The 57,671-nt window shown below is 71.2% G+C and carries 46 protein-coding genes and 1 pseudogene (2 of these 47 cut by a window edge); 31 read left to right on the top strand and 16 right to left on the bottom strand.

What is annotated here, in order from left to right; all coding sequences use genetic code 11:
• Positions 1–134: the start of an MFS transporter gene (locus AWQ71_RS02265; protein WP_067125567.1), read on the bottom strand. It extends 1,057 nt beyond the left edge of the window; only the first 134 of its 1,191 coding nucleotides appear in the window; it begins with the start codon at positions 132–134; the stop codon falls past the left edge of the window.
• Between the two features lie 287 nt (positions 135–421).
• Positions 422–913: a TetR/AcrR family transcriptional regulator gene (locus AWQ71_RS02260; protein ID WP_067125564.1), complete on the bottom strand. Its 492-nt coding sequence runs from the start codon at positions 911–913 to the stop codon at positions 422–424.
• Between the two features lie 103 nt (positions 914–1,016).
• Here AWQ71_RS02260 and AWQ71_RS02255 point away from each other — a divergent pair, with 103 nt between their 5' ends.
• Entirely contained in the window at positions 1,017–2,171 is a 1,155-nt protein-coding gene (locus AWQ71_RS02255) for a cysteine desulfurase family protein (RefSeq protein ID WP_084258347.1), read from the top strand.
• A gap of 259 nt (positions 2,172–2,430) precedes the next feature.
• On the opposite strand, the gene AWQ71_RS02250 is transcribed toward AWQ71_RS02255, so the two are convergent.
• Complete coding sequence (locus AWQ71_RS02250; RefSeq protein ID WP_067125561.1) at positions 2,431–3,468, bottom strand: DUF695 domain-containing protein; 1,038 nt, start codon at positions 3,466–3,468, stop codon at positions 2,431–2,433.
• Positions 3,469–3,756: 288 nt separating this feature from the next.
• On the opposite strand from AWQ71_RS02250, the gene mnmA reads away from it, so the two are divergent.
• Positions 3,757–4,830, top strand: a complete 1,074-nt coding sequence (gene mnmA, locus AWQ71_RS02245) for a tRNA 2-thiouridine(34) synthase MnmA (protein WP_067125558.1) — start codon at positions 3,757–3,759, stop codon at positions 4,828–4,830.
• A 219-nt stretch (positions 4,831–5,049) separates the two neighbouring features.
• On the opposite strand, the gene AWQ71_RS02240 is transcribed toward mnmA, so the two are convergent.
• Entirely contained in the window at positions 5,050–5,682 is a 633-nt protein-coding gene (locus AWQ71_RS02240; protein ID WP_067125555.1) for an MBL fold metallo-hydrolase, read from the bottom strand.
• 18 nt (positions 5,683–5,700) lie between these two features.
• On the opposite strand from AWQ71_RS02240, the gene AWQ71_RS02235 reads away from it, so the two are divergent.
• Positions 5,701–6,717 carry a methionine synthase gene (locus AWQ71_RS02235; protein WP_067125552.1) on the top strand — a complete coding sequence of 339 codons (1,017 nt, stop codon included), beginning with the start codon at positions 5,701–5,703 and terminating at the stop codon, positions 6,715–6,717.
• A 106-nt stretch (positions 6,718–6,823) separates the two neighbouring features.
• Positions 6,824–9,004: an NAD-dependent DNA ligase LigA gene (gene ligA / locus AWQ71_RS02230; protein ID WP_067125549.1), complete on the top strand. Its 2,181-nt coding sequence runs from the start codon at positions 6,824–6,826 to the stop codon at positions 9,002–9,004.
• Between the two features lie 65 nt (positions 9,005–9,069).
• Here the strand turns inward: ligA and AWQ71_RS02225 are convergent, their stop codons facing one another.
• Positions 9,070–10,470, bottom strand: a complete 1,401-nt coding sequence (locus AWQ71_RS02225; RefSeq protein WP_157570133.1) for a glycoside hydrolase family 6 protein — start codon at positions 10,468–10,470, stop codon at positions 9,070–9,072.
• Positions 10,471–10,817: 347 nt separating this feature from the next.
• On the opposite strand from AWQ71_RS02225, the gene AWQ71_RS02220 reads away from it, so the two are divergent.
• The 5 genes from AWQ71_RS02220 (at position 10,818) to AWQ71_RS02200 (ending at position 18,810) form a co-directional block, all read left to right on the top strand.
• Complete coding sequence (locus AWQ71_RS02220; RefSeq protein WP_084258345.1) at positions 10,818–12,974, top strand: putative bifunctional diguanylate cyclase/phosphodiesterase; 2,157 nt, start codon at positions 10,818–10,820, stop codon at positions 12,972–12,974.
• Positions 12,975–13,196: 222 nt separating this feature from the next.
• Positions 13,197–13,496 carry an Asp-tRNA(Asn)/Glu-tRNA(Gln) amidotransferase subunit GatC gene (gene gatC / locus AWQ71_RS02215; protein WP_067125544.1) on the top strand — a complete coding sequence of 100 codons (300 nt, stop codon included), beginning with the start codon at positions 13,197–13,199 and terminating at the stop codon, positions 13,494–13,496.
• Entirely contained in the window at positions 13,493–15,010 is a 1,518-nt protein-coding gene (gatA, locus tag AWQ71_RS02210; protein WP_067125541.1) for an Asp-tRNA(Asn)/Glu-tRNA(Gln) amidotransferase subunit GatA, read from the top strand. Before gatC ends, gatA begins: the two co-directional genes overlap by 4 nt.
• Positions 15,003–16,508, top strand: a complete 1,506-nt coding sequence (gatB, locus tag AWQ71_RS02205) for an Asp-tRNA(Asn)/Glu-tRNA(Gln) amidotransferase subunit GatB (protein ID WP_067125539.1) — start codon at positions 15,003–15,005, stop codon at positions 16,506–16,508. Before gatA ends, gatB begins: the two co-directional genes overlap by 8 nt.
• A 295-nt stretch (positions 16,509–16,803) precedes the next feature.
• Positions 16,804–18,810 carry a VanW family protein gene (locus tag AWQ71_RS02200; RefSeq protein WP_067125536.1) on the top strand — a complete coding sequence of 669 codons (2,007 nt, stop codon included), beginning with the start codon at positions 16,804–16,806 and terminating at the stop codon, positions 18,808–18,810.
• A 72-nt stretch (positions 18,811–18,882) separates the two neighbouring features.
• Here the strand turns inward: AWQ71_RS02200 and AWQ71_RS02195 are convergent, their stop codons facing one another.
• Positions 18,883–19,764 carry an alpha/beta fold hydrolase gene (locus AWQ71_RS02195; RefSeq protein ID WP_245658065.1) on the bottom strand — a complete coding sequence of 294 codons (882 nt, stop codon included), beginning with the start codon at positions 19,762–19,764 and terminating at the stop codon, positions 18,883–18,885.
• 58 nt (positions 19,765–19,822) lie between these two features.
• Between AWQ71_RS02195 and AWQ71_RS02190 the strand changes: the two genes are divergently transcribed.
• Positions 19,823–20,275 carry a MarR family winged helix-turn-helix transcriptional regulator gene (locus AWQ71_RS02190; protein WP_067125534.1) on the top strand — a complete coding sequence of 151 codons (453 nt, stop codon included), beginning with the start codon at positions 19,823–19,825 and terminating at the stop codon, positions 20,273–20,275.
• A gap of 64 nt (positions 20,276–20,339) precedes the next feature.
• Here AWQ71_RS02190 and AWQ71_RS02185 read toward each other — a convergent pair whose 3' ends face one another.
• Entirely contained in the window at positions 20,340–21,482 is a 1,143-nt protein-coding gene (locus tag AWQ71_RS02185; protein ID WP_067126151.1) for a PQQ-dependent sugar dehydrogenase, read from the bottom strand.
• Between the two features lie 63 nt (positions 21,483–21,545).
• On the opposite strand from AWQ71_RS02185, the gene AWQ71_RS02180 reads away from it, so the two are divergent.
• The 5 genes and pseudogenes from AWQ71_RS02180 (at position 21,546) to ilvC (ending at position 29,222) form a co-directional block, all read left to right on the top strand.
• Positions 21,546–22,454, top strand: a complete 909-nt coding sequence (locus AWQ71_RS02180) for a 2-hydroxyacid dehydrogenase (RefSeq protein WP_067125531.1) — start codon at positions 21,546–21,548, stop codon at positions 22,452–22,454.
• A gap of 181 nt (positions 22,455–22,635) precedes the next feature.
• Positions 22,636–25,269: a putative bifunctional diguanylate cyclase/phosphodiesterase gene (locus tag AWQ71_RS02175; RefSeq protein WP_084258343.1), complete on the top strand. Its 2,634-nt coding sequence runs from the start codon at positions 22,636–22,638 to the stop codon at positions 25,267–25,269.
• Positions 25,270–25,911: 642 nt separating this feature from the next.
• Positions 25,912–27,675, top strand: a pseudogene (locus AWQ71_RS02170) (acetolactate synthase large subunit); the annotation flags it as partial.
• Positions 27,675–28,199, top strand: coding sequence for an acetolactate synthase small subunit (ilvN, locus tag AWQ71_RS02165; protein WP_067125525.1), 525 nt, complete (start codon positions 27,675–27,677; stop codon positions 28,197–28,199). The pseudogene AWQ71_RS02170 and the gene ilvN, both read left to right, overlap by 1 nt.
• A gap of 36 nt (positions 28,200–28,235) precedes the next feature.
• On the top strand, positions 28,236–29,222 hold the full coding sequence (ilvC, locus tag AWQ71_RS02160) for a ketol-acid reductoisomerase (RefSeq protein ID WP_067126145.1): 987 nt from the start codon (positions 28,236–28,238) through the stop codon (positions 29,220–29,222).
• A 72-nt stretch (positions 29,223–29,294) separates the two neighbouring features.
• Here the strand turns inward: ilvC and dacB are convergent, their stop codons facing one another.
• The 3 genes from dacB to AWQ71_RS43575 form a co-directional block, all read right to left on the bottom strand.
• Positions 29,295–30,833: a D-alanyl-D-alanine carboxypeptidase/D-alanyl-D-alanine endopeptidase gene (gene dacB / locus AWQ71_RS02155; protein ID WP_439650346.1), complete on the bottom strand. Its 1,539-nt coding sequence runs from the start codon at positions 30,831–30,833 to the stop codon at positions 29,295–29,297.
• A gap of 146 nt (positions 30,834–30,979) precedes the next feature.
• Positions 30,980–31,522 (bottom strand): FHA domain-containing protein, encoded by a 543-nt coding sequence (locus tag AWQ71_RS02150; protein WP_067125518.1) that lies wholly within the window; start codon positions 31,520–31,522, stop codon positions 30,980–30,982.
• A gap of 108 nt (positions 31,523–31,630) precedes the next feature.
• Positions 31,631–32,425: a CAP domain-containing protein gene (locus tag AWQ71_RS43575; protein ID WP_067125516.1), complete on the bottom strand. Its 795-nt coding sequence runs from the start codon at positions 32,423–32,425 to the stop codon at positions 31,631–31,633.
• A 221-nt stretch (positions 32,426–32,646) separates the two neighbouring features.
• Here AWQ71_RS43575 and AWQ71_RS02140 point away from each other — a divergent pair, with 221 nt between their 5' ends.
• From AWQ71_RS02140 to AWQ71_RS02090, 11 genes are all read left to right on the top strand, one after another.
• Positions 32,647–33,162 carry a PadR family transcriptional regulator gene (locus AWQ71_RS02140; protein WP_067125513.1) on the top strand — a complete coding sequence of 172 codons (516 nt, stop codon included), beginning with the start codon at positions 32,647–32,649 and terminating at the stop codon, positions 33,160–33,162.
• Positions 33,159–33,893: an ABC transporter ATP-binding protein gene (locus tag AWQ71_RS02135; RefSeq protein WP_067125510.1), complete on the top strand. Its 735-nt coding sequence runs from the start codon at positions 33,159–33,161 to the stop codon at positions 33,891–33,893. The genes AWQ71_RS02140 and AWQ71_RS02135 overlap by 4 nt, the downstream gene beginning before the upstream one ends.
• Positions 33,894–33,955: 62 nt before the next feature.
• Positions 33,956–36,550: an ABC transporter permease gene (locus tag AWQ71_RS02130; RefSeq protein ID WP_067125506.1), complete on the top strand. Its 2,595-nt coding sequence runs from the start codon at positions 33,956–33,958 to the stop codon at positions 36,548–36,550.
• Positions 36,551–36,622: 72 nt separating this feature from the next.
• The gene (locus AWQ71_RS02125; protein ID WP_067125504.1) at positions 36,623–36,970 is read left to right on the top strand and encodes an NADH-quinone oxidoreductase subunit A; all 348 of its coding nucleotides are present in this window, start codon (positions 36,623–36,625) and stop codon (positions 36,968–36,970) included.
• Positions 36,967–38,184: a hypothetical protein gene (locus AWQ71_RS02120; protein ID WP_157570132.1), complete on the top strand. Its 1,218-nt coding sequence runs from the start codon at positions 36,967–36,969 to the stop codon at positions 38,182–38,184. Before AWQ71_RS02125 ends, AWQ71_RS02120 begins: the two co-directional genes overlap by 4 nt.
• Positions 38,177–39,070, top strand: a complete 894-nt coding sequence (locus AWQ71_RS02115; protein WP_067125498.1) for a complex I subunit 1 family protein — start codon at positions 38,177–38,179, stop codon at positions 39,068–39,070. The genes AWQ71_RS02120 and AWQ71_RS02115 overlap by 8 nt, the downstream gene beginning before the upstream one ends.
• Positions 39,067–39,609: an NADH-quinone oxidoreductase subunit J gene (locus tag AWQ71_RS02110; RefSeq protein WP_245658064.1), complete on the top strand. Its 543-nt coding sequence runs from the start codon at positions 39,067–39,069 to the stop codon at positions 39,607–39,609. Before AWQ71_RS02115 ends, AWQ71_RS02110 begins: the two co-directional genes overlap by 4 nt.
• Entirely contained in the window at positions 39,606–39,911 is a 306-nt protein-coding gene (nuoK, locus tag AWQ71_RS02105) for an NADH-quinone oxidoreductase subunit NuoK (protein WP_067126138.1), read from the top strand. The genes AWQ71_RS02110 and nuoK overlap by 4 nt, the downstream gene beginning before the upstream one ends.
• Entirely contained in the window at positions 39,908–41,770 is a 1,863-nt protein-coding gene (locus AWQ71_RS02100; RefSeq protein ID WP_157570131.1) for an NADH-quinone oxidoreductase subunit 5 family protein, read from the top strand. The genes nuoK and AWQ71_RS02100 overlap by 4 nt, the downstream gene beginning before the upstream one ends.
• Before the next feature lies 1 nt (position 41,771).
• Complete coding sequence (locus tag AWQ71_RS02095) at positions 41,772–43,265, top strand: complex I subunit 4 family protein (protein ID WP_067125494.1); 1,494 nt, start codon at positions 41,772–41,774, stop codon at positions 43,263–43,265.
• A gap of 5 nt (positions 43,266–43,270) precedes the next feature.
• On the top strand, positions 43,271–44,662 hold the full coding sequence (locus tag AWQ71_RS02090; protein WP_067125491.1) for an NADH-quinone oxidoreductase subunit N: 1,392 nt from the start codon (positions 43,271–43,273) through the stop codon (positions 44,660–44,662).
• A 13-nt stretch (positions 44,663–44,675) separates the two neighbouring features.
• Here AWQ71_RS02090 and AWQ71_RS02085 read toward each other — a convergent pair whose 3' ends face one another.
• Positions 44,676–46,031: an MFS transporter gene (locus tag AWQ71_RS02085; protein WP_067125488.1), complete on the bottom strand. Its 1,356-nt coding sequence runs from the start codon at positions 46,029–46,031 to the stop codon at positions 44,676–44,678.
• A 256-nt stretch (positions 46,032–46,287) separates the two neighbouring features.
• Positions 46,288–47,190: a hypothetical protein gene (locus AWQ71_RS02080; RefSeq protein WP_067125485.1), complete on the bottom strand. Its 903-nt coding sequence runs from the start codon at positions 47,188–47,190 to the stop codon at positions 46,288–46,290.
• Between the two features lie 262 nt (positions 47,191–47,452).
• Here AWQ71_RS02080 and serA point away from each other — a divergent pair, with 262 nt between their 5' ends.
• A complete protein-coding gene (gene serA / locus AWQ71_RS02075) occupies positions 47,453–49,042 on the top strand; it encodes a phosphoglycerate dehydrogenase (protein WP_067125482.1) in 1,590 nt (529 codons plus the stop codon).
• Positions 49,043–49,716: 674 nt separating this feature from the next.
• Here serA and AWQ71_RS02070 read toward each other — a convergent pair.
• The 3 genes from AWQ71_RS02070 to AWQ71_RS02060 are packed head-to-tail and all read right to left on the bottom strand — an operon-like array spanning position 49,717 to position 52,715.
• Entirely contained in the window at positions 49,717–50,907 is a 1,191-nt protein-coding gene (locus AWQ71_RS02070) for a sugar ABC transporter permease (protein WP_067125479.1), read from the bottom strand.
• A complete protein-coding gene (locus AWQ71_RS02065) occupies positions 50,904–51,623 on the bottom strand; it encodes an ATP-binding cassette domain-containing protein (RefSeq protein ID WP_067125476.1) in 720 nt (239 codons plus the stop codon). Before AWQ71_RS02065 ends, AWQ71_RS02070 begins: the two co-directional genes overlap by 4 nt.
• Positions 51,624–52,715 carry an ABC transporter substrate-binding protein gene (locus AWQ71_RS02060; protein ID WP_067125472.1) on the bottom strand — a complete coding sequence of 364 codons (1,092 nt, stop codon included), beginning with the start codon at positions 52,713–52,715 and terminating at the stop codon, positions 51,624–51,626.
• Between the two features lie 436 nt (positions 52,716–53,151).
• On the opposite strand from AWQ71_RS02060, the gene AWQ71_RS02055 reads away from it, so the two are divergent.
• The 3 genes from AWQ71_RS02055 to AWQ71_RS02045 all read left to right on the top strand — a co-directional run bounded on the left by AWQ71_RS02055 (position 53,152) and on the right by AWQ71_RS02045 (position 56,412).
• The gene (locus AWQ71_RS02055; RefSeq protein ID WP_439650349.1) at positions 53,152–54,090 is read left to right on the top strand and encodes an ROK family protein; all 939 of its coding nucleotides are present in this window, start codon (positions 53,152–53,154) and stop codon (positions 54,088–54,090) included.
• A gap of 46 nt (positions 54,091–54,136) precedes the next feature.
• The gene (locus tag AWQ71_RS02050) at positions 54,137–55,183 is read left to right on the top strand and encodes a 3-isopropylmalate dehydrogenase (RefSeq protein WP_067125468.1); all 1,047 of its coding nucleotides are present in this window, start codon (positions 54,137–54,139) and stop codon (positions 55,181–55,183) included.
• A gap of 137 nt (positions 55,184–55,320) precedes the next feature.
• Positions 55,321–56,412 (top strand): branched-chain amino acid aminotransferase, encoded by a 1,092-nt coding sequence (locus AWQ71_RS02045; protein ID WP_067125465.1) that lies wholly within the window; start codon positions 55,321–55,323, stop codon positions 56,410–56,412.
• 183 nt (positions 56,413–56,595) lie between these two features.
• Here AWQ71_RS02045 and AWQ71_RS02040 read toward each other — a convergent pair whose 3' ends face one another.
• Entirely contained in the window at positions 56,596–57,249 is a 654-nt protein-coding gene (locus tag AWQ71_RS02040; RefSeq protein WP_067125462.1) for an O-methyltransferase, read from the bottom strand.
• 325 nt (positions 57,250–57,574) lie between these two features.
• Here AWQ71_RS02040 and cimA point away from each other — a divergent pair, with 325 nt between their 5' ends.
• A protein-coding gene (gene cimA / locus AWQ71_RS02035; RefSeq protein WP_067125458.1) for a citramalate synthase crosses the window boundary here: on the top strand, positions 57,575–57,671 show its start. It continues 1,478 nt past the right edge of the window; the window shows 97 of its 1,575 coding nt (coding positions 1–97); its start codon is at positions 57,575–57,577; its stop codon lies off the right edge, out of view.

Genomic DNA, 57,671 nt, shown 5'->3' with positions numbered 1-57,671 from the left:
CCGACCGACGACTCGGGGATGCCGAGTTTGTCGGTCAATGCGGGGATACGCACGGTAAACGTCCCGCAAAGCAAGCCGCCGAGCACGAAGGTGAGGATCGCCCCCCAGCGGGCCGTCCTCAAAGCGCGGGTCATTACAGGCTCCTATCTCAGTTGCGCGGAGGTCTCCAGGGGAGGAGAGCATCGCGAGTTCCGGGTTCCAGGGGATGGAAGGGGTGGGGAGTGCGGCCATGGGCCGGATGGGTCAGGCGGCCCGAGATCGTTCGGGGTCCGCCTTGACGCGCGTCCAAGAACGTTCAATCACGTTCAGGTTCGAACGCGTTCACGTGCGTTCGAGCGCGCGGTGGAATGCGGGCGAACGTCGTCCGGCCTCGATCGGGGATCGAGGCGGGCGCGGTTCGCCGGTGGACGGCTGGAGGGGGTTAGAGAAGGTCGAGCAGGCGGCGGCGCAGCTCGGTGTACTCGAGCAGATCCGGCACGTGAGTGGCGACGTCCCAGATGCCCTCACAGGCGAGCCGTACGATCCGGGACATCCCCGGGTCGGGCTCACGGTCCAGGTCCTGGCTATGCCAGCGGGCCATCGCCTCGCGTAGCGGCACGAGGAGCGTGGGGTCGCCCGCCGCGCCGGTCACCACGGCCCATCGTCGGAGCCGGCCACTCTCGACGGCCTGGAAGGTCGCTTTGAGATAAGCCGTGGTGTAGTCGCTCTCGCCCTGTGCCTCGATGAGCGCGTCGAACTCGGCGATCAGCCGCTCGATCAGGCCCTTGATCAGGGCTTCTTTGGTGCCGAAGTGATAGAGAAGGCCGCCTTTGCTGACGCCGGCGCGCTCAGCCACCGCGGCCAGGGTGAGGCCCTGGGCCCCCTGGTCGCAGAGCAGGCTCTCCGCCGCATCCAACAAGTCGTCTCTTCTCACTCTGGTTACTGTACCGTCTGGACGGTTCAGTTGGCAATCCGGGGGGTGGCCTTTCCGGGGGCACGGTTAGGCTTAGTTGGCTGAGGACAGATCGGGAGGGGTCGTGGGAACCGCCTATCTTGACCATGCCGCCACCACGCCGATGCTGCCCGAGGCAGTGGAGGCCATGACCGCGCAGCTCGGTCAGGTCGGTAACGCCTCGTCGTTGCACGCGTCCGGTCGCCGCACCCGCCGGGTGGTGGAGGAGTCGCGGGAGACCATCGCGAGCGCGGTGGGCGCCCGGCCCAGCGAGGTCGTCTTCACTTCGGGAGGCACCGAGGCGGACAATCTGGCGATCAAGGGGCTGTTCTGGGCGCGGAAACGCCGGCGCGTCCTGATCAGCGCGATCGAGCACCACGCCGCACTCGACCCCGCCCACTGGCTGGGCGACCGGCACGGCGCCGTGGTCGAACTGCTGGAGGTCGACGAGCGCGGCCTGGTCCACCCCGAGACACTGCGCGCGGCCATCGCCCGCGACCCTGGCGACGTGGCCCTCGTCAGCGTGATGTGGGCCAACAACGAGGTCGGGACGATCCAGCCGATCCAGGTCCTCGCCGCCATCGCGCACGACCACGGCATCCCGTTCCACACTGACGCGGTGCAGGCACTCGGCCAGCTGCCCGTCTCGTTCGCCGAGTCGGGGGTGGACGCCATGACGATCTCCGGGCACAAGGTGGGCGGTCCCATGGGCGTCGGGGCGCTGCTGCTGGCCCGGGGCATCGACCCCGAGCCCGTGCTGCACGGCGGCGGCCAGGAGCGCGACGTACGCTCAGGGACGCTCGACGCGCCCGCCATCGCGGGCTTCGCGGCGGCCGTCGAGACCGCGGTCAAGCACCGCGAGGTCACCGCCGAGCGGCTCACCGCCCTCCGCGACGACCTGATCGAGCGGGTACGGCAAGCCGTGCCGGACGTCATCCTCAACGGCGATCCGGTGAACCGGCTCCCCGGCAACGCGCACTTCTCGTTCCCGGGGTGCGAGGGCGACGCCCTGCTCATGCTCCTGGACGCCAAGGGGGTGGAGTGCTCGACCGGCTCCGCCTGCTCGGCGGGGGTGGCTCAGCCGTCCCACGTCCTGATCGCCATGGGGCAGGACAGCGCGCGCGCCCGCGGCTCGCTGCGCTTCTCGCTCGGTCACACCTCCACGAAGGCGGACGTGGACCGCCTCGCCGAGGTGATCGGCAACGTCGTCGAGCGCGCCCGCCGCGCCGGACTCACCTGAGCACCATCACTCATCACGACGCCCAGCCCGCGCGAGCACCATCAATCGTCACGATGCCCAACCATCACGCTCGGGGCGCGGCCGTGCCCCGACTGAGGAGCGAGTGGGCTGCGGAACGAGCGACTCCGCGAGGGGCGCGGCGGTGTCTGGACTGAGGAACGAGTGGGGAGCGAGGGACGAGCGACTCCGAGTGACGAGGGAAGACATCGACTGAAGGCGCCCCGAGCCCGCGCGAGCGAAGCGAGCGCCATAGGCACTGTCAGGTCAGGAAGTGCGCGACCGCGCTCCATGAGGGGTCGCTGTCGGCGTCGATCCAGGTTTGGCCCTCGTCCCAGCCGGACACCAGCTCCTGGATCCGGCTGGTGGCGTCGCTCGCCGGGTCGGCGTAGACGTGGAGGACCCGGGTGCCCTCCGCGCTCAGGTGTGCGACGAGGGCGGCACAGCCGTCCGCCTTGAGCCGGGCACTCAGCCGCTCCTCGAAGTCGCGCAGCGCGTCGAGCGAGGCGCCCGTGGGCTGCCCGTTCTCGTCGGCGTTCACGTACGGCAGCGTGACGCCGATGTGCTGGTCGAAGAGCGGGTGATCGACCGGACGGAGCGGATAGAGCGCGGCGGCGGTCAGGGGGCGGCCGCTGGCGGTCTGGCCCTCCAGCAGCGCCCACTGCTCGTTGCGGAAACCGTCGGCGACGTCGGCGACCACGGCGGGGAGATGGATCGCGGGGATCGCGTCGATCGGCTCGAACTCGGCCGCCACGATGTCGCCGACCCAGCGGGCCACCTCGTCCTCGCCGAGCAGTCGGTCGAGGGCGAGAAGGGTGACGTCCATCCGTGTCTCGTCATCCACATCCGGAAATATCGGATGAAATGCGGAAACGTCCACGCGAGGCGTCCCCGGCGGCACCCGCAGGCCGAGCACCAGCCGGTCGATGCCGAACGGCCGGCCCGCGACCTGCGTCGTGAACTCCGCCGCGAGCGGATCAGCCTGGCGCGACGGATGGAACTCCCACTCGGGGTCGGCAGGTGCCGCCAGCGCCCACCGATGGGCGAAGGAGCGCAGCTCGGGGTCGCCCGCGGCACTGACCACGAGGGCGCGCGGTGCCGTGAGCCCCGCGACGATCTCCCAGACCAGCGACGGGTGCAGCGCGGCGACGGCCCCGCCGATCGTCTCGTCGAGGCGCGCGGTGTCTCCCGCCTCGACCAGTGCGTCGATCTCGGGACGGGCGTCCCGCCACCAGGTCCAGAACTCCGTTATGGCCTCGGCCGGGTCCACCGGCTCGCTCTTGCGGCCGAACAGTCGCATGACCGCCGATCTTTTCAGGTCCCCACGCCGGGTGCCAACGCGGGAGCTGCGTTTATGGCGCTCGCTTCGCTCGCGCGGGCTCGGGGCGCCTTCAGTCGATGTCTTCCCTCGTCACTCGGGGCCTCGTTCCTCAGCCCGCTCGTTCCTCAGTCCAGACACCGCCGCGCCCCGAGCGTGATGGTTGGGCGTCGTGATGATTGATGGTGCTCGCGCGGACTCGGGGCGCCCCCTAGCTGTCGTGTGTGCGGCCGATCGAGGGGGCGTCGGAGGCGGGTAGCCTGAAGGCCTATGGCTCTTCGTGTGCTGGCCGCCATGTCCGGCGGCGTCGACTCCGCGGTGGCCGCCGCTCGCATCGCCGAGGCAGGCCACGATGTCACCGGCGTCCACCTCGCCCTGTCGTCCAACCCGCAGTCATACCGGACCGGCGCGCGGGGCTGTTGCACGATCGAGGACTCCAGGGACGCGCGGCGCGCGGCCGACGTGATCGGCATCCCCTTCTACATCTGGGACATGGCCGAGCGGTTCCACCGCGACGTCGTCGAGGACTTCGTCAACGAATACGCCGCCGGCCGTACGCCGAACCCCTGCCTGCGCTGCAACGAGAAGATCAAGTTCGAGGCGGTGCTCGATCGGGCGCTCGCGCTCGGCTTCGACGCGGTCGCCACCGGTCATCACGCGCGTCTGGTCGACGGTGTGCTCAGCCGGTCGGTCGATCCGGCCAAGGACCAGTCGTACGTCCTCGGCGTGCTCACCAGGGAGCAGCTTTCCCACGCGATCTTCCCGCTGGGCGACTCCACCAAGGCGCAGGTGCGCGAGGAGGCCGCCCGCAGGGGGCTGACGGTGGCCGACAAGCCGGACAGCCACGACATCTGCTTCATCGCCGACGGCAACACGCGCGCCTTCCTCGCTGACCGCCTCGGGTCCGCCGAAGGGCCCATCGTGGACGCGCTCTCCGGCGAGGTCGTCGGCACCCACGCGGGCGCGTACGGCTACACCGTCGGGCAGCGCAAGGGCCTGCACATCGATCGTCCGGCGTCCGACGGACGGCCCCGATACGTGCTGTCGGTCGAGCCGGTCTCGAACACCGTGACCGTCGGCCCGCGCACCGCGCTCGAGGTCACCTCGATCGTCGCGACCCGGCCCATCTGGAACGGCCCTTCGGGCGAGCCGCGAGAGCCGATCGCCGGCACGGTGCAGTTGCGCGCGCACGGTGAGGTGTACGGCTGCCGTGCCCAGCTCTCCGGCGCCGACCTGCACATTCACCTGGACGCCCCGGCCACGGGGGTCGCCGCGGGCCAGGGCGCGGTGCTGTACGACGGCGACACCGTGATCGGCTCGGCCACCATCGCCTCGGCGTCCTGAGTCCCTTCACCGGACTCCAGAGGACGTACGGCGCTGCCGCGGGCCGCATGGCGGTCCGGTGCGATGGCGTGCCGAGCGCGGACCATGCCCCATCGCCAGGGGCCGGACGCGTGCCCCAGCGCCGGTGCGCCGGTCCCGGACAGGTCCCGCGTGCCCGGGAGTGAGCGGGCCCGGGAGTGAGCGGGCCCGGGCACACGGGCGGGGTGGGCTACCGTCGCTTCACACCAGGTCGACGGACTCGCCGACGGGAACGCGCCGGATGTCGGCCTTCTGCTTGTCGGCCTCGGCGCCGAGCCAGCCGTCGATCAGCTTCTGGCCGAACTCGTTCACCAGCCCGTCGTGCGTCGAGTACGCCCGCGCCGGACGCACCTCGCGCAGGTAATCCACCGTCTCCCTCAGCTTCAGCCAGGGCGCGTTGGTGGGGACGAGCAGGGTCGGCACCTCCACGCCCGGCGAGGTCAGCGCGTCACCGGGGTAGAACACCTCCTCGTCGACCAGGAAGCCGACATTCTGGACAACCGGAATGTCCGGGTGGTTGAGGGCGTGCCATTCGCCGATCACCTTCACGCCGAACCCTGCCGTGGTGAACGCGTCGCCGTCCCGCACGACCTGGACCTTCGCCGGGATCTCGCCGAGCTGGTCCGCCACCGCCTGGCAGGTCCAGATCTCCAGATCCGGGCTCGCGGCACGCAGCAGGTCCGTGTCGACGTGATCGAAATGTTCGTGCGTGATGAGGACGGCGTTCGCCCCGTCGAGGAGCCCTTCCCCGCTGAACGCGCCCGGGTCGATCACCAGGGTCGCGTCGTCCTTCTCCAGCCGCCAGCAGGCGTGGCCGAGTTTGGTGAGTCTCATCCTCCCTAAGCTAATGGCGTGAACGACTTCCCTTGGGCTGAAGCAGCCGCCACCGGCGTCGGCTCGCATCCAGGAGACGACCACGTCGAGGCGCTCCGCGTGGTCTTCGGCGAGCTGTCGATGCCGTACCTGCCCGAGCTGCCGGGCCGGGGCGTCGGCGCGGACATGATCGGCAGGACGGCGTCGCTGCTGGTGGAGCTGCCCGTGGAGGTGCAGCCGTCCGGGTGGCGGTTCGCCGACCGGCCGGGGCGCGACTTCAAACGCGCTCGCGACCACCTCTCCCGCGACCTTGACGCCCTCGAAGAGGTCGCCCAGGGCTACACGGGTCCGTTGAAGGTCCAGGTCTGCGGGCCGTGGACGCTGGCGGGCGCGGTCGAGCTGCGGTACGGCGACAAGACGCTCGCCGACCCGGGAGCCGTACGCGATCTGGTGGACTCGCTCGCCGAAGGCGTGGCCGCGCACGTGGCGGAGGTGCGCAGACGCGTGCCCGGCGCGGAGATCGTTCTGCAGGTCGACGAGCCCGGCCTGCCCGGCGTGCTCGCCGGAACGGTGCGGACCGCGTCCGGATTCGGGCGGCTGCCCGCGGTGGAGCCGGCGCCCGCGGCCGAGCGGCTCAAGACGGTGCTCGGCGCGGCCGAGTCGAACGGCTCCGCCCCCTTCCCGATCGTCCACTGCTGTGCTCCGAACGTCCCCTTCAAGGTCCTGCGTATGGCGGGTGCGCGGGGAGTCTCGCTCGACGCGGCGCTGCTGCGCCGCCGGGACGAGGACCACATCGGTGAGGCCGTGGAGGCGGGCATCGCGTTCCTGCTCGGGGTCGTCCCCGGGACGGATGTCCGGCTCCCGGACATCGGCGTGGTCGCCAGGCCCGCGACGGAGCTGTGGCGGCGGCTCGGCTTCGCTCCGGCGCGGCTGGCCCGTCAGGTGGTGCTCACCCCCGCGTGCGGGCTGGCGGGAGCGTCCCCCGCGTACGCGCGCGCGGCGCTCGCCACCTGCGCGAAGGCGGCCCGGGTGTTGCGTGAGGACCCGGGCGAGTAGCTGTTCGCCAGGGTGACGACGCGCCGGGGGAGCCCCGCCGGGAAGGTATGAGCACGCCCTGTGCTCCCGTAGCGTTCTTCCAGGGGTCGTGACGAGGGGAGTTGGCATGGACGCCGAGGTCGAGGGCGCGCCGGCGGCGGCGCGAGAGCGGCACGCGGAGCTGGCCGAGCTGGCCGAGGAGGCCAACTGGCGTTACTACGTGCTCGACTCGCCGACCGTCAGTGACGCTCAGTACGACGCGTGGATGCGGGAGCTCAGGGAGCTGGAGCAGGAGCATCCCGATCTGCGCACGCCCGACTCGCCCACGCAGAAGGTCGGGGCGCCGATATCGACCGAGTTCGCCGCCGTCGAGCACCTTCAGCGCATGGAGAGCCTGGACAACGCGTTCGACGACGACGAGCTCACCGCCTGGCAGGCGCGGGCCGAGCGGCTGGCCGAGGCCGATCCCGCGCCGTACCTGTGCGAGCTCAAGATCGACGGCCTCGCGGTCGCGCTGCTGTACGAGAAGGGACGCCTGGTCCGGGCCGCCACCCGGGGAGACGGCCGCACCGGCGAGGACGTGACGCCCAACGTGCGCACCGTGCGGGGCGTGCCGCACCGGCTGACCGGCGTCGACGTGCCCGATCTGGTCGAGGTGCGCGGCGAGGTGTTCCTGCCGGTCGAGGGGTTCCGCCGGCTCAACGAGCAGCTCATGGACGCGGGGAAAGCGCCGTTCGCCAACCCGCGTAACTCCGCCGCGGGCTCGCTGCGGCAGAAGGACCCCCGGGTCACCGCCCAGCGCCCGTTGCGGATGATCGTCCACGGCGTCGGCAAGTGGGAGGGCGCCGAGCCGCCGGTCACCCAGTCCCATATGTACGACCGGCTGAAGAGCCTCGGGCTCCCGGTCAGCGACCGGTACCGGGTGGTCCACGGCCTCGACGAGATCCGCGAGTTCGTCAAGTACTACGAGGAGCACCGGCACGACCCCGAGTACGAGATCGACGGTGTGGTGGTCAAGGTCGATCGGGTCGCGGTGCAGCGGGAGCTCGGCTCCACCAGCAAGTCGCCTCGGTGGGCGATCGCGTTCAAGTACCCGCCGGAGGAGGTGACCACCAAGCTCCGCGACATCCAGGTGGGAGTCGGGCGCACCGGTCGCGTGACGCCGTACGGCGTGATGGAGCCGGTGGTGGTGGCCGGGTCCACGGTCGAGCGGGCCACTCTGCACAACGCGTCCGAGGTGGTCCGCAAGGGAGTGCTCATCGGCGACACCGTCGTGCTGCGCAAGGCGGGTGACGTGATCCCCGAGATCGTGGGGCCGGTGGTGGATCTGCGTACGGGGGACGAGCGCGCGTTCGTCATGCCGACGCACTGCCCCGAGTGCGGCACCGAGCTGGCCTACGAGCGGGAGGGCGACGCCGACCTGCGCTGCCCCAACACCCGCGCCTGTCCGGCCCAGCTCCGCGAGCGGCTTTTCTTCGCGGCGGGGCGCAACGCGTTCGACATCGAGGGGCTGGGATACGTCGCGGCCACCGCGCTCACCCAGCCGCTTCCGCCGCAGGAGCCGCCACTGCGCACCGAGGCCGACCTGTTCGACCTCACCGTCGAGCGGCTGCTGCCGATCAAGTCGGTGGTCCTCGACCCGGACAGTGGGCTGCCCAAGGCCGATGCCGAGACCGGCGAGCCCAAGGTGGTGTCCTTCTTCGCCACCGTGTCCGGCGCGCCGAGCAAGAACGCGGAGAAGATGCTGGAGGAGCTGGAGCGGGCCAAGGACCAGCCGCTCTGGCGGGTGTTGGTCGCGCTGTCCATCCGGCACATCGGCCCGCCGACCGCGCGCGCCCTCGCGGCGGAGTTCCGGTCGCTCGACGCCATCGCGAAAGCTTCGGAGGAGGAGCTGGCGGCGGTCGAGGGCATCGGTCCCCGCGTCGCGGCCGCCATCAGGGAGTGGTTCGAGGTCGACTGGCACCGCGAGATCGTGGACAGGTGGCGGGCCGCGGGTGTCCGCATGGCCGACGAGCCTCCGGCCGATCAGGGCCCGCGCACGCTTGAGGGCCTCACCTTCGTGGTCACCGGCACGCTCGCCGGGTTCACCCGGGACGAGGCCGGCGAGGCCATCACCAGCCGGGGTGGCAAGGTGGCCGGCTCGGTGTCGAAGAAGACCGGCTTCGTGGTGGTGGGCGAGAATCCCGGTTCCAAGTACGACAAGGCCGTGAAGCTCGGCGTGCCCATCCTCGACGATCAGGGGTTCCAGGTTTTGCTGGAGCTGGGCCCCGAGGCGGCCGAGGCGGTCGCCAGGCGCGGCGAGGGCTGACCTCTCGGCCGCCGGCGCGCCATCGGGGGGCGCCGGCGGCCGAGTCGCCGTCGTGGCGGGCCGAATCAGCTCGCGGTGCAGGTGACCGCGGGAACGCCGGCCGTGCCCGGCGAGGAGCCGGTGAAGCCGAAGGTGGTCGCCGTGTTCGGGGCCAGGGCGCCGTTCCAGCCCAGGTCCGTCACGGTGACGGCCGATCCGTTGCCGGACAGCGAGCCGTTCCAGAGCTGCGTGATCGACTGGCCGTTGGCGTACGTCCAGGTGACCTTCCACCCGCTGATCTGCGCCGTGCCGGAGTTCTTCACCGACACCTCGCCCTGGAAGCCGCCCTGCCACTGGTTGACCAGCGTGTACGACGCCGTACAGGCCTTTCCGGCCGGCGGCGGGGACGGGGAAGTGCTCGGTGAGGGGCTCGTGGACGGGCTGGGGCTGGACGACGGGCTCGGGGACGCGCTGGGCGAGGGGCTCGGGGATGCGCTGGGCGAGGGGCTTGGGCCGCCCGTGGGCGGGGGAGCGGCCATGGCCAGGTCGTACGCCCGCTGGGGCACGAACTGCCCGGCGCCGGCGATGCACCCGTCCGCCTCGCCCGGGGGCTTGACCCAGAGGTAGGCGGCGATCACGGAGTCGCCGGTGTCGGTGGTGCTCCAGGTACCGGTGGCCCGTCCGGCCGGGTCGCACCATTCGCTGCCGCTCGGGCCGTTGCCGTTGCGGCTGGTGTCGATGACCGCCTTCAGTCCGGAGGTGCCGGTGGCCGCGATGACGCTCTTGGCGTAGCTCACCAGGCCCGGCGTCGAGCGGTAGTTGGAGACGTTGAGGGCGATGCCGTCCGCGCTGCTTCCGACCTCGGCGCCGTTCAGCCGGGACGCCAGCTCGGAGGCGGAGAGCCATGCGTCGTGGCCGCCGTCGAAGTACACCTTGACCTGGGACGACGTGGCCTTGAACTTCTTGCCGGCGTACGCCATGGATGCCTTGACCTCGGCCTGTTGGGCGCTGCTCATGCAGTTGGACATGATCGAGAGCGCGTCCGGCTCAAGGATGACGGTGGCCGGGCGTCCGCCGAGCCCTGCCGCGATCTGGTCGATCCACGCGCGGTACGCCGTGTGGTCCGGAGCGCCGCCCGCGCTGGCGCCACCGCAGTCGCGGTTCGGCATGTCGTACACGACCATGATCGGGATCTTCCCGGTCGCGGCGGCGGCGCCGACGTAGGCGTCGACCTCGGTGCGTACGGTCGAGGGGTTGTACGACGCGAACCATCGCCCCTGCGGGACGGCGGCGATCCGGTCCCTGATCACGGCGGTGCGGCTGTCGCCGGGGTTGGCCGCCACCCACTTGGCCGCGCCGGTCTGCGGGTCGACGTAGAACGCAGAGGCATCGGCCTGGGCGGCGGACGAGGCGAAAACGGTGGTCCCCGTCGCGACGGCCGCGGCCGCGGCGAGAACTGCCGCCATCACGGGCCATTTACGAGACATGGCTACTCCATCCCGGTTGCTTGGGAGCGCTCCCACGAATCCCCTGGATGGTACGGGCGGGATGGGGCGGCGAGGGAAGACCTTCCGCGCCCGCTCGGGACGCCCAGCCTGAAAAGCCCAGGCAGTCGGACGGCCCTCCTTGGCGGCGGTGTGAAACATTCACCCGCAAGTCGCACATCTCCTACTGCATGCCGCGACACGCAATGAAGCGCAAGAAATCCGTAGTAACGGAACGTGCCCAACCGGTTTCGCGAAGTGGCCCAGAGGCCGTACCCTCCCATAGTGGCCTCTTGGGGGGTTTGTTACCGATGACTGCAGCTTCCCGTAATCGCGCGCCGGCTTCCGTGATGCCGTCTTCACGCATCCCCGTTCCGGCCGGGATCTCGCTGCCCGCGAACTCGCCCTCCGGGGGGCGCGGTTCCTCGTCCGCGACGGGTTATCCGGCGGACACCCGCGACACCGGCCCCCGCCCCGGCTCGCCGCTGTGGAGCTACCTCGCCGGGGTCACCGCGATCGGGTGCACCGCCCTGGTCGTGGCCCAGATCCGCCTGGGGCTGGACGAGCTCGCCCAGATCGGGCGCACACCGCTGTTCTGGATGCTGGCCGCCCTGGTCGTGCTGGGAGAGCTGCGCCCGGTCATGGTCAGCTCGTCGACCCTGGTCGGGGGCACCCCCACGTCCACGATGTTCACCTTCGCCGTGCTGATGCACTACGGCCTGCCGACGGCGGCGCTGCTGCAGGCCGTCGCGGTGATCGTGAGCGGCCTGGTCAACCGCCGGGCCTGGCATCGCGTGGCGTTCAACATCGCGCAGGTGACGCTCGCCTGCACCGCCGCGGCCGTGATGCTCGGCCTGTTCGGCGTGCGTTCCACTCCACTTCTGCCGTGGACGCCGCGCGGCGGGGACATCCCGGCCATCGTCGCCGCGGGCCTCGCCTACTTCGCGGTCCGCGCGCTCCTCGTCTCCGCGGCGGTCGCCCTGCACGAGCGGCGGCCGGCGCTCCGCGTGATCAAGGCCTCGATCGGGCCGCAGGCCCTCGTTTACGGCGCGCTGCTCGGGCTGGCGCCGCTGGTGGTCGTGGTCATGTCCCACTCGCCCGCGCTGGTCCCGCTGTTCGTGGCTCCGCTGGCCGCGGTCTACTTCACCGCCACCATGTCCATGCGACGCGACCACCAGGCCATGCACGACGGCCTGACCGGGCTGCCGAACCGCAAGATGCTGATCCTGCGCACCGAGGAGGCGCTGGCCGAGGCCCGCGAGCGGGAACGGGTCGGCCTGCTGCTGCTCGACCTCGACCGGTTCAAGGAGGTCAACGACACCCTCGGGCACCCCGTCGGAGACCGCCTGCTGCAGATCGTGGCCCACCGGCTCACCCACAGCGTCCGCCCGGGCGACGTCGTGGCCCGGCTCGGCGGCGACGAGTTCGCCGTGCTGCTGCCGTCCATACGGGACGCCCACGCGGCCAAGGAGGTCGCCTCGCGGCTCCGCGTCGCGCTCACCGAACCGGTACGGCTCGAAGGCATGACCTTCGACCTGGACGCCTCGATCGGCATAGCGCTCTTCCCCGACGACGCGCCGGACTTCGAGCTGCTGCTCCAGCGCTCCGACGTCGCCATGTACCTCGCGAAGGAGGGCCGCACCGGCGTCGAGTTCTATCTCGCCGACAAGGACCGCAACTCGCCCGAACGGCTGAGCCTGCTCGGCGACCTGCGGCGGGCGATCGACACGGACGAGCTGGAGCTGCACTACCAGCCGAAGGTGAGCCTCGACGACGGCCACGTGGAGGGTGTGGAGGCACTGCTGCGCTGGTGGCACCCGGTACGCGGCCCGATCTCGCCCGGGGAGTTCGTCCCGCTGGCCGAGCAGTCGTATCTCATGCGCGAGCTCACCAAGCACGTCATCGACCAGGCGCTCGACCAGGCGGCCGAGTGGTGGCACGCCGGGCTGGAGGTGCCGATCTCGGTGAACGTCTCCGCGCGCGACCTGCTCGACTCGGGGCTGCCCGACCAGCTCGAAGTGGGACTGGAACGGCTGGAGCTGCCCGCCGAGGCGATCCGCCTGGAGGTCACCGAACGCATCCTGATGACCGACCAGGCGTACACCGCCGACACGATCCGCACGCTGGCCGGGATGGGCGTGCAGCTCGCCCTCGACGACTTCGGCACCGGCTATTCGTCCCTGGTGCGGTTGCAGCGCCTGCCCGTGTCGGAGGTCAAGATCGACGGTTCGTTCGTACGGCGGCTGGCGGAGTCACCCGACGACGAGCGGATCGTGCGCTCGATCATCGACCTGGTGCGCTCGCTCGGGCTGCGGTCGGTCGCCGAGGGCGTCGAGTCCGGCGACATCGCCGCCCGGCTGCGCGACATGGGATGTCACGCGGGCCAGGGCTGGTGGCTCGCCGAGCCCATGCCCGCCGACGAGACCACGGTCTGGCTGCGCGCCCGGCTCAGCCCCGCCTTCACCAGCCGTCCCAGAGGCGTCGTACGGCTCACGCCCGGCGGCTGAGCCGGCCCGATGATCGGCGCGTCCGTCCTGGCGGGAGGGGAGCGGGAGGGCCGGTGGCGAGGGCGCCCACGGGTCCCCGGCGGGCGCCCTTCCGGACGTGCGGAGGGCCGACGTCGTCGGGCCGACGGCGCGCGTCGGTCTGTGGACAACGTCGGGCACGCTTGGTGACGAGCTCTAGGATGGCAGTGTCCACTCTCCATCCAGAAACGGGTTCGACGACTCATGTCCGCCATAACCCGCGACGAGGTCGCTCACCTCGCACGGCTGTCCAGGCTGGCGCTGGCCGACGAGGAGCTCGACCACTTCGCCGCCCAGCTCGACCAGATCGTCGCCGCGGTGGCCCGCGTCGCCGAGGTCGCCGCCGACGACATCCCGCCGTCCTCGCACGCGCTTCCGCTGACCAACGTCTTCCGCCCGGACGAGGTCCGGGCGAGCCTGACGCCTGAGCAGGCTCTTTCCGGCGCGCCCGCCGTGGAGGACGACCGCTTCCGCGTTCCCCGGATCCTTGGGGAGGAGGCATGACCGAGCTGCTCCACAAGACGGCCGCCGAGCTGGGCCGGCTGATCGCCGCGCGTGAGGTTTCCGCCGTCGAGGTCACCCAGGCCCATCTGGACCGCATCGCCGAGGTCGAGCCCAAGGTCAACGCGTTCCTGCACGTGGATCCCGAGACCACGCTCGCCCAGGCGCGCGCGGTGGACGAGCGGATCGCCGGCGGCGAGCGGCTCGGCCCCCTCGCGGGTGTGCCGGTCGCGCACAAGGACGTCTTCACCACCACCGACATGCCCACCACCGCCGGCTCCAAGATCCTCGAAGGTTGGCGCCCGCCCTACGACGCGACGGTGACGAGCCGGCTGCGCGAGGCGGGGCTGGTCATCCTGGGCAAGACCAACCTGGACGAGTTCGCCATGGGCTCCTCCACGGAGAACTCGGCGTACGGACCGACCCGCAACCCGTGGGACCTCTCCCGGATCCCCGGCGGCTCGTCGGGTGGTTCGTCCGCCGCGGTCGCCGCGTACGAGGCGCCCCTGTCCACCGGCACGGACACCGGCGGCTCGATCCGCCAGCCGGCCGCGGTCACCGGCATCGTCGGCATGAAGCCGACCTACGGCGGCTCGTCCCGGTACGGCCTGATCGCGTTCGCGTCGTCGCTGGACACGCCCGGCCCCTTCGCGCGCAACGTCCTGGACGCGGCGCTGCTGCACGAGGCGTTCTCCGGGCACGATGTGATGGACTCGACCTCGATCCACGCGCACGTGCCGCCGGTCGTGGAGGCCGCCCGCCAGGCCGACATCGCGGGGCTGCGCGTCGGCGTGGTCAAGGAGTTCGGCGGCGAGGGCTACCAGCCGGGCGTGCTCGCCCGGTTCCACGAGGCCGTCGAGCTGCTCGAGTCCCTCGGCGCCAAGGTCGTCGAGGTCTCCTGCCCGTCGTTCGGGTACGCGCTCCCGGCGTACTACCTGATCGCCCCCTCCGAGTGCTCGTCCAACCTGGCCCGCTTCGACGCCATGCGGTACGGCCTGCGTGTCGGCGACGACGGCACCCGCAGCGCCGAGGAGGTCATGTCGATGACCCGGGCGGCCGGGTTCGGGCCCGAGGTCAAGCGGCGCATCATGCTGGGCACCTACGCGCTGTCGTCGGGCTACTACGACGCCTACTACGGGCAGGCGCAGAAGGTCCGCACGCTGATCTCGCGCGACTTCGACGCGGCCTTCCACCAGGTGGACGTGCTGGTCTCGCCGACGACGCCGACCACGGCGTTCCCGATCGGCGAGCGGGCCGACGACCCGATGGCGATGTACCTCGCCGACCTGTGCACGATCCCGACCAACCTGGCCGGTAACGCGGCGATCTCGGTGCCGTGCGGCCTGGCCGACGAGGACGGCCTGCCGGTCGGCCTGCAGATCATGGCCCCGGTGCTCGGCGACGACCGCTGCTACCGGGTCGGAGCCGCGGTGGAGAAGGCGCTGGAGGACCGCTGGGGCGGCTCGCTCCTGACCAAGGCGCCCGCGCTGGAAGGACTGGGTTACCAGCATGGCTGATACTGAGACGTTCATGCCGTACGACGAGGCGCTGGAGCGCTTCGAACCGGTGCTGGGGTTGGAGACGCACGTCGAGCTCGGCACCGAGTCGAAGATGTTCTGCGGCTGCCCGACCGAGTTCGGGGCGCCGCCGAACACGCACGTCTGTCCCGTCTGCCTGGCGCTGCCGGGCTCGCTCCCGGTCGCGAACGCCGAGGCGATCGAGTCGACCATCCGCATCGGCCTCGCGCTGAACTGCACGATCGCTGAGTGGTGCAGGTTCGCCCGGAAGAACTACTTCTATCCGGACATGCCGAAGAACTACCAGATCAGCCAGTACGACGAGCCGCTGTGCACCGACGGCTACCTCGACGTCGTCGTCGACGGCGAGACCGTGCGGATCGAGATCGAGCGGGTCCACCTGGAGGAGGACACCGGCAAGTCGACGCACGTCGGCGGGGCCACGGGCCGCATCCACGGCGCCGACTACTCCATCGTGGACTACAACCGGGCCGGCATCCCGCTGGTCGAGATCGTCACCAAGCCGATCCCCGGCACCGACCGGCTCGCCCCCGAGGTCGCCCGCGCGTACGTGACGGAGCTGCGGGAGGTCATGCGCGCGCTCGGCGTGTCGGACGTGCGCATGGAGGAGGGCTCCCTGCGCTGCGACGTCAACGTCTCGCTCATGCCGCGCGGCGCGTCGGAGTGGGGCACCCGCAGCGAGACCAAGAACGTCAACTCGCTGCGCAGCGTCGAGCGCGCGGTCCGCGGCGAGATCGAGCGCCAGGCGGCGATCCTCGCCGACGGCGGCCGCATCGTCCAGGAGACCCGGCACTTCCACGAGGACACCGGACGGACCACGTCCGGCCGTTCCAAGGAGGAGGCGCAGGACTACCGCTACTTCCCCGAGCCCGACCTGCTGCCCATGGCCCCCGACCGCGAGTGGGTCGCCTCGCTCAAGGCCGACCTGCCCGAGCTGCCCTCGGTACGGCGCGGCCGCCTTCAGGCGGAGTGGGGAGTGTCCGACCTGGACATGGCGGCGATGCACAACGCGGACGCCATCGACCTGGTCGAGGCGACCGTGGCCGCCGGGGCTCCCGCCGCCGACGCGCGCAAGTGGTGGATGGGTGAGCTGGCCCGTCGGGCCAACGAGGCCGGCAAGCCGCTCGCCGAGCTGCCGATCACGCCGGCGGAGGTCGCGCGGGTGACCGAGCTGGTCTCCTCGGGCGCGCTGAACGACAAGCTGGCCCGCCAGGTCCTTGAGGGCGTGCTCGCCGGCGAGGGTTCCCCGGACGACGTCGTCGCCAAGCGCGGCCTTCAGGTCGTCAACGACGAGGGCGAGCTGCTGGCGATCATCGACAAGGTTCTCGCGGAGAACGCCGACGCGGCGGACAAGGTCCGTTCCGGCAAGGTGGCGGCCGCGGGCGCCCTGGTCGGTGGCGTGATGAAGGCCAGCCGGGGCAAGGCCGACGCCGCCCGGGCCCGCGAGCTCATCCTGGAGAAGCTCGGCGTCTCCTGACGCCAGGCCACTGGTCTGGAGCCGGCCGTGTCTGGCTCCAGACCGGTCAGGGCACGCGCGGTGAGGACCCCGACGCTTGGGACGCCGACGCTTGGAAGGCGGCCGCGATGACCGACGGCCGCCTCCGTGACGGCTGCCTCCGTGACGGCCCTACGCCACTGATCCCTCAGGCTGAGACGGGCTGAGTGCTCGTGGCCGATCTCCGAGTCTTGTGATCTGATTTCCGGCATGTTCAGGAGGGGGTGCTTTAGGGTTAACTGAGCGGAGATGCCCCTGGGCCGGAGGAGACTTAGGCGTGCGGAACGCGGAAGCGTCCATCGGACCGCCGACGGATCCGTTCGCGGCGGCGCCTCCGCCTGAGTCCCCCAGAAAGCACCCGGTACGGCCCGCGTCCGGAACGCTGCCCCCCGGGGTGTCGGCCGACATCTACGGCGGATCGTCCGCCGCGCCTCCTGGGCTGCGAAGCCCCGACAACCCGAACGACCTGAAGAGCCCGAACTCCTCGGACGGGCCCGGTGTCCCGGCGCCCGCCGTGGCTCCGGCGGTCCAGCCGTGGCCGGTGGCGGAGCGCCCGGCGCGCGAGGAGCCGCCGCCCCGCACCGACCCACCCGAACCGGAGCCGGGGCCGGGCTCGCGCCGGAGACTTCTCAAGTTCGGCGTGCCTGCCGTGCTCGCCCTGCTGTTGCTCGCCTATCTGGTGCCCGCCGCGCTCATGGCCGGTCGAGTGCTGCCCGGCACCACCGTTCTGGGCGTCGACATCGGAGGCCAGACGGAGGCGGAGGCCGTACGGATCCTGACGAAGAGGCTGTCCGGCCTGGCCCGTACGCCGGTGATCGTGAAGCGGGGCCTGGAGCGTGCCTCGGTCAACCCGGAGCAGGCGGGGCTCTCCCTCGACGCGGAGGCGACGATCCGGCAGGCGTCGGGGGGTTTCCCCAGCCCAGGAGCGGTCTGGAACGCTCTGACGACCGGTCACGAGATCCCTCCGAAGATCGTGGTCAATTCGTCCCGGCTGGAGATCGCGGTCGCCAGGGATGTCGCGTCCGTCTTCGCCGCGCCCGCGCGGGAGGGCGGCGTCGAGTTCAAGGGGCTGACCCCGGTCCCGATCTACCCGAAGGCGGGTCGGCAGATCGACCAGGCCAAGGTCGCGGCCGACATCCGGCGGGCGTACCTCAACCCGGACGCGATGGTTGAGGTGGAGGTCGGGGCGGATGAGGCCAAGGTGACGCGGGCGGAGGTGCGCCGCGCGCTCGCCTGGGCGAAGCGGGCGGTCGCCGCCCCGGTCACGGTCACGGCCGACCGGGGGGCGGTGCAGATCTCCCCCGAGGCCATCGCCGCGAATCTCACGTTCACCGTGGACCGGGAGCGCGAGTTGCGGCCCGTCTTCGACGCGGGCCGGGCGCTGGACGGCGTGCAGGACCGGCTCATCGACCCCCGGCGGCTGCCTCGCGACGCCACGTTCACGATCACCGGTGGCAAGCCCGCGCTGGTACGGGCGAAGGCCGGCCACACGCTGAACACGGCCCGCCTGTCCTCGGACGTCGTCAAGGCGATCACGGCGGGGAGCCGTACGGTGCGAGCCTTCGTGACCACGGGCCGGCCGGGCGTGACCGATGACGAGGCGCGCCAGATGGGGATCAGCGAGCGGGTCGGCGACTTCACCACGTCCTTCGCGTGCTGTCTGCCGCGGGTCACCAACATCAAGACCGCGGCGCGCGCGCTCGACGGCCGGCTGGTCCGGCCGGGGGAGTCGTTCTCGCTCAACGGTTTCCTGGGCAGGCGGGAGCCCACCGGAGGGTATGTCGGCGGCGCGGCGCCGACGCGGACCCGCGGGACGGCCGGGGCCGACGTGGCCGGCATCTCGCAGGTCGCGACCACGCTGTTCAACGCGGCCATGCGTGCCGGGCTGGAGGACGTGGAGCGCACCCCGCACGACCACCACATCAGGAACTACCCCCCGGGTCTGGACGCGGCGGTCTCCTATCCGGGCCCCGACCTGGAGTGGAAGAACGACTCGCCCTACGGCGTGCTGGTACGCGCGAGCGCCACGGACACCTCGGTGACCGTCGAACTCTGGAGCACCAAGCGGTACGAGGTCGAGTTCTCCGATCCGGTCCGGTCCCAGCAGGTCAACCCCGAGGTCCGTACGGTCGAGGGGCCCGGCTGCGTGCCGGTGGCCGGTCAGGCCGGGTTCACCGTCGAGGTCACCCGTACGCTCCGGCAGAACGGCAAGGTGGCCGGCCGCCAGACGTTCACGACCACCTACGCGCCGGAGACGACGGTCGTCTGCGCCGCGGCCCGCTGACGGCCCCTGGGCCGCTCCCTACGGTGCCTGAGGGCCGCCAGAAGGCCCCGGGGCGCCCATCCCGGGGGGTGGTCAGGCGTTGAGGGCGGCCCGCAGGGCGGTGGCGTAGGCGCGGGGGTGGGTGGTGTTGCCGTTGTGTCCGCCGGGGAACTCGCGCAGCCGCGTGCCGTGCAGGTCGGCCAGCGCGGTGGCGCACGTGCGGTCGAAGACGGTGTGCGGTGTGGTGCGGCCGACCGCCGGGACGACGCGGGTGGGCGTCTCCTTCAGCGCGGCGACATCGAGGGTGTCGCGGATGACCGCGGTGAAGTCGTGCTCGATGAAGAAGGCGAAGTTGCGGACCCGCTGCGGGGTCATCGGCTGCGGGGTGAGGCCGGGTTCGGCGTCGGGGTTGGAGCGGTCGATGCCGAGGACGTCGGCGATCATCGCCAGAGCCGCCGGCAGGCCGTCTCGCCGGTGGATGTGCTGGATCTCTTCCAGTTCGCGTTCGTGGCGGGCGCGCTGCTCGGCGGGGAGCAGGCGCGGGCTGACCGGTTCGTGGGCGACGAGCGTGCTGATCTGTTCCGGGTGCCGGACGGCCAGGTGGAAGCCGATGGAGGCGCCGAGGCTGCAGCCGAGCATGAGCACGGGCCGGTCGGTGAGCTCGGCCAGCAGGCGGTGGACGTCGTCGGCGTGCTGGGCCAGTGTCACGCCCTGCGCGGGGTCGTCCAGGGTGCTGCGGGACAGGCCGCGGCGGTCGTAGGTCACCACGGTGTAGTCGCCGGCGAGCTGGTCGACCAGGTCCGTGCTGCGTCCGGCGTCGCCCTCGCCGCTCTGGGAGATGAGCAGCATCGGGCCGGTGCCGCGGACCTCGTGGTAGAGCGTGGCGCCGGGCACGCGCAGCAGGCCGGTCGTCGTGGTGGCGGTCATGGACATCCCTTCGGGTCGGGCCGGTACGGCCGGGTCGTGATCGACCATAATTCATCATTTTAGATACATCAAGCTTGATGCATCTCCCTTGATATATCTTGGGGGCATGAACGGAGTCGAGCTGTTCCTGCTGGGGCGGACCCTGATGAAGATCGGTGAGGAAGCCCTGCCCACCGAGGGCATAGGACAGCACTCCACCAGCGTCCGGACGGTCCTGATCGTGGCCACCGATGTGCGCGCCCACCCCGGCAGCGCGGTGGGTGAGATCGCCGTCAGGACCGGTCTGCCGCAAAGCGCCGTGTCGGCGGCGGTCGCCCGGCTCCGCCAGGCGGGTGCCGTGGTCACCGAGCCCGACTCCCGCGACCGCCGTCGGCTCCTGATCCGCCCCGCCCCCGATGCCTCCCCCCGCGTGGCAGAGGTCAGATCGGCGCCGATCGACGCCGCGCTGGTGACCGCCCTGGGCACCGACGACCCGGAACGGGTGGCCCGGGTCGTGGCGCTCCTCGACGAACTCGCGCGGCACCTGAGCCCACAGGCGCTCGCCCGTCTACGCGGCTGAGGTCGCCGGCCGCTGGAGTGGCGTCCGCGGCGCCTGCCGCCGGCCCGTGACGGTCTCGGGCGGGTCAGTGAGTCGGGATGACGAGGATGCGGTCGTCGCCGGGGCGAGGGGTGCCCCTGCCGTCCTTGTTGCTGGTGGTCACCCACAGGCTTCCGTCGGGAGCCCTGGTGACGGCCCGCAGCCTGCCGTACTCCACAGTGAAGCGGGCGATGGGCCGCCCGACGGCGCCGTTCCCGGTGAGGGGGATCTGCCAGAGCCGGCGGCCGCGCAGCGCCGCCGCCCACAGGGATCCGTCGGCGTACGCGAGACCGGACGGCGACGCCTCGGCGGGGCGCCAGGTGAGCAGCGGATCGGTGAACCGGCCCTTGCCGCCGAAGCCCTCGACCACGGGCCAGCCGTAGTTGTGGCCCTTCTCGATCAGGTTGAGCTCGTCCCAGGTGTCCTGGCCGAACTCCGTGGCGTACATGCGCCCCTGGGGGCTCCAGGCCATGCCCTGGACGTTGCGGTGACCGTACGTCCACACGAGCGTCCCGAACGGGTTGCCGGGCGCGGGCTTGCCGTCGGCGGTCATCCGGAGGATCTTGCCGCCGAGCGAGTTCCGGTCCTGCGCCATCTCGCCCTGCCCGGTCTCGCCGGTGGAGGCGTACAGGTAGCCGTCGGGGCCGAACTCCAGCCGACCGCCGTTGTGGATCCGGCCCTTCGGGATGCCGGTCACGATGGGGGTGGCGTCGGAGAGACCGCCGTCGTAGCGATAACGAACGATCCGATTGTCATCATTTGCCGTGAAATAGACGAAGATGAGGTGATCGTCGGAGTATCGGGGAGAAACGGCGACGCCGAGCAACCCGCCCTCACCCTCGGCGGACACTCCGTCGATCACCCCCACCGCGCTGCTGCGTCCCTGGGGTGTGACGCGGAGCAGCCGGGCCGTGACCCGCTCGGTGACCAGGGCGTCGCCGCCGGGCAGGAACGCGACCCCCCACGGCACCGCCAGGTCCTTCATGAGCGTCCTCGGCGTGCCCGGAGGCCGGGCCTGCGCCGTGCCCGCCGGAGTCTCCGTGGCCGTCCCGCCCCTCGCCGCCCCGGTCGCCTGACCGCCCGAGGACCCGGCCTCGTCGCCCATGCCCGCGGCAGGGGCGCATCCTGTCGCGATCGCGGCCACCAGCAGCGCGCCGACCACCGATCTCGACAATCTCGTAATGCCCATCGTCGCGACCTCCTCAGTCCCCATACTGGTGCCCGAATTGGCGGGTTCCCTTAAGTTGGTCCCGTGAAGATCTGGGTCGCATCGGAGGACGTCGCCGACGGGCTGTCCGACCTGCCGGGGCTGGACATCGCGGTTTACGACGGCAGGGGACCGGTCCCCGCCGGGGCCGGCGAGGTGGAGGTGTGGGTGCCGCCGCTCGTGCCGGTGAAGGACGTCCCCGGCCTACTGACCCGCATGACGAGCCTTCGGCTGATCCAGACCGTGACGGCCGGTGTCGACCCGTACCTGCCGCACCTGCCCGCCGGCGTCACCCTGTGCAACGCCCGCGGCGTCCACGACGCGGGGACCGCCGAGTGGGCCGTGGGTGCGATGATCGCCTCACTGCGGGACTTCCCCGCCTTCGCCGCCGCCCAGACGCGCGGGTCCTGGACCTGGCACTACACGGGGGTCCTCGCCGACTCGACCGTCCTCATCGTCGGATACGGCTCGATCGGCGAGGCGCTGGAACGGCGCCTTTCCGGTTTCGAGGTGGAGATCGTCCGGGTGGCCAGGAACGCGCGTCCGGGCGTACACGGGCTGGACGAGCTCCCCGAGCTACTGCCCAGCGCGGACGTCGTCGTGCTGCTGGTCCCGGCCACGGCCGACACGGCGGGCATGGTCGACGCGAGGTTCCTCGCCCGGATGAAGGACGGCGCGCTGCTGGTGAACGCGGCCCGGGGCTCGGTGGTCGACACCGACGCGCTGCTCGCCGAGCTGCAGAAGGAGCGGCTGCGCGCCGCGCTCGACGTGACCGCCCCGGAGCCGTTGCCGTCCGACCACCCGCTGTGGACCGCTCCCGGGGTCTTCATCACGCCGCACGTGGCGGGCAGCACCCCCGCCTCCCTCCGCCGGACGCGGGCGCTCGTCCATGACCAGATCGCGCGGTACATCTCCGGCGAACCTCTTAAAAACCTCATCACAGGGCTCTACTGACCCGCGAAGGATTCCGGAAAGTGGCTGCCCCGTGACCTGCGGTCCGTACGGTGAGATCATCGCGCAGCTGGTTATCGGATCGGTGACGACTCGGCCGTTGTCGTCGCCCCGAACGGCGGCGGTGCGCAGACTGGCGACGTGACAGGGAGAGTAAAGCCGAGTCGATGGCGGGAGGGACTGCGTGACTCGCAGGCGTGACCCCAGGGTCCCGCTCACCGCCGTGTCCGGTCTCGGCGCGGCGGCGGTCGCGGCCGTCCTCATCGCCGGGGGCGCGTCGTCCGCGGTGGTCGCCGTGGTGGGTGTCGTCACCGGCCTGCTCGCCTTGGTCTCCTTGGTGCTGGCCTCCTCGCGGGTCGCGCCCGGGCAGCGGCGGCGCGCCGCCGCCTGGCGCTGGCTGGAGGCCGGCTCCGTGACCTGGCTCGCCGGCATCGGGCTGAGACCGGTCGCCGACGGCACGCCGTTCGTGCTGACCTTCGCCGACCTGCTGCTTCTGTTCAGCTCGTTACTCCTGATGATCGGCTGTGCCCTCACGGCGAAGCCCCCTCCGTACAGCAGGGGCGTGGTCAGGCAGGTCACGGACGCCTTCCTGACCGCGGCCTCGATCTTCGCCGTGGCCTGGGTGTGGTTCCTCGCCCCGATCTTCCACGGCATGGACGACGCCACCACGATCTTCTCCACGTTGGCGCTGCCCGTCGTCTGCCTGCTGGCGACCTCCGGCGTGGCGCCCGCGATCATCGGCTCGCGGGCCGCCGACCGGTCGATCGGCCTGGCCGGCGTCGGCGTGCTCGGCGCGATCACCGTGGCGGAGTTCGCGACCGCGGTCGCCAGGCTGGACGGCGACGCGCCATCGCTGGCCGTGAGCCTGGTCGCCCCCGTCGCGTTCCTGATCCTCGCCGCCGTGCCGTGGGTCGAGGTGCGCCGCCGCCGTCCGCTGCCCAGCGCGCTGTCGGCCGTCATCCCGCTGCTCCTCGTCGGTGTCGCCACGGTGGCGGTCGCCTTCCACGCGTTCACCGGGGACCGGGACCGGGTTCTGCCCGGCCTCGGCGCGGTGATCGTCCTTGTGCTCATCGGCAGGCTGACCCTGCTGGTGGTCGAGACGGCCGGGATGCGCCGCCTGGTGGACGTCGGGGAGCGGCAACTGCGCCGCCTCGCCGAGAACACCGGTGACGTGGTGCTGCTGTGCGACCACGACGGCGTGATCCGCGAGATCGGCTCCAGCGTGCGGAAGACGTACGGCTATCGCTCCGCCGACCTCGTCGGGCGGCCGCTGGTCGACTACATCCACCCCGAGGACGTGCCCACCGTCCAGGTCCTGCTCCGGCGGCTCGACAACGACGGCGAGGCGGTGCTGGCACGCCACGAGAGCTGCCGGATCGCCTGCCGGGTCCGCGCCTCGGACGGCACCTGGCGGCCCGCCGAGTCGGTCGCCACCCGCCACGTGCGCAAAGAGGACCTGATCCTGGTCGCCGTGCGCGACGTCAGCGACCAGGTCGCCCTGCGCAACCAGGTGACCCACCTCACCTTCCACGACGGGGTCACCGGGCTGCCCAACCGGGCGTACTTCGAGGAGCGGGCCCGCGAGGTCCTCGCCCGCCCCGGCGGCGGCCGCACCGCCGTGATCTTCCTGGACCTCGACGGGTTCACCGGCGTGAACGACTCGGTCGGCCACGCCAGCGGCGACTACCTGCTCGGCCAGGCCGCCCGCCGGCTGCGGGCCGCCGTACGCGCCGACGACACCCTCGCCCGATGGGGCGGCGACGAGTTCGCCGTGCTGCTCGAAGGCGGCTCCTCAAGCAGCACCGACGCGCAGACCGCGATCGACCTGGCCGAGCGGATCGTCCGCGCCGTCTCGTCCGAGCCGTTCCGCGTCGCCGACCGCGACATGCCGCTGACCGCGAGCGTCGGCGTGGCCTTCGCCGAGGACGGCGTGCCCGCCGGCGACCTGCTGCGGAACGCCGACGTCGCCATGTCGCGGGCCAAGGAGATGGGCGGGCGCCGGGTCGAGGTGTTCGCCGCGCACATGCACGCCGACGTCGTACGCCGCCTCGAACTCGCGGCCGATCTGCGGCGCGCGCTCCAGGAGAACCAGTTCGCCGTCGAATACCAGCCCGTCGTCGATCTCGCCACCTCGCGGGTCACCGCCGTCGAGGCGCTGGTCCGGTGGTGGCGCGGCAGCGTGTTCGTGCCGCCCGAGCAGTTCCTCGGCCCCGCCGAGGACACCGGGCTGATCGTGCCGCTCAGCGAATGGATACTCAAAGAGGCCTGCCGCGAGGTGGCCGGCTGGCGGGAGTCCTCCTGGGACATCGGACTCTCCCTCAACCTGTCGGCCCGGCAGATCACCGCTCCCCGGTTCGTGGAGACGGTGTCCGAGGCGCTGGCCGAGAGCGGGTTGCCCGCCAGCGCCCTCACCCTCGAAGTGATCGAGGAGATGCTCGTCGAGGACGCCGAGGACACCGTGGCCAAGCTGTCCGAGCTGCGCGCCCTCGGCGTCCGGCTCGCGATCGACGACTTCGGCACCGGCTACGCCTCCCTGGCCTTCCTCCGCCAGTTGCCGGTGGACATGATCAAGATCGACCCGTCCTTCGTCTCAGGACTCGGATGTGACGAGACTCTCACTCTGCTCACCCGCACGATCGTGCGCCTCGGCCACGACCTCGGCCTGATCGTCGTCGCCGAAGGCATCGAACGCCCCGAGCAGCTCGAACTCCTCAGAGAGATGGGCTGCACGAGAGGCCAGGGCTACCTCGTCGCCCGCCCCATGCCCGCCCGCGGAGTCGACCACCTCATGCGCACCGCCCTCCAGAACACCGCGTAGATGGGTCTATCCGCCGCGTCTTCGGCCCTTTGGCGCGGCGGTCTCTCCTCCACCGCCGCCGTCCCCGAACAAGCGAGCACCATTGATCGCGGCGCCCAACTATCACGCTCGGGGCGCGGCGGTGTCTGGACTGAGGAACGAGGGGGAGCGAGGGACGTGAGGGGCGCGGCGGTGAAGTAACCGACGAGCGAGTGGGTGAGGTACGAGCCCCGAGCGAGGAGGGCACGAGCCGACTTCGGGCGCCCCGAGCCGCGCGAGCGCCAACATTCATTACGGCGCCGAACCGCCCTGCGAGGGGCGCGGCGGTGTCTGGACTGAGGAACGAGTGGGGAGCGAGGGACGAGCGACTCCGAGTGACGAGGGAAGACATCGACTGAGGGCGCCCCGAGCCCGCGCGAGCGGAGCGAGCGCAATAGACACAGTCAGGTGTTCGAGGAGGCGAAATTGATCTCATATAGTGAGATCGGTGTCCGAGATAATTTGACGAGGGCGCGCGCATCGGACATCGTGTAGCCATGCATCGCAGTGGGATTCTCGTAGTACTTCGCAGGCGCGCGGCCTGACGAAGCACTCGGTCCTGCGCGCGCCCCAGATCCGCATTCGCGGTCGGGGCATTTTTTATGCCAACACACAGACAGCTCAGCCACAAGGAACGAGCCGATGACCGAAGAGATGACAGGTGCCCAGGCCCTCGTGAGGGCGCTGGAGCACGTCGGGGTCGACACGGTGTTCGGGATCCCGGGCGGCGCCATCCTCCCGGCCTATGATCCCCTCTACGACTCGACCAAGGTCCGGCACGTGCTTGTACGCCATGAGCAGGGCGCCGGCCACGCGGCAGAAGGGTACGCGCAGGCCACCGGCAAGGTGGGGGTCTGCATGGCGACCAGCGGGCCGGGGGCGACGAACCTGGTCACCGCCATCGCGGACGCGTACATGGACTCGGTGCCGATCGTCGCCATCACCGGCCAGGTGGCGACGCCGATGATCGGCACGGACGCCTTCCAGGAGGCGGACATCTCCGGCATCACGATGCCGATCACCAAGCACAACTTCCTGGTCACCGACGTTGCGGACATCCCCAGGACGATCGCCGAGGCGTTCCACATCGCCTCGACCGGCCGTCCGGGCCCGGTCCTGGTCGACATCGCCAAGGACGCGCTGCAGAAGGCGACCACCTTCTCGTGGCCGCCGGTCATGCAGCTCCCCGGCTACCGCCCGGTCACCCGTCCGCACTCGAAGCAGATCCGTGAGGCGGCGCGGCTGATCGCGGAGTCCAGGCGGCCCGTCCTCTACGTCGGCGGCGGTGTGCACAAGGCCAAGGCGGCGCCCGAGCTGCTGCGGCTGGCCGAGCTGACCGGCATCCCGGTGGTCACGACGCTGATGGCGCGCGGCACGTTCCCCGACAGCCACCGTCAGCACATGGGCATGCCGGGCATGCACGGCAGCGTCTCGGCCGTCGGAGCGCTCCAGCGCAGCGACCTGCTCATCGCGCTGGGCACCCGCTTCGACGACCGGGTGACCGGCGAGCTGTCCAGCTTCGCGCCGAACGCCAAGGTCATCCACGCGGACATCGACCCGGCCGAGATCTCCAAGAACCGGCACGCGGACGTCCCGATCGTGGGCGACTGCCGCGAGGTCATCACCGACCTGATCGCGGCCATCGAGCACGAGCACGCCGAGGGGCGCAAGGGCGACTACGACGAGTGGTGGACGCTGCTGGACGGCTACCGCACGACCTACCCCCGCGGATACGAGGAGTTCGCCGACGGCTCCCTGGCCCCGCAGTACGTCATGGAGCGGATCAGCGCCATCGTCGGGCCGGACGCGTACTACGCGTCGGGCGTCGGGCAGCACCAGATGTGGGCGGCGCAGTTCATCGGCTACGAGAAGCCGGGAACGTTCATCAACTCCGGCGGCGCGGGCACGATGGGCTTCGCGGTGCCGGCCGCGATGGGCGCCAAGATGGGCAGCCCCGAGTCCGTCGTGTGGGCGATCGACGGCGACGGCTGCTTCCAGATGACGAACCAGGAACTGGCCACCTGCGCCATCGAGGGAGTGCCGATCAAGGTTGCCGTCATCAACAACGGTAACCTCGGCATGGTTCGTCAATGGCAGACCCTCTTCTACAACCAGAGGTACTCCAACACCGACCTGCAGACCGTCCGGCGGATCCCGGACTTCGTCAAGCTGGCCGAGGCGTACGGTTGTGTGGGGCTGCGTTGCGAGCGCCCGGAGGACGTCGACGCCACCATCCGCAAGGCCATGGAGATCAACGACGTTCCCGTTGTGATCGACTTCGTCGTCCACCAGGACGCGATGGTCTGGCCGATGGTCGCCGCGGGCACCAGCAACGACGACATCAAGTACGCCCGAGACATGGCGCCGAAGTGGGAGATCGAGGACTGATGAGCACGCACACGCTGTCGGTGCTGGTCGAGAACAAGCCCGGCGTGCTGGCGCGGGTCGCCAGCCTGTTCTCCCGGCGAGGCTTCAACATCGACTCGCTTGCCGTCGGGCCGACAGAGCACGACGACATCTCCCGGATGACCATCGTGGTCAGCGTGGAAGAACTCCCGCTGGAGCAGGTCACCAAGCAGCTCAACAAGCTGGTGAACGTCCTAAAGATCGTGGAGCTGGACACCGTGCAGTCGGTGCAGCGCGAGCTGATGCTGATCAAGGTGCGGACCGACGCGGACAGTCGGTCCCACGTCCTGGAACTGGTCAACCTGTTCCGCGCGCGATGTGTCGACGTCGCGCCGGACGCGGTGACCATCGAGGTCACCGGCACGTTGGACAAGCTGGAGGCCTTCGTGCGGGTTCTTGAGCCGTACGGCATCAAGGAGCTCGTGCAGTCCGGCATGGTGGCCATCGGCCGTGGTGCCCGTTCCATCACCGATCGCTCGCTCCGTGCGCTGGACCGCACTGCATAGCCGAGAAAATCACTGAAAGGCAAGCAAGTGACTGAGATCTTCTACGACGACGACGCCGACCTGTCGATCATCCAGGGTCGGCACGTGGCCGTCCTCGGGTACGGCAGCCAGGGTCACGCGCACGCGCTGAGCCTGCGCGACTCCGGGGTGGACGTGCGCGTCGGTCTGCTTGAGGGCTCGAAGAGCCGCGAGAAGGCCGAGGCCGACGGGCTGCGTGTGCTCACGCCGGCGGAGGCCGTGGAAGAGGCCGACCTCACCATGATCCTCGCGCCGGACCACGTCCAGCGGGACCTGTACGCCCAGCACGTGCAGCCGAACCTGGTCGAAGGCGACGCCCTGTTCTTCGGCCACGGCTTCAACATCCGCTACGGCCTGATCGAGGCGCCCGAGGGCGTCGACGTCGCCATGGTCGCCCCGAAGGGCCCGGGCCACCTGGTCCGCCGCCAGTTCTCGGCCGGCCGCGGCGTGCCGTGTCTGGTCGCCGTCGAGAAGGACGCGACCGGCAACGCCTGGCCGCTCGTCCTGTCGTACGCCAAGGGCATCGGCGGCACCCGGGCCGGCGCGCTGAAGACGACCTTCACCGAGGAGACCGAGACCGACCTGTTCGGTGAGCAGGCCGTCCTCTGCGGTGGCGTCTCCGAGCTGATCAAGGCGGGCTTCGAGACGCTGATCGAGGCGGGCTACCAGCCCGAGGTCGCGTACTTCGAGTGCCTCCACGAGATGAAGCTGATCGTCGACCTGATGTACGAGGGCGGCATCTCGAAGATGTACTGGTCGGTCTCCGACAACGCGGAGTTCGGCGGCTACACCCGCGGCCCGCGCGTGGTCAACCAGGAGACCAAGCAGGAGATGCGCCGCATCCTGGACGAGATCCAGAACGGCCAGTACGCCCGCGAGCTGGTCGAGGAGTTCGACTCCGGCCAGGCCAACTTCAACAAGTACCGCGAGGAGCTCTCCGGCCACCCGATCGAGCAGACCGGTGCCAAGCTCCGTCCGATGATGAGCTGGCTCAAGTCCCAGTAGTCCGGATTACGCGAATCGGCGCCGTCCCCGTCACCGGGGGCGGCGCCGACTCGTTTCAGCGTCGGGCACGGCTCAACACTGGACCGGCTTGCGCCAGGAGCATTCGAGGCCGTCGTCCGGGGCCGCCGTCTCCGCGCGCAGCGTCGGTGCCGCCCCGTCCACGGGAGCGGCACGGGTGAACTGGGCCAGCCGGACCGCGATCCGGTCCTCCAGGTCGCGGGGCGCGCCGGAGAGATAGCCGTTCGTCAGGATCGAGAAGACCAGCGGTTCGCCCTCGGCGCTCGTGACGTATCCGGAGAGCGAGGTGACGCCGGTCAGCGACCCCGTCTTCGCGTGGACGTTCCCGGCGGCGGGTGTGCCGCGCATGCGGCTGCGCAGGGTCCCGCCGACGAACCGGTCCGCCTCTCCGGCCACGGGCAGCGCGTCGTACCAGGTCGTGAACCACGGCTTGTCCCTGAGCGAGACGAGCAGCGACGCGAGGCTCGACGGGGTGAGCCCGTCCATCCTGGACAGGCCGGAGCCGTCCCGCAGGAGCAGCGTCTGCACGCCGTTGGCCTTGGCGAACGACTCCGTCACGTCGAGGCCGGCCGCCCAGGTGCCCGCGTCGGAGGCCTTGCGGCCCATCGCCTTGGTCAGGATCTCGGCGTGCATGTTGTTGCTGAGCTTCATGAATGGGGTCAGCAACTGGCTGAGCGGCATGGACTCGTGCTCGGCCACGGTCTTGGCCCCGGCCGGGGTCGCGCCGTGGACGGTCGGGCCGATCACGCGCACGCCGTGGGCGGCCAGCCCCTTACGGAAGAGGGAGGCGGCGTAGAGCGTCGGGTCCCACACCGTCACCCACTCGTCGTACTGCTCGGACACGGTTCCGGTGACCACCACGGTGTTCCCGCCGTGCTCGCGCTCCACGAGAACGTCGGTGTCGGCGCCGGTCACCGCCTTGTTCACGATCTTCACGTAGTCGGTGTCCGGCTTCGTCGTCACCTTGGCCGGCTTGCCGGGGCCGGCGCCGGGGCTGACCGACACGATGACCGTTCCCGCGTCGTAGTCGGTGTCGGGGGACGCCGTCAGCGCCGATATCTGGGCCGAGTAGTAGTACGGCTCGTCGTCCCACGCCCAGTCCGTGCCGAGGCGTACGTCGTCGAACCAGGTGTCGTCGGCGACCAGTTGACCGGTGACGACCTTGACCCCGGACGCGGCGATCTTGGCGGCGAGCGCGTCGTAGTCGGCGGCGAGCATGGTCGGGTCGCCGGTGCCTCGGAGGTAGATGTCCTTGCCCTTGGTCAGGACCTGGGTGCCGAACCGGTAGTCCGGGCCGAGCGTCTCCATCGCGGCCGAGGAGGTGAGCAGCTTGGTGTTGGAGGCGGGGGCGAACAGCTTGCCCCCGTCGAGCGTGTACAGGTCCTCGCCGGTGGTGGCGCTGCGCACGACCACGCCCGAGCGGGCCATCGTGAGCCGGGAGTCGCTGAGGATCTCGTCGATGTCGTGGACCAGGTCGGCGACGCCGGGGGCGGGGTCGAGCGCGTGGGCGGGGATCCCTGAGCCCGCGACGCCGCTGATCAGGACCAGTGAGGTCAGCGTGATCGAGGTTCGTCGTGATAAGCGCAAGATCACTCCAGACTGAGTGGGGCTTTCCGTGATCATGAGGAACCAAACGAGCGTCATCAATACGGAAATATGCGTATATCAGGGGCGGACCCGGCGCCGAGCGTTCTGGAACTGAGCGTCCCGGAAAGCGGGCGCGCTGGAAGCGGGGCGCGTCAGGCGGAGCTGGAGACCAGGAACGTGCAGTCGCCGAACGCGATCTCGTCCCCCGGACGCACCTGCGCGGGGCCCACGAGCCGCCAGCCGTTCAGCCGGGTGCCGTTGAGTGAGCCCAGGTCGACCAGGAGCCAGGCGTCGTCCTCGGCGCGGCGCAGCTCCGCGTGCATGCGCGAGACCGTCACGTCGGACAGCACCAGATCGCAGGCCGAGCCCCGGCCGACGAGGTAACGGACCCGGCTGTCGGCGGGGAGGGCGAGCCGGGGCAGCCGGGGGCGGCGCCAGGCGGACTCGATCCTGGTGGTGAGGTCCGACACCGAGGAGACCGCCTCGGTGATGCGCCGGCGCCAGCGGCCCCGCTGGGGCAGGTCGGAGACGAGATCGTCCAGCTCGCCCCTGTTGCGCGCCCGCAGCGCCATGTCGACGCGCCCGACGAAGGTCTCCATGGAGAGCCGCCCCTCGGCGGCGCGGTCGCGGAGCTCGCTGAGTGCACGCTCGCGGTCCCCATCGGACGCGCGAACCGGAGGGTGGGACGAGCTCATGTCAGGAGTATCCGCTGGGGGGACATGGGGTGTCCAGCAGACCCTCACATTCCTGGCCTTTTGGATTAGCTTGCCGTTCGATCATGGGAAGGTGGCGGGTGGGGTCGGTCAGCTCCGGGCGAAGTCCTGCGTCCAGTACGGCCCGCCCGCCGCCGCCTGGCCCACGCCGATGTGGGTGTAGGCGCAGTTCAGCATGTTCGTCCGATGCCCCGGGCTGTCCATCCAGCCCTTCACCACCGCGGCGGCGGTCGAGTAGCCCTTGGCGATGTTCTCCGCCGCCGCGGTGAAGGCGAAGCCGGACGCCTTGATGCGCCGGCCGAAGTCGCGGCCGTCCTGCGAGGTGTGGCTGAAGTAGCTCTTCGCCGACATGTCCGCCGAGTGCGCGTAGGCCGCGCCGCGCAGCCGGGCGTCGTGCGTGAGCGGGCCGCAGCCGGCCTTGGCCCGCTCCGCGTTGGTCAGCCGTACGACCTCGTTCTCGAGCGCGGTCCCCACGGTGGAGCCGCCGGAGCCCTTGGCGCCGTCGGGATCGGGCGCGCCGCAGGTCAGGCGGGCCATCCGGGACTTGGCGAGGTGGCCCCGGCCGTCCGTGACGACCGTGACGTACGTGCCGGGGGCGCAGGCGAGGCCGATCGTGAGCCGGCCGTTGCGGACGGATGTGGAGCCGCTCTTCACCGTCCGGTCCGGGCCCGGCAGCACCTTGACGATCCGGACGCGGACCCGGGTCCGCTCGGCGCAGCCGGTGCGCGTCGCCGCCGCCCGGATCTGCCCGTTCGGGGTGAGTCGCGGCGTGTCGGCGGCGACGCGGCAGTCGGCGCGCGTGGCCGTCGCGCCGGCGGGGGCGGCGGTCAGCCCGACCGCCGCCACGCTTCCGAGGCCCACGATGGCCAGGGCGGTCTTTCGCACGGTTCCTCCAGTGTTGGGGGTTACGACCTGGATGGAAGCAGCATTATGGACGCCCTTGAGGGTGCGATGACCGATAAACGATGGTCTTCGTAATTTCTGGCGTAGCGCGTAACTAGTCGCTTTGGTCCGGATTTCCGCTGGTCACTGGCGTGTGGACCGATCCCGCTTCCCGGTGAAAGTCGGGTTGTCAAACGCATACTGAGTATGCATACTCAGTATGCATGACGATCCGGCACGGCCTCCTGGCGCTGCTCACCCAGGGGCCTCGGTACGGGTACCAGCTCCGCGCGGAGTTCGAGGCGTCCACAGGGGCGACCTGGCCGCTCAACATCGGCCAGGTCTATACGACGCTGTCGCGGATGGAACGGGACGGGCTGGTCGCCCCGGGCGAACAGGACGAGCAGGGCCGCGTGGTCTACAGCATCACCGACAAGGGCCGGGCGGACCTGGAACGGTGGTTCGCCACGCCCGTCCGCCAGGCCGACCGGCCGCGCGACGAACTGGTCATCAAGCTGGCCATGGCGATGACCGCTCCCGGGGTCGACGTCGCGCGGGTCGTGCAGGCCCAGCGCTCCGCGACCATGCGAACCCTGCAGGAGCTCACCCGGGCCAAGCGCGGCGCGGGCGTCGCCCAGCGGCTCGTCCTCGACTCGATGATCTTCCAGGCGGAGGCCGAGCAGCGCTGGCTCGCGCACTGCGAGGCCGTCCTCGCCGCATCCCCCAAGGAGGGCGCATGACTTCACGTGATCCAGACCCCGACGCTTCCGCCGACGTCGTCGCGCGGCTCGTCGAGGTCACCCGGCAGCACGGCGACGGAGCGGGGGCCGTACGCGCGCTGAAGGGGGTGAGCCTCGACGTGGCGGCGGGAGAGCTGGTCGCGGTGATGGGCCCCTCCGGGTCGGGCAAGTCCACCCTGCTCAACCTCGCCGGCGGCCTCGACCGGACCACGTCCGGGGAGGTCGAGGTCGAGGGCGTCGCGCTGTCCGGGCTGTCCGCCGCCGACCTCGCCGCGCTGCGCCGGCGGCGGGTCGGATACGTGTTCCAGGACCTCAACCTCATCCCGTCGCTGACCGCCGCCGAGAACGTCATGCTCCCGCGCGAGTTGGACGGCGTCCGTACGGCGCGGGCGCGTCAGGAGGCGCTCGCCGCGCTGGAGGAGCTCGGCGCGGCCGACCTGGCCGACCGCTTCCCCGAGGAGATGTCGGGCGGCCAGCGGCAGCGGGTGGCGATCGCCCGGGCGCTGGTGGGCGAGCGGCGGCTGCTCCTCGCCGACGAGCCGACCGGCGCGGTGGACACCCTCGTGGGTGACGAGATCCTGGGGATTCTCCGGGGCCGGGCGGACGCCGGAGCCGCCGTCCTCGTCGTCACCCACGAGCCCAGGTACGCCGCCTGGGCCGACCGGGTGGTGTTCCTGAAGGACGGGGAGATCGCGGACGCGGCCGAGGCGGGGCTGGTGAGCGCCCGATGAGCCGTCTGTCCGACGTGCCCCGAGAGCGTCGCCCCCGTCCCGGTCACGGGTGGGGAGGCGGCATGAGCGCCGTCCGCGCCGCCCTGCGGATCTCCCGCCGCGACATGTGGCGGGCCAAGGGTCGCAGCCTCCTCATCCTGGTCATGATCGGGCTGCCCGTGCTCGCCATCACCGCCGCCGCCGTATACACGTTGACCAGCGAGCTTGATCCGCGCGAGCGGCTCCGCTGGGAGCTGGGCTCCGCCGCCGCGCTGGTGACCGACACCAAGCTGGTCGGCCCCATCAGGCAGAACGCCGAGCGACCGGGACTGTTCAGGGAGCTCCCTGGCACGCCCCGGCCTCCCATGGCGAAAGCCGAGATCGAGGCGGCGATCGGTCCCGGCGCCCGCGTGATCCGGTCCTTCGAGGGATACGGGGAGTATCAGGAGCGTGACGGCTACCGGGACGCCGTGATCTGGGAGGCGGACGCCCGCGATCCCGTCACCACGAGCAGGTTCCACCTGCTGGACGGCCGGTTCCCGCAGGCGGAGGACGAGGTCGCGGTGAGCGACGTCGTCGGCGTGCCCGTGGGGAACGTCCTGCGTGTGACCAGGGACGGCATCGCCAAACGGGTGGTCGGTGTCGTGCGGGCGTCCCCGCCCAAGGTCAGTCACAACGTCCGGCAGATCATCACCCTGCCCGGCGCGCTGCTGGACGGCGTTTCCCACCAGAGCCGCTGGTTGATCGAAACGCGGCAGCCGGTGACGTGGGATCGGGTGCGGCAGGCGAACGACAAGGGGCTCACCGTGCTGTCGCGGGCCGTGCTCGACGATCCTCCGGCGAGCGCGGACGGGCAGGGCGATCTTGGGGGCTCCCTGAGCTGGAATGAGACGCTGGTCGCCGCGGTTCTCGTGACCCAGGTCGTCCTCCTCGCCGGGCCGGCCTTCGCGGTCGGGCTGCGCCGGCGGCGCAGGGAGCTGGCACTGATCGCCGCCCAGGGCGGCTCGGCCCGCCACCTGAAGCTCATCGTGATCTCCGACGGCCTGGTCCTCGGCGCGGGCGCCTCCGTGCTCGGGGCGGTCCTGGGGGTGGGCGTCGCCCGTGTCATCGTCTCCGCGGCCGGCCAGTGGCCCGATGGGGAGCTTGGGCCGTTCGACGTTCCGGTCGGGCTGGTCGCCGTCATCGTCGCGCTCGGCACGCTGAGCGGGCTGACCGCCGCGATCGTGCCCGCCGTACAGGCGGCGCGCTGGGACGTGGCCGCGGCCCTCGCCGGGCGGCGGGACACCCGGCGCGATCGTGCCGGGCGACCGCTGCTGGGGACGCTCGTCGCCGTGCTGGGCGTCGCGGTCCTCGCGTACGCCGCGTTGAGCGGGCGGCTGGACGCCTTCATCGCCGGGGCGCTGCTCGGTCAGCTCGGCCTGGTGATGATCATGCCGTGGCTGATCAGGCGGATCGGTCCGCTCGCCGGGCGGCTGCCGCTGCCGCTCCGGCTGGCCGTACGCGACGGTGTCCGCAACCGCGGACGCACCGCCCCGGCCGTCGTGGCGGTCATGGCGGCGGCGGCCACGTTCGGCATGATCGTGGTCTCGTGGGACAGCAGCGCTGCCCGGAACGAGCAGCGCTATCGGGGCCCGTACACGCAGGGGACGACCGCGATCTACGGGGCCGAGGTCACCGAGGAGTCCTGGCGGACGATCCGGGGCATCACGGCGAAGACGTTGCCCGGCGTGCCGCTGATCGAGGCCTTCACCCCCGTCGACGCGAAGGGGGAGCCGCTCCGTCCTGATCTGCTGGAGCGGGGATGCGACGGATGCAGGGTGTACAACGCGTGGGACGGACTGCCCCTGGGCGGACCGGATCTGCTCCGCTACGTGCTGGGCCGTACGGACCCGGCGGCGGAGGCGGCGCTGGCCGCGGGCCGGGCCGTCGTCTTCAACCAGGCGGGCGTGCGGAACGGCGAGGTCGCGCTCACCCTGCCGCCGCAGCGCGGGACCACGGACGCGGAGCCGGCCCGGGTGTCCCTGCCCGCGACGTTCGTGCGGGTCGACGGCCCCGCGACGGCCGCCGGAGTGGCTCCGGTGTCCGCGTTCACCTCACGCGGGTACGCGGTGCGGCTCACCCACCTCCTCGTCGATCCCCAGGTCAGGCGGCTGATGCCGGCCGAGGTGCGGCGGCTGGACGGGCCGGTGCGGGCGGTGACGGCGAAGGTCGCGGTCGCGGCCGAGCGCGCCCCGGATATCCAGGAACAGCATGGGCCTCACCCGTTCATCATCGCGGCCGCGCTGATCGCGCTCGCCGCGACGTTCAGCGCGACGGCTCTCGCGGCGGCCGACTCCCGCGGAGACATGGAGACGCTCACCGCCCTGGGAGCACGGCCGCGCACCCGCCGGGCGGTGGTCGCGGGACAGGCGGCCTTCATCGCCGGTCTCGGCGTGCCTATCGGGCTGCTGGCGGGGTTGGGGCTCGCCGCCGTCGAGTCCGCGCAGCTGGCGTTCAATGTCCTCGGGATGCCTCCTGACGTGGCGCCCAACGGGTATCGCTTCCCGGATCCGGGACTCGTGCTGGCCGTGCCGTGGGCGCAGTTCGTCGCCGTGGCGGTGGGCCTGCCCCTGCTGGCCGCCCTGGTGGCCGGGCTGTTCGCCCGTACGCGGGTAAGGGTTTCGCGGCGGGTGGCATAAGACCCGGTTTCGCAGGACTGGTCGCCGCTTCGCGGGGAACCTGGGGGTCATGACGCGACTCCTGGGGGCGACGTGGGCGGGTGGACCGGAGTGGTGGCCCTGGTCATCCTGCTGACCGGGGCCCTCTGCGGCGTCCACGCCGTCGCGGCGGCCACCCGCCTGCCCGGCACGCTGGAGGCGGGGCCGTTCCTCTCCGGCGCCGCCCCGCGCGAGCACGCGGTGTCGCGGTACCACGTCCGGTGGTACCCCGTCACGCTGCTCTTCCTCGCCTTCGACATGGAGATGATCTTCATGTACCCGTGGGCGGTCGTGGTCGCCGAGGTGGGCGCGAGCGCGCTCGCGGAGATGTTCGCGTTCCTGGTCCTGCTCATGGTCGGCGTCGGCTACGCCTGGCGGGAGGGGGCGTTCCGGTGGACGTGAGCGGACGGCTCCTGCGCTACGCGGCGGGCCGTCCGCGTCCGCTTGTGGTCACCGCTCCCCACGCCACCGGCGTACGGCTGCTGGCGGAGGCCGAGATCGGGCGCAGGGGGTGGCGGCCCGCGGAGGCGCCCGCCGGTGCGAGCCTCCTCGTCGTCTGCGGGATACCGGAGGACGCGCTCGCGCGGGCGGTGCGTACGGTCTGGCACCAGATCGCCGCGCCGAAGGCGTTCGTCCCGCTCTCTCCGGACCGCACGGCGGAGGCGGTGGCGGCGGAACTCGACGCGGCGGTGTCCCGGCTGGCCGACGCCCGCGCCCAGCGCGAGGAGGCCGTCCGAGTGCCGTACGGGGAACCGCGTGGTCGCGACGGCGGCGGCCGAGGCGGGGCCGAGCATCATGGTGACGAGGGGCACGGCGGTCACGAGCACGACATGGGCCGTCCCGGCGGCGTGCGGATGGCCGAGCGCGGCCCCGATCGCGACGGGCTCGCGCTCGACCGGCTGCACGTCCCGCTCGGCCCCGTCCTGCCGTACTGGCCGGCCGGGCTCGTCGTGGAGACGACCCTGCAAGGGGACGTGATCCAGGAGGCCGAGGTCCGGATCGCCGGGGGAGCGGCCGGGGCACATGGCGCGCGCGCCGGCGCGACCCGTTTCTGGGACGAGCCGTGGCTGGCGGCCCGCGCCGGATGGCCGGTGACGCGCGGCGCGGCCGCCCGGCGGACGGCGGGCGCGCAGCTGGACAGCCTCGCCCGCCTGCTCGCGACGGCGGGATGGGCGGGAGCGGCGGCCGAGGCCCGGCGGCTGCGCGACCGGGTCCTCGGGGAGGGCCCGCGCGAGGAGGTCGTCCGGCGGTATGACCGGTTCGCCCGCCGGGTGGGGCGCTCCCGCCTGCTGCGGTGGATGCTCCACGACCTCGGGGCGATCGACGCGCCGGGTGGGACGGACGTACCGGGATGGGCGCGGGGGGACGTACTGGACCGGACGCGCCACCGGCTGGCCGGAACGGCCGCGGCGCTCGCCGTTCTGGACGACCGCTCGCCGCTCGACGACGAGGAGGGGCCGCGCGGGCCGGTCGGCGGGCATCCGTCGGAGGCGCTGCTCGCCGTGCTGCCCGGCCTGCTCACGGGGGCCGAGCTGGCCGCCGCCCGGCTGATCGTCGCGAGCCTCGACCCGGACCTCGACCAGGTACGGCCCGGCCGGGTGACGGCCCATGGGTGAGACGGTGGCGGCGGTCGTGCTCCTCGCGGCCCTCGCCGTACTGGCGGCGGGGGCGGCGGCCTTCGACGCGAGCCTCGCCGCGGGGCGGGTGGCGATCGGCGATCCGCTGCGGGAGGCGGCGCGGCTGCTGGTGACACAGCGGCGGCGGACCCTGCTGCCCGACGCGCCGCTGCGCCGGATCGGGGTGTCCGGCCTGCCGCTCGTGGCGGTGCTCGCGGCGGCCGTGCTCCCCATGGGAGAGCACGCGGTGGCCGACCTGCCGGTCGGCGTCGTGTGGTTCAACGGGATGGAGGTCGGCGTCTGGGGCGCTCTGTGGCTGATCGGCTGGAGCGTCAACTCGGTGTATCCGCTGGTCGGCGGCTACCGGTTCCTCGCCCAGGGCCTGGCGTACGAGCTGCCGCACATGTTCGCGCTGATCTCGGCGGCGCTGGGGGCGGGGTCGCTGCGGGTGGCCGACGTGGTCGCGGCGCAGCGCGGGCTGTGGTTCGCGGTGTGGATGCCGGTGGCGTTCGCCGTCTATCTGATCTCGGCGCTGGCGATGGCGTTCTGGGGGCCGATGAACCAGGCGGTGGGGCCGGACGTCGCCGGGGGCGTGCCCGCCGAGCTGTCCGGGCCGGACCGGCTGGTATTCCAGGCGGGGCGGTACACGCTGCTGACGGTGGCGTCCGCCGCCGCGGTCCCGCTCTTCCTGGGCGGCGGCGCGGGCCCGGCGCTGCCGCCGTGGTCGTGGACGCTGGTGAAGACGGTCGCGGTGCTCGCGCTGCTCGTCTGGGCCGGGCACCGGCTGCCGACGATCAGGATGGACCGGTTCATGGCCGCGACCTGGCTGGTGCTCATCCCGGCCGTGCTGCTGCAGATCCTCGTCGTCGGGATCGTGGTCCTGTGACGGCGCAGGTCGTGGCGTTCTGGACGCTCGCGGCGGTCGCCGTGGCGAGCGGCGTCGCGGTGTTCGTCACCGGCTCGATGGCGCGGGCGACGTTCGCGCTGCTGGCCTCGCTGCTCGCGGCGGGCCTGACCTTCCTGCTGATCGACCTGCAGTATCTGAGCTTCCTGATCATCGTGATGATGGTCATGGAGATGCTGATCATGGCCGTCTACATGGTCATGTACATGATGAACCCCGCCGGGCTGATGCCGATGACGATGGTCCACAACCGGCGCGGGGCCGTGCTCATCGCGTCCGCGGTCTTCGTCCTGCTCGCCGTGGGGGTTCTGCTGACGCCGTGGCCCGCCCGGCGCGGGGCGCCTCCGCCGGACCCGACCCGGCAGCTCGGGCTGTCGGTCATGGGACCGCGGATGTTGGTGATGATCGTCATCGGTGTGGCCATCCTCGCCACGATGGTCGCGGCGATCGTGCTGGCCACCGACCGCGGCAGGTATGACCGGTCCGGGGACGAGCATGACCGGTGGGGGAGGGCGACATGAGCCTGCGGGCGTTCCTGCTCCTCGCCGCGGCCCTCTTCTCGACCGGCGTGTACGGCGTGCTGTCCCAGCGGTCGATCGTCATGGTGATGATGGGCCTGGAACTCATGCTCAACGGCCTGATCGTCGCGGGCGGCGCCTTCTGGTACCACGTCGCCCCGGTGAACGCCGACGGCCAGGTCCTCGTGCTGGTCGCGGTGACCGTCATGGCGCTGGAGATGGCCATGGGCTTCGCGGTCACCACGGCGCTCTTCCGCGCGCGCGACCTCGACGAGACCGACGGAGCGGGGGACCTGAAGGGGTGAGCGCGATCCTCGTCCTCCTGCCCGTCCTTCCCGGTGGGTCAGGCGCGTTTCTCGCGGTAGCCGGGCGCCGGACCCGCGGGTTCGCGCCGGGGGCGGCGGTCGCGGTCGCGGCGGTCACGCTCGTCCTCGCGGTGGCCGCCGCGGTGACCCGGCCGGAGGTGTCCGTCCCGCTGTTCGCCGGGTTGCGCTCCGGAGCCGCGATCGACGGCCTGTCCGCCGTGATGGCGGTGACCGTGGCCGCCGTCACGCTGGCCGTCCTGGGCTACGCGGCGGGGGAGATGCGGGACGAGGAGTCGCGCGGCCGGTTCTTCGGGCTGATGCTGCTGTTCGCCGGGTCCATGCTGGTCACGGTGACGGCCGCCGACCTCGCGCTGCTGCTGATGGCGTGGGAGGTCATGGGCGCCATGTCGTACGCGCTGATCGGCTTCTGGTGGCGGGCACCCGAGCGGGTCACGGCGGCGGACGTCGCGTTCGTGACCACGCGGGCGGGCGACCTCGGCCTCTACCTTTCCGCGGGTGTGGCGGTGGCCGCGACCGGCTCCCTCGGCCTGGCCGGGCTCCCGGACGCCGCCCGCCCGTGGCGCGACCTCGCCGCGGCCGGGATCGTGCTCGCCGCCCTCGGCAAGTCGGCCCAGCTCCCGTTCTCCTTCTGGCTTTCGCGGGCGATGGCGGGTCCGAGCGCGGTGTCCGCGCTGCTCCACTCGGCCACCATGGTCGCCGCCGGGGCGTACCTGCTGCTCCGAACCCAGCCGCTGCTCGCCGCCACGGGGTGGGCCGCCGCGCTCGTCTCCTGGACGGGGGCGCTGACGGCGCTGGCGCTCGGCGCGGTCGCGGTGGCGCAACGCGACCTGAAACAGCTCCTCGCGGCCTCGACCTGCGCGCAGATCGGCTTCATGGTGCTCGCCGCCGGGGCCGGGGCGGTGGCGGGCGGGGCCGCGCACCTCGTCGCGCACGCGGCGGTCAAGAGCCTGCTCTTCCTCGGGGCGGGCGCCTGGCTGGCCGCGCTCGGCACCAAGGACATGGGCGAGCTGCACGGAGCGGCGCGGAGGTTCCCCCTGGTCGGGGTCGCGTTCGCGGTCGGCGGCCTCGCGCTGGCGGGGCTGCCGCCGTTCTCGCTCTGGGTGACCAAGGAAGCCGTCCTCGCCGTGGTCGCGGACGAGTCCGCGCCGCTGCACCTCGTGTCGTACGCCGCGGCGCTGCTGGCCACCGCGTACGCGGTGAAGGCCGTCGTGGCCGTCTGGCTGCCGGCCGACGCGGCGACGCGGCACCACACCGAACGGCCGGGCACCGGCCGGGTCGGCCTCCTCGAACGCCTCCCCATGCCCGCGCTCGCCCTGGTGGCCGCCCTGTTCGGCCTGGTCGGGCTCCCCGCGGCGTTCTCCGGCTGGAGCCGCCTGGCCGGCGGTCCCGCCCACCCCGGCCCGGGGCTCGCCGCGCTGCTCCTGTCCGGCGTGCTCGCCGTCGCGGTCGCGCTGGCCGTTCGCGTCGCGATGCCCCTGGTACGGCGCCGTCGCCTGGCCGCGCCCGGCGTCCTCCGCGAGTGGCTGCTCCTGGAACGCGGCGCGCGGGCCGTGGTGTGGCGGCCGCTCGTCGCGCTCGCCCGCGCGCTGGCGCGCTTCGACGACCGGGTGATCGACGGATTCGTCGGAAGCGTCCCCCGCGTCGGCGTCGGCCTGGCCGCGCTGACCCGCAGGCGGCTGGAGAAGCCGGTGGACGGCGCGGTCCGCCTGGTCGCCGCCGGGGCGGCGGGGCTGGGCGCGCTGGCCCGCCGCCCGCAGACCGGGCAGGTACACACCTACTTCGCGCAGGTGGCGGTGGCGCTCCTCGTCCTCGCCGTCGTCGTGGCGCTGGTGGTGTGACGTGCTGTCCGTCGTCGTCTTCCTGCCGCTGGCCGTGGCCGCCGTCGTGCTGGCCGTACCGGCGTTGCGCGGACGGGCGGCGCTGGGGGCGTGGATCGCCGCCGCGTCCGCCGACCTCGTCCTGGTGGCGATCATGTGGATCGGGTACCGGGGCGGCCTCGGGTACGAGACGCGGCTGCGCTGGATCCCGACGCTGAACGCCGGATACCACGTCGGCGTGGACGGCCTGTCGCTGCCGCTCATGGCGCTGACCGCGGTGCTGTACCTGCTGTGCGCGATCTACTCGCTGCGCGAGACCACGCGGGTCCGCGCCTACGCCGCGCTCTTCCTCTTCCTGGAGACGGCCTCGCTCGGCCTGTTCGCCGCGCAGGACCTGCTGCTCTTCTTCGTCTTCTTCGACCTGTCGATCGTCGGCATGTACTTCGTGATCGCGGGATGGGGGCACGGAGAGCGGGCGCGCTCGGCACTGAAGTTCTTCCTCTACACCTTCGTCGGCTCGCTCGCGCTGCTGCTCGGCTTCATCGGGCTGTACCTCGGCGGCGAGCCGCACACTTTCGACCTGGTCGACCTGACCCGGAAGCCGCCCTTCGCCGCCGCTCCGGGCGCCGCCGCGCTCGTGCTGCTCGCGGTCGCCGCCGGGCTGGCCGTGAAGACGCCGACCTTCCCCGTGCACACCTGGCTGCCCCCGGCGCACACCGACGCCCCGGCCGCCGGCTCGGCGATCCTGGCCGGGATCCTGCTCAAGATGGGCACGTACGGCTTCGCCCGCGTCGCCATGCCCGTGCTGCCCGGCGCCTGGCAGCGCTACGCCTGGGTGGTCGTCGCCGTCGGCCTGGTCAGCGTGCTGTACGGAGCGCTGGTCGCCCTCGCGCAGGAGAACCTCAAGCGGCTGATCGCGTACACGTCGGTCAACCACATGGGGTACATCGTGCTCGCCCTGGGCGCCGCGGGCGCGGCCGGGGGAGCGACCGGCGCCAGGGAGCTGGCCGTGACCGGCGCGGTCACCCAGATGGTGAGCCACGGCCTGGTCACCGGGGCGCTCTTCCTACTCTCCGGGGTCTTCTGGGACCGGGCCCGCGCCTACGACCTCGGACGGTACGGAGGCGTCGCGGAACGCGCCCCGGTGTTCGCCCGGCTGACGGCCGTGGCGGCCTTCGCCTCGCTCGGCCTCCCCGGGCTGTCCGGGTTCATCGCGGAGTTCCAGATCTTCGCGGGTGTCATCGGCACCGGCCTGACCGGGGCGGTGGTCGCCGGGGCGCTCGCCGTGCTCGGCATCCTGATCACCGCGGCGCTTTTCCTGCGGCTGCTCCACCGGGTGTTCCTCGGCCGTCCGGGCGAGCTGACCCCACTGGTCTCCGACGTGCGCGGCCACGAACTGGGCGCGATCGCCCCGCTCCTCGTCCTGTCCGTGCTCGTCGGCGTCGTCCCGCGCCCGCTGCTGGCGCTGATCGAACCGGCCTCGGCCGCGATCGTCTCCTTCCTGACGGGACGCTGACCCCGGTGGATGAGAACGCGCTCGGTCTGCTCCCCGAGATCCTGCTGCTCGCGGGTGCGGTGCTGGGCCTCGCCGCCGGCGCCTTCCTCCCGCGCGAGCGCCAGGGGATCGTCGCCTGGATCTGCGGGACGGCGCTGGCGGCGGAACTGGCCGCGACGGTCGCGGCCTCGGGCGGGCCGCCGGGCATGAGCTTCGCCGCGTACGCCGTCGACCCGCCCACCCACGTCGCCCGCGGGGTCGTCGGGGTCGCCACGCTGGCGGTGGTCGTGCTGGCCCGGGGCTGGGCGCGGGGCCATCGCCGGGAGGCGGAGGTCTACGTCCTGCTCCTGCTGGCGGCTCTCGGCACCATCCTCCTCGCCGGATCGGGTGATCTCCTCGTCCTCGTCCCGGCGTACCTGCTGGCGAGCGTTCCCGCGTACGCGCTGGCCGGGTTCGGCAAGGACGCGCGGGGGACCGAGGCAGCGCTCAAGTACTACCTGATGGGCGCGTTCCTCGGCGTCCTGATGCTGGCGGGCGTCACCCTGCTGTACGGCCTGTCGGGGACCACCGCGTACCTGCCGATGGGCGAGCGGCTTCCCGGAGCCCCGGGAGCGGCGGTCGCCTGCGCCGCCGTGCTCCTGCTCGCCGGGATGCTGTTCAAGGCGGGCGGCGTGCCCGCGCACTTCTGGGTGCCCGACGTGACGGAGGGGACGTCCCGGGTGATCGCCACATTCGTCACGACCGTGCCCAAGATCGGGGCCTTCGTGGCGCTCTACCGAGTGGCCGCCGAGATCTTCCCCGGAGTCGCGGACCGCTGGAGCCTGATCGTCGCGATCCTGGCCACGGCCACCATGACGCTCGGCAACCTTGCCGCCTTCCACCAGGACAACGTCCGGCGGCTGCTCGCCTACTCGACCGTCAGCCAGGCCGGATACCTGCTCGTCCCGGTCGCCGTCGCGGCCCACGGCGGCCTCGGCCGTACGGCGGTGCTGTTCTACGTCGCGGCCTACGCCGTCACCAACCTCGGCGCGTTCGCCGTCGTCGTCGCGGCGGGCCGGGACACGCTGGCCGGCTACGCCGGGCTCGCCCGGCGCTCGCCGGGGCTGGCCCTCGCCCTCGTCGTCTGCCTGCTCGGCCTGGTCGGCACCCCGCCGACCGCCGTGTTCGTCGGCAAGGTCCTGGTGCTCGCGGCCGCCTGGGACGGCGGGTACGGCTGGCTCGCCGTCGTGGTCGTGGTCAACACCGCGGCCAGCGTCTTCTACTACCTGCGCTGGATCGTCCCGGTGTACTGGCGGGCCCCGGCCGACGCGGGCGCGGGCGGGGGCGTCGGCCGGGTGGCCACCGGGGTCGCCTGCCTCGCCGCCGTGATCTCGGTCCTTCTCGGCTGCGCGAGCGGCGCCGTCGTCACCCACGGATGACCCGGCGGGAGCGTCAGGAGGGCGAGGGGGCGGTCGCCCGCGCCATGCGCTCGGCGCTCAGGTCGTACTTCAACGTCATGATCACGCCGGCCAGGGCGATCAGCGCCGGGACGACGGTCAGGCCGACGATCACCGCGGTGCGCGCGCTGGCCGGCTGGGTGACCGGGTTCGCCGGATCAGAGGAGATGAAGCCCCCGATCGTGAGCACCGCGCCGTAGACCGTCACGCCGAACGCCTGCACCGCGCTCTCGACCGCCGTCCACAGGCCGGTGAAGACGCCGCCGCGCCGCTTCCCGCTCACCGCGCCGTCGTACGCGATGACGTCGGCGAGCATGGAGAACCCCAGAAGCTGCAACCCCGCGTAGCCGACCCCGACCAGCACCACGCACAGGTGCGCGTACAGCGCGCCGAACAGCGGCGTGGCGACGGTCAGCAGCGCGCCGGCGCTGAACAGCCCGCCGGAGAGGAGCATCGCGCCGCGCTTGTCCAGCCTGCGGGCGAGCCACACCCACAGCGGCATCGTGACCAGCATCGGACCGACCAGCGCGGCGAACAGCGTGCTCGTCGCCCCGGTGTCCTGCAGCGTGTACGCGGCGAAGTAGGGCGCGCCCGCGAGCATCACGCCCGCGGCCAGGGTCTGCGCGCTGCACAGGGCGAGCAACCACAGGAACGGCTTGGACGTGCGGGCGGCGGCGAGCTGGCCGCGCAGCGTGCCCTCGGCCTCCTGCTGACCGGTGAACGGAGCGCGGGCGGTGCCGAAGAACGAGCCGAACATGGACACCAGCAGGACCGCCGCGAAGATCAGTCCCATCTGGCGGTAGCCCTCCACGGACTTCCCGGCGATGGCGGGCGCGAGGATCCCGCTCATGGCGATCGCGATCGCGACGAAGACCATCCGCCACTGCAGCAGCGACGTCCGCTCGTGGTAGTCCGAGGTCATCTCGGCCGGCATGGCCTTGTACGGCACCTCGTACAGCGCGTATCCGGTGGCCGCCACCACGAACACCACCCCGACGAAGAGCGCGGCGGGGACGCCGGTCAGCGGCGGGCCGATGAACATCAGCCCGAAGGACAGCGGCAGGATGATCGACCCGGCGAGCATCCACGGGCGGCGCGGCCCCCACCGCGAGACCGTACGGTCCGACCACTGGCCGACCAGAGTGTTGATGACCAGGTCCCAGGCCTTGGGCAGGAAGACGATGATCCCGGCGAGCAGCGCGGGCACCGCCAGCACGTCGGTCATGTAGATGAGCAGGAGCAGGCCGGGGATCGCGGAGAAGTTGGCGGTGCAGAACGACCCGACGGCGTAGCCGAGCCGAACGCCACGGGAGACGGTCAGGGGGGTGGGCGTCGCCGCCGGGGAGATCATGGCGTCATTCAAGCCGAGCAAACGCCCGGTCGGAAGATGCGCGCGGGAACGAAAAGGCGTCAGTCGGGGCCGGTCCGGGCGAGCGCCCGGACCCGGACACGAGCCCAGGCCGGGCGTACCTGCCCGCGCACGCCGCCGCACCGTCGACGCCGCCGCGTGCCGAGGCGTGACGGCGCCCGACCGTGCGGGCCGTCCGGCGGCCAGATCCCGTCACCCGAGCCTGGGGGGTTCGAAGATCAGGCTCGGGAAACGGGACCTAACCGCGGGTGTCCGCGCAGACGACGTGCGCGGCGACCTCGATCATCCGGCGTTCCGTGTGGGCGTCGGCGACCCGGGCCATGAGCACCGGCGCTCCGCTGGCCGCGAGCTGGGGCAGCCGGGCCCGCACCCCGCGATGGATGTCGCGCACGATGTCCTCGGCCGCCGACGCGTGCACCTTGACGTGCAGCATCAGCCCGGTCGAGCCGGAGACCGTCCGCGCCTCGGAGATCCACACGTGGTGGACGAGCGGCAGGTCGCGCAGGATCTCCGCGAGCGCCACCCGCATCGCGGGCAGGATCGGGTGGCTGGTCCGGCGATAGCCGGGGTCGACCACCTGCATCGCACCGGACAGGTGCTGCCGGGGCGCGGGGATCCAGGCCGGCGAGATCGGGCCGGGCGCCGTCGCGGAGACGGGAGTGGGCGCGGGATCGGGGTCGGGAGCGGGAGGCGCCTGCGTCACCTGCGCCCGCGCGACGGTGGCCATCGCCCCCGTGGCGTACGCGTTGGGTGTCGAGGCGGATCTCGATCCGGACAGGGCGTGGGCGGCTCCGCTGCGCGCCGAGACCAGGTAGCGCTGGAGGTCCTCGATGGGCACGGCGGCCGCGTGGGGGCCGGCGGCGTCGATCACGATCTCGCGCACGCCGGTGACGCGCTGGATGTCGAGGATGGTCTCGACGTCACACGCCGAAAGGGCGTGGCCGCCTCGATGCCGGGCGTAGGTCGCCGGTGCGGTGTAACCGAGCAGCACGCGCTCACCGCTCTGCGTCGTGCCGAGCACGACGGAACGGTCGGGCCGGACGGCTACCAGGATTCCCCATTCGGCAAGGGTCGCGAGGAGGCGTTGCGGGCTTCCGTGCTGCGCGAGCACATCGCCGAGAGACGGGTTCCCGATGCTCATAGGCTGAACGATAGGTAGCGAACCATGGCTTATCAGGCTAATCGTGAAGAATGCGTGCAATCAATACCAAGATAGAGCCTGTCTGGATGGGATCGGTCCATCTTGGGTAAAGCCGCCAGTTGGCGAACACATGAGTGAATCTCACGATGCCCGCGAGTGCCGCTAGCTGGACCGTCTCGTATGCCGGGCGTTCGTGAGAGCTTTCACAAGCCCGGATAGACTCACGCGTGTCCGTGCAGCCGCACTTTCCTAAGGATCGCCAGTGAACAAGCCCGTCGTCCTTGTCGCAGAGGAGCTGTCCGAAGCCGGTCTGGCCGTGCTTGGCGCGGACTTCGAGGTCCGTCACACCGACGGTTCCGACCGATCCAAGCTGCTGCCCGCGCTCGCCGACGTCGACGCGCTGATCATCCGCAGTGCCACGCAGGTGGACGCCGAGGCGATCGCGCACGCGCCCAAGCTGCGCGTCGTGGCCCGCGCCGGGGTCGGCCTGGACAACGTCGACGTCGAGGCGGCGACCAAGGCCGGTGTCATGGTCGTCAACGCTCCGACCTCCAACATCACCAGCGCCGCCGAGCACACGGTCGCGCTGATCCTGGCCAGCGCCCGCAACGTCGCCCAGGGCCACGCCGCCCTCAAGGCCGGCGAGTGGAAGCGGTCCAAGTACACCGGCGTCGAGCTCGACGAGAAGGTCGTCGGCATCCTCGGCCTCGGCAAGATCGGCCAGCTCGTCGCGCAGCGTCTGCAGCCGTTCGGCGTCGAGCTGATCGCCTACGACCCCTACCTGCAGCCGGCCCGCGCCGCGCAGATGGGCGTCAAGCTGGCCTCCCTGGAGGAGGTCCTCCAGCAGGCCGACTTCATCACGGTGCACCTGCCCAAGTCCAAGGAGACCGTCGGTCTCATCGGCGACCGCGAGCTGCACATGGTCAAGCCGTCGGTGCGCCTGATCAACGTCGCGCGCGGCGGCATCATCGACGAGAACGCGCTCTACTCCGCTCTCAAGGAGGGCCGCGTCGCCGGCGCCGGCATCGACGTGTTCTCCAAGGAGCCCTGCACGGACAGCCCGCTGTTCGAGTTCGACCAGGTCGTGGTCACCCCGCACCTCGGCGCGTCCACCCACGAGGCGCAGGAGAAGGCCGGCACCCAGGTCGCCCGCAGCGTCAAGCTCGCCCTGGCCGGCGAGTTCGTCCCGGACGCCGTCAACGTCCAGGGCGGCGCCGTCGCCGAAGAGGTCAAGCCGGGCCTGCCGCTGACCGAGAAGCTCGGCCGCATCTTCACCGCCCTCGCGGGCGAGGTCGCCGCCAAGCTCGACGTCGAGGTACGCGGCGAGATCGCGGCGCAGGACGTGCGCGTGCTCGAACTGGCCGCCCTCAAGGGCGTCTTCACCGACGTCGTCGAGGACACGGTGACCTACGTCAACGCCCCGCTGCTCGCCAAGGACCGCGGCACCGTGGTCGAGCTGGTCACCAGCGGCGAGAGCCCCGACTGGCGCAACGTCATCACCGTCCGCGGTGTGCTCGCCGACGGCCGCACCGTCTCCGTCTCCGGAACGCTCTCCGGCCCCCGGCAGATCACCAAGATCGTCGAGGTCAACGGCTTCGCCATGGAGATCGAGCCGACCGACCACCTGGCGTTCTTCACCTACACCGACCGTCCCGGCATCGTCGGCATCGTCGGCCGCGTGCTCGGCGAGCACGGCGTCAACATCGCCTCCATGCAGGTCGCCCGCGGTGAGAAGGGCGGCAAGGCCCTCACCGCGCTGACCGTCGACTCGGCCATCCCGGGCGACGTCATCGACCAGATCGTGGCCGCGGTCGGCGCCGACAGCGGCCGTACGGTCGACCTGGAGGACTGACCCGCCGTCCCGGAACAGCATCACACGAACCCGCTCCACCCCGTGGTGGAGCGGGTTCGTTGCGTTTATTTGCCGCGCCTCCGGCGCGGCGGGCTCGGGGCGCCCACAGTCGATGTCTTCCCTCGTCACTCGGGGCTTCGTCCCTCAGCCCGCTCGTTCCTCAGTCCAGACACCGCCGCGCCCCTCGCGTCGTGGTTGGGCACCGTGGTGATTGACGGTGCTCGCGCGGGCTCGGGGCGGTTGTCTCGAATATTGAGATACTAGGTCGTCCTACGAGATTCTGGGGTAGGCTTTCGCACATGACGCGCCAGGTGTCCGTACTTATCACCTGCCGCGGCGGGGCCTGACCTAGGTCGACCGGCCGACCCGCCGCGGTGTGTGGCGCTGCGCCGGTCGTGACTTCCCTTTCCGCCTTGAGGCGCGCGATCCGCGTCCTCGGCGGCGCCCTGATTCCGGATCCGCGACCGGTTCCGTTCAGTCCCGTTTCCGCAACGTACGAATGAGACTGTCATGTACGACATGTATCCCTGGAACAGCCCAGAAGACGTCCGCGACGAGGCCGCCGACGCGCTGCAGACCGCGCTCGACCGCCGTGACAACGGAGGGTCCCCGCAGCGCTGACCGCACCGGACCGCCGTGAGATCGGGGGGTCCCCGCAGCCGACCCCCCGGTGCTCACGTGGCGTTGCCGCGCCGGGCCAGAGAGTCGATGGCGACCGCGAGGGCGAGGACCGCGGCGGTCACCATGTACCGCACGGAGGAGTCCACGCTCAGCAGGAACATGCCGTTGGTGATCGACTGGATGACCAGGATGCCGAGCAGCGCCGCGTACGTCCGCCCCCGGCCGCCGAACAGCGACGTGCCGCCGATGACCGCAGCGGCGATCGCCATGAGCAGGATGTCGCTTCCGCCCGATCCCTGGTTGACGGCCGACAGGCGGCTGGCCGACAGGATGCCGCCGAAAGCCGCCAGCACGGACGACAGCACGAACGCCAGCACGCGGATCCGTGTCACGTTGATGCCCGCCCGGCGGGCCGCCTCGACGTTTCCTCCCACCGCGTACATCCACCGGCCGAACGTCGTATGACGAAGGATCAGGTCGAAGACCACCACCAGCGTGCCGAAGATGACCAGCAGGAGCGGAACGCCGCGGTCCGCGGACATCACGAGTACGGCTCCCGCCAGCACGACCGCGAGGCCGCCCACCCTGGCGGACAGCCACCACATGGCGGTCACCGGGAGTTCCGCCGCGACCCTCCGTCGCCTGCTGATCACCCCTGACGCCGCGTAGACGGCCACCAGTCCCGCGGTCAGCGTCCAGGCCGCCCAGGCGGGCAACCACGTGTCGCTCAGCTTCGCGACGAATCCGTCGAAGGGCAGGTTGATGATGCCGCCCGAGCCCAGCAGGTAGAGCAGCAGGCCCTGCCAGCCGATCAGGCCCGCCAGCGTCACCACGAACGACGGCATCCGGATCCGGGTGAACATCAGCCCGTGCAGAAGTCCGACGAGAGCTCCCGCCACCAGGGCGGCGAGGATCGCGAGGAGCGGATTCCAGTGCAGCCGTTCGGACAGGATGGCCATGACAACCGCGCACAGGCCGCTGACGGAGCCGGCGGACAGGTCGATCTCGCCGAGCAGCAGCACCATGATGATGCCGAGCGAGATCGTCCCGGTCGCCGCCATCTGGAGGGCCAGGTTGGTGAGGTTCTCCGAGGACAGGAAGTGCTCGTTGAGCGATCCGAAGACGATCGCGATCACGATCAGCGCGCCGGCCACCGGCCACGCGCCGAGGTCCCCGTGCCGCAGCCGTTCGACGGCTTCCTTCGGTGTGTACGGCTTGCGCACCAGCGCCGTGGGGTTCGTCATGCTGCGGCTCCGGTGATCGCGGCCACGATCGCCTCCTGAGAGGCGTCGGCCGTACGGAACTCGCCGGCGTTTCTGCCCAGGCGGAGGACCACGACGCGGTCGCTGACCGCGCGCACGTCGGCGAGGTTGTGGGAGATGAGTAGCACCGCCAGGCCGCGCTCGCGGAGCCGCCTGATGAGGTCGAGGACCTGGGCGGTCTGCTCGACCCCCAGGGCGGCGGTCGGCTCGTCGAGGATGACGAGCCGTGGCTCGCCGATCAGCGCGCGGGCGATGGCCACGGACTGACGCTGGCCGCCGGAGAGCATGGCCACCGGCACCCGGATGTCGCGGATGCGCACGTCGAGCGAGGTGAGCAGGTCACGCGCGGATCGTTCCATCTGGATGTGGTTGAGGAACGACAGCCTCCGTCGCTCGGATCCGAGGAAGAGGTTGGCCACCACATCGAGGTTCTCGCACAGCGCGAGGTCCTGGTAGACGGTCGAGATGCCCAGCCGCTGGGCGTCGTGAGGGTTGCCGACGTGCACCGGCTCGCCGTCGATGAAGAGTCCGCCCGAGTCCGGGCTGACGGCGCCCGAGATGATCTTTACCAGCGTCGATTTCCCCGCGCCGTTGTCCCCGACCAGGGCCACCACCTCGCCGGGAGCGAGGTCCAGGCTCACCCCTTCGAGAGCCTGGACCGCGCCATATCGCTTGGATATGTCTCTCGCCGAGATCATCTACTGGATACCCGCCTTGGCGCACGCGTCCTTGAGCTCGGGCGTGCAGACGTCGGACGCCTTGTAGAAGTCGTCCTTGATGATGGTGTCGGCGATCTTGTCCGCGGTGACCGCGATGGGGTCGAGCAGGAACGACGGGATGTCCGCCGTGCCGTTGTTCACCTTGTCGGGCGCCGCCGGCTTCTCGCCCTTGGTCAGCGCGACCGCGAGCTCCGCCGACTTCTCCGCCTCCGCCCGGATGTTGAGGTAGATCGTCATGTACTGCTCGCCGCCGAGGATCCGCTGCACGGCCGCCAGTTCGGCGTCCTGCCCGGTGATCGGCGGCATGGTCTTGTACCCGGCCCGCTTCATGGCGGCGATGGCGCCGCTGGCCATGCCGTCGTTGGCGGACAGCACGCCCACGATGTTGTCGCGGCCGATCGCGGTGATGGCCTGCTCCATCTCCTGCTGTGCCTTGTCGGGGCTCCAGTCGGGTGTGTCGAACTCCCGCCCGATCTTGACCTTGCCGTCGAGGACGTTGTGCGCGCCCTTCTTGTAGTCGGCCGAGCTGGGGTCGGTGGGCGAGCCGTGGAGCATCACGATCTCCCCCTTGTCCGCCGTGCCGTTGGCGTTGAGCGCGTCGAGTAGCGCCTGGCCCTGCATTTCGCCGACGCGGACGTTGTTGAACGAGACGAAGTACTCGTAGTCGATGCCGGAGATCAGCCGGTCGTAGGCGATCACGGGGATCTTCTTCTGCTTGGCCTGGTTGACCAGCGGCGCGACGGCCGCGGCGTCCACGGCGTCGAGCACGAGTACGTCGGCCCCCTGCGTGAGGGCGGCCTCGACCTGCTGCTGCTGTTTGACGGCGTCCTGGTCGGCGTTGGAGTAGAGGATCTTGCAGTCGGGGCACAGCTCTCCGACCTTGGCCTCGAACAGCGGACGGTCGAACGCCTCGTAGCGCGTCGTCTTCGACTCGGGCGTGAACAAGGCGATGGTCTTGCCGGCGCCGCCCGCCTTGGCCTCGGACGGGTTCGTCTCCGTGGTGGAGCTGTTACCGCAGGCGGCGCCGAACAGAAGCGCCGCGACGGAGATGGCCAGCATTCCTCGTCGCATCGGAACGGGATTCCTTTCTTATGACCCCGGGGGTTGATAAGTAAGGTAATTTACTATCAGCTCTATAGCCAGGGGTTGAGGAGAGATCACGTCACGGAGGAGCGGAATGGTGCGGGGCGATCCACTGGTGATCAACTGGCCCGCCTTCCGCAGTGGGCATGCCACTCTGGGGAATGTGCTGAGCATGGGCGGCGGGACCGCCAACACGACCAGCCTGCTCCGCGTGATGAACGAGCGCGCCGTGTTCGCGGAGATCTTCCAGCTCGGTAAGGTCTCCCGGCCGGAGCTGGCCCAGGCCACCGGCCTGTCCAAACCGACCATCTCGGTCGCCCTGGCGGATCTGGAGCGTGCCAGGCTGGTCCGCACTGTCGGGCTGCGCACGGGCAACGCCGGTCGTGCCGCTCTGCTTTACGAGATCCGCCCGCAGGCCGGCTGGGTGCTGGCCGTCGACATCGGCCGCGCCTACGTACGACTCGCGCTGGCCGACCTGGTGGGCGAGATCGTCGCGCGCAGGGACGAGCCGTCCCGGGCCGAGAGCTACGACGCCCTGCTCGCCCAGCTCTCCCGGATGGCGGCCGAGCTCACCACGGAAGCCGGTCTCACCCCCGGGGACATCACACTGGCGGTCTTCGGGATGCCGGGCATCCACGACAAGGAGACGGGCGCGCTGCGCGTCGCCCCCAACCTGCCCGGTTGGGAGCTGCCCGGCGCGGTGGAACGGCTCGCGGAGGTCACCGGGTCCCCATACATCCTGGAGAACGACGTGGACCTCGCCGCCGTGGGGGAGGGCACGTACGGCCTGGGCGAGGGCGTTCCCCATTTCGTCTACGTCTCCGTCGGCACCGGCATCGGCATGGGCGTCGTCATCGACGGCAAGCTCTACCGAGGCTCGCGAGGGGCGGCCGGGGAGATCTCGTATCTGCCTGTCGGCGAGGGCGATCCCCGAGCCGACCCCGGACGTGGCATGTTCGAGTCGGTCGCGTCGGCCGACGGCGTGATCGCCGCGGCCGCCCGATTGGGTATGATCGCGGCCACCGCCAAAGACGTCTTCGACGCGGCCAGGGCGGGCGACGAGACCGCGCTCAAGGTCGTCGCCATCGAGGCGGATCACGTGGCGCACGCCCTCGCCGGGATCATCGCCGTGCTCGACCCCGAACTGGTCGTGCTCGGTGGTGGCATCGGAGCCCAGGCGGCCGATCTGCTCATCGGCCCCGTGACTGAGCGCCTTCCCGCTCTGGCGGCGTTGCGCCCGCCCCGGATCGAGGCGTCCACGCTGGGTGTCGACGCGGTTCTGCTCGGCGCCCTGGCGTTCGGTCTCGCCACGGCCCGCGACCTCGTCTTCGAGCGCGCGGTGGCGGCGACACCGCCCGGATAGTGAGACGCTGTGTTCGATCTTCGAGACGGGCCGGTAAGGTACACGTATGGATTCGAGCAACATCCGTCTGGCAGTGATCCCGGGGGACGGGATCGGCACCGAGGTCGTCGCCGAGGGACTCAAGGTCCTCAACGCGGCCGGTGTCAAGGTTGAGACCACCGAGTACGACCTGGGAGCGAAGCGTTACCACGCGACCGGCGAGGTCCTTCCCGATGCCGTGCTGGACGAGTTGCGCGGCTACGACGCCATCGTGCTCGGCGCCGTCGGCGACCCGAGCGTCCCTCCGGGCATCCTGGAGCGCGACCTCCTGCTCAGGCTTCGGTTCGAGCTCGACCACTACGTGAACCTGCGCCCGGTCAAGCTCTTCCCCGGCGTGGAGACCCCGCTGGGCAAGGCCCGCCCCGAGGACATCGACATGGTCGTCGTCCGCGAGGGCACCGAGGGCCTGTACGCGGGAGCCGGCGGCACGCTGCGTCGCGGCACCCCGCACGAGATCGCGACCCAGGAGTCGCTCAACACGGCCTACGGGGTCGAGCGGGTCGTCCGCTACGCCTTCGAGAAGGCGGCTCAGCGGCCGCGCAAGAAGCTCACCCTGGTCCACAAGACCAACGTCCTCACCTACGCGGGTGACCTGTGGGCCCGTACGGTCGCCCGGGTCAGCCAGGAGTACCCCCAGGTCGAGACCGACTACTGCCACATCGACGCCGCCTCGATGTTCTTCATCACCCAGCCCGAGCGGTTCGATGTGATCGTCACCGACAACCTCTTCGGCGACATCATCACCGACATCGGCGCGGCGGTGGCCGGTGGCATCGGCCTGGCCGCCAGCGGCAACATCAACCCGGACCGGACCGCGCCGTCGATGTTCGAGCCGGTCCACGGCAGCGCCCCCGACATCGCGGGCCAGGGCAAGGCCGACCCGACGGCCACCATCCTGTCCATCGCCATGCTCCTCGACCACCTCGGCCGCACCGCCGCCGCGGAGAAGGTCGAGCAGGCGGTTGCCGAGGACCTCGTCGAGCGCCAGGGTGCCCGGGCCACGAGGCAGACCCGTGAAATCGGCGACGACATCGCCTCCCGAGTAGCCGGCTGAGCCGGGCCGCTCACCCCGTCTTTGCGCATGGCGGCCTGGTTAGGGCCGCCATGCGCTTTTTCGTACCCTCTTTTATGCCTAAGGTTTCCCGTAGGTCGCACAATGAATGTGCGACATAGAGAGAAGGATCGCGGCACATGACCAGCCAGCTCAGCTTCGACGTGCAGCTCAACCAGCAGGCCCGGACCGCGGCCGAGCGTGAGCAGGTACTGGCGAACCCCGGCTTCGGGCAGACCTTCACCGATCACATGATCTCCATCGACTACACCGAAGGCCGCGGCTGGCATGATGCGCGGTTGGAGCCGTACGGGCCGTTGGTTCTGGATCCGGCGACGGCGGTGTTCCACTACGCCCAGGAGCTGTTCGAGGGGCTCAAGGCGTACCGCCAGGCGAGCGGGTCCGTCGTGTCGTTCCGGCCGAACGCCAACGCGGCCAGGTTCAACAAGTCCGCCCAGCGGATGGCGATGCCCGAGCTGCCCGAGGAAGTGTTCGTCGAGTCGTTGGATCTGCTCGTCCAGACGGACAAGGAGTGGGTGCCGACGACCGAGGGGCACGGCCTGTACCTGCGGCCGTTCATCATCGCCACCCAGGTCGGGCTCGGCGTGAACTACCCGTCGAAGACGTTCCGTTACATGGTGATCGCCTCTCCCGCCGGGCCGTACTTCTCCGGCGGGATCAAGCCGGTCTCGGTCTGGCTGTCCACGGAGTACACCCGCGCCGCTCCCGGAGGCACCGGCTTCGCCAAGTGCGGAGGCAACTACGCGGCGGCCTTCGTCGCCCAGCGCCAGGCCGTCGAGCAGGGCTGCGACCAGGTCGTGTGGCTCGACGCGCACGAGCACCGCTACGTCGAGGAGATGGGCGGGATGAACATCTTCTTCGTCTTCGGCGACCGGCTGCTCACCCCCTCGCTCACCGGGACGCTCCTGCCCGGCGTGACCCGTGACTCGATCCTCACCTTCGCCGCCGACCTGGGCCTGAAGGCCGAGGAGGGCCGGCTCTCCATCGAGGAGTGGCAGGCCGGGTGTGAGTCGGGCGAGCTGACCGAGGCCTTCGCCTGCGGCACCGCCGCCGTGGTCACCCCGATCGGCAGCGTCAAGGGCGCCGACCGCTCCTGGACGATCGGTGACGGCACCCCCGGCCAGATCACCCAGAAGATCCGCGAGGAGCTCATCGGCATCCAGTACGGCACCCGCCCCGACACGCACAGCTGGATCCACAAGGTCTGCTGACGCGGTCGCAGGCGCGCCATAACGCGCGCCCGACGGCTCTGAGCACGACATGACAGGAGCCCGGTGACCTCGCCCTCGCCGGGCTCCTGGCGTCCCTCCATCAGGCAGGTGGACGGCGTAGCGTGATTGACGCGACACGTAATGTCATCGCAAAGCTGGCCGTGCACCTGGAGTTCCGGGATGTCAGATCTTGCGGATGAGGGTGAGACCGTCGGCGATCGGGAGCAGGGCGGTCGTCACTCGACCGTCGCTCGCGACGAAGTCGTTGAACTCCCGCATCGCCGGCACGTTGCCGCCCGCGCCGGGGTCCACGATCGCGCCGCTCTGCAGGGTGTTGTCCACGCAGATCATCCCGCCGGGGGCGAGCCGGGCCAGGATCTCCTCGTAGTACGCGCGGTATCCCCGCTTGTCCGCGTCGATGAACGCGAAGTCGAAGCTCGTCTCCTCGGGCATCGCGCGCAGCGTGTCCGCCGCCGGCCCGAGACGCAGCTCGATCTTGTGGGCCACGCCCGCCTTCTCCCAGTAGCGTCGCGCGACCGACGTCCAGTCCTCGCTCACGTCGCAGGCGATCAACCGGCCGTCCTCGGGCAGGCCACGGGCGATGCAGATCGACGAGTAGCCGGTGAACGTGCCGACCTCCACGGCCCAGCGGGCGCCGCTGACCTGCACGAGCATGGTGAGCAGCGCCCCCTGCTCCGGGGCGATCTGCATGACGGCGTCGCCGCCGGTCAGCCTCGCCGTCTCCTCGGCCAGGTTGAGCAGTACGTCGTCGGGCGGGGTGGTGTGCTCGACGGTGTACGCGGCGACGGCAGCGTCGACAAAGTTCTCGGCCTTCATGGCATCACTTTAGTTCCGCGCTCAACCGGACAGCCGAGATCCCGTCGGGCTTGGCATCTTTCCAGCTCACATAGGGTGTAAGTCGTAACACAAGATTGATGTCTCGGATCGTGAGACGAATGTACCGGCCGGGCCACGGCATGTGGCAGACTTCAAGGCACCATGTTCTACGGTCTGCTCATTATCGGCAGGCGCGCTGGCTGACATCAGGACAACGCCAGCGCGCAGACCTCTCACGTCCGTGAGGGGTCTTTTGTGTTTTCCGGCACAGAACGAGCGATGAGCGCGCGCGGCGAGGACCACCCCGCGAAGGAGAAACCAAGAAATGGCCGATGACCGCTTCCACGTGTACGACACGACACTGCGTGACGGGGCCCAGCAGGAAGGCTTGAACCTCACGGTCGCCGACAAGCTGGCCCTCG

The sequence above is a fragment of the Microtetraspora malaysiensis genome (genome assembly GCF_001528665.1).
Taxonomy (GTDB): domain Bacteria; phylum Actinomycetota; class Actinomycetes; order Streptosporangiales; family Streptosporangiaceae; genus Microtetraspora_A; species Microtetraspora_A malaysiensis.
This window is presented reverse-complemented; position numbering and strand designations above follow the sequence as displayed.

Bases quoted from the DNA above. Each gene is read 5' to 3' on its own strand.
- AWQ71_RS02080 (WP_067125485.1), bottom strand. From the start codon at position 47,190: ATGAGCATCGGGAACCCGTCTCTCGGCGATGTGCTCGCGCAGCACGGA.
- AWQ71_RS02220 (WP_084258345.1), top strand. From the start codon at position 10,818: ATGCCGTCTTCACGCATCCCCGTTCCGGCCGGGATCTCGCTGCCCGCG.
- ilvN (WP_067125525.1), top strand. From the start codon at position 27,675: ATGAGCACGCACACGCTGTCGGTGCTGGTCGAGAACAAGCCCGGCGTG.
- AWQ71_RS02130 (WP_067125506.1), top strand. From the start codon at position 33,956: ATGAGCGCCGTCCGCGCCGCCCTGCGGATCTCCCGCCGCGACATGTGG.
- AWQ71_RS02050 (WP_067125468.1), top strand. From the start codon at position 54,137: ATGGATTCGAGCAACATCCGTCTGGCAGTGATCCCGGGGGACGGGATC.
- AWQ71_RS02065 (WP_067125476.1), bottom strand. From the start codon at position 51,623: ATGATCTCGGCGAGAGACATATCCAAGCGATATGGCGCGGTCCAGGCT.
- AWQ71_RS02190 (WP_067125534.1), top strand. From the start codon at position 19,823: ATGAACGGAGTCGAGCTGTTCCTGCTGGGGCGGACCCTGATGAAGATC.
- nuoK (WP_067126138.1), top strand. From the start codon at position 39,606: ATGAGCCTGCGGGCGTTCCTGCTCCTCGCCGCGGCCCTCTTCTCGACC.
- AWQ71_RS02150 (WP_067125518.1), bottom strand. From the start codon at position 31,522: ATGAGCTCGTCCCACCCTCCGGTTCGCGCGTCCGATGGGGACCGCGAG.
- AWQ71_RS02225 (WP_157570133.1), bottom strand. From the start codon at position 10,470: ATGTCTCGTAAATGGCCCGTGATGGCGGCAGTTCTCGCCGCGGCCGCG.
- AWQ71_RS02185 (WP_067126151.1), bottom strand. From the start codon at position 21,482: ATGGGCATTACGAGATTGTCGAGATCGGTGGTCGGCGCGCTGCTGGTG.
- AWQ71_RS02250 (WP_067125561.1), bottom strand. From the start codon at position 3,468: ATGCGACTGTTCGGCCGCAAGAGCGAGCCGGTGGACCCGGCCGAGGCC.
- AWQ71_RS02060 (WP_067125472.1), bottom strand. From the start codon at position 52,715: ATGCGACGAGGAATGCTGGCCATCTCCGTCGCGGCGCTTCTGTTCGGC.
- AWQ71_RS02195 (WP_245658065.1), bottom strand. From the start codon at position 19,764: ATGGTCGATCACGACCCGGCCGTACCGGCCCGACCCGAAGGGATGTCC.
- AWQ71_RS02240 (WP_067125555.1), bottom strand. From the start codon at position 5,682: ATGAGACTCACCAAACTCGGCCACGCCTGCTGGCGGCTGGAGAAGGAC.
- gatC (WP_067125544.1), top strand. From the start codon at position 13,197: ATGTCCGCCATAACCCGCGACGAGGTCGCTCACCTCGCACGGCTGTCC.
- gatB (WP_067125539.1), top strand. From the start codon at position 15,003: ATGGCTGATACTGAGACGTTCATGCCGTACGACGAGGCGCTGGAGCGC.
- AWQ71_RS02115 (WP_067125498.1), top strand. From the start codon at position 38,177: ATGGGTGAGACGGTGGCGGCGGTCGTGCTCCTCGCGGCCCTCGCCGTA.
- AWQ71_RS02085 (WP_067125488.1), bottom strand. From the start codon at position 46,031: ATGATCTCCCCGGCGGCGACGCCCACCCCCCTGACCGTCTCCCGTGGC.
- gatA (WP_067125541.1), top strand. From the start codon at position 13,493: ATGACCGAGCTGCTCCACAAGACGGCCGCCGAGCTGGGCCGGCTGATC.
- AWQ71_RS02040 (WP_067125462.1), bottom strand. From the start codon at position 57,249: ATGAAGGCCGAGAACTTTGTCGACGCTGCCGTCGCCGCGTACACCGTC.
- AWQ71_RS02070 (WP_067125479.1), bottom strand. From the start codon at position 50,907: ATGACGAACCCCACGGCGCTGGTGCGCAAGCCGTACACACCGAAGGAA.
- ligA (WP_067125549.1), top strand. From the start codon at position 6,824: ATGGACGCCGAGGTCGAGGGCGCGCCGGCGGCGGCGCGAGAGCGGCAC.
- AWQ71_RS02045 (WP_067125465.1), top strand. From the start codon at position 55,321: ATGACCAGCCAGCTCAGCTTCGACGTGCAGCTCAACCAGCAGGCCCGG.
- mnmA (WP_067125558.1), top strand. From the start codon at position 3,757: ATGGCTCTTCGTGTGCTGGCCGCCATGTCCGGCGGCGTCGACTCCGCG.
- AWQ71_RS02140 (WP_067125513.1), top strand. From the start codon at position 32,647: ATGACGATCCGGCACGGCCTCCTGGCGCTGCTCACCCAGGGGCCTCGG.
- AWQ71_RS02135 (WP_067125510.1), top strand. From the start codon at position 33,159: ATGACTTCACGTGATCCAGACCCCGACGCTTCCGCCGACGTCGTCGCG.